The organism is Rhizobium sp. L9 (assembly GCF_002531885.1).
In the GTDB taxonomy this organism is placed as follows: Bacteria; Pseudomonadota; Alphaproteobacteria; order Rhizobiales; family Rhizobiaceae; genus Rhizobium.
The window spans coordinates 171,045-228,468 of the sequence record NZ_NWSZ01000006.1; the positions used below are offsets into that span (position 1 = coordinate 171,045).

Annotated in this window: 53 protein-coding genes and 1 riboswitch (2 of these 54 only partly in view); of the genes, 38 read left to right on the forward strand and 15 right to left on the reverse strand. The window is 61.3% G+C overall.

Annotation, left to right across the window (positions count from 1 at the left end):
• Nucleotides 1-703, forward strand: partial view of a glucoamylase family protein gene (locus CO660_RS07760; protein ID WP_097598241.1) — the 3' end only. 7,817 nt of this gene lie to the left of the window's left edge; only the last 703 of its 8,520 coding nucleotides appear in the window; its start codon lies off the left edge, out of view; the stop codon is at nt 701-703.
• Nucleotides 704-805: 102 nt separating this feature from the next.
• On the forward strand, nt 806-2,044 hold the full coding sequence (gene opgC / locus CO660_RS07765; protein WP_097598242.1) for an OpgC domain-containing protein: 1,239 nt from the start codon (nt 806-808) through the stop codon (nt 2,042-2,044).
• A 99-nt stretch (nt 2,045-2,143) separates the two neighbouring features.
• On the opposite strand, the gene CO660_RS07770 is transcribed toward opgC, so the two are convergent.
• Both CO660_RS07770 and CO660_RS07775 read right to left on the reverse strand, forming a co-directional pair.
• Nucleotides 2,144-2,497: a VOC family protein gene (locus CO660_RS07770; RefSeq protein WP_097598243.1), complete on the reverse strand. Its 354-nt coding sequence runs from the start codon at nt 2,495-2,497 to the stop codon at nt 2,144-2,146.
• A gap of 245 nt (nt 2,498-2,742) precedes the next feature.
• Complete coding sequence (locus tag CO660_RS07775) at nt 2,743-4,506, reverse strand: glucan ABC transporter ATP-binding protein/ permease (RefSeq protein WP_097598244.1); 1,764 nt, start codon at nt 4,504-4,506, stop codon at nt 2,743-2,745.
• Between the two features lie 382 nt (nt 4,507-4,888).
• Here CO660_RS07775 and CO660_RS07780 point away from each other — a divergent pair, with 382 nt between their 5' ends.
• The 3 genes from CO660_RS07780 to CO660_RS07790 all read left to right on the forward strand — a co-directional run bounded on the left by CO660_RS07780 (nt 4,889) and on the right by CO660_RS07790 (nt 10,044).
• Nucleotides 4,889-5,644, forward strand: coding sequence for a LuxR family transcriptional regulator (locus tag CO660_RS07780; RefSeq protein WP_097598245.1), 756 nt, complete (start codon nt 4,889-4,891; stop codon nt 5,642-5,644).
• A 173-nt stretch (nt 5,645-5,817) separates the two neighbouring features.
• Complete coding sequence (gene pyc, locus CO660_RS07785) at nt 5,818-9,282, forward strand: pyruvate carboxylase (protein WP_097598246.1); 3,465 nt, start codon at nt 5,818-5,820, stop codon at nt 9,280-9,282.
• Between the two features lie 189 nt (nt 9,283-9,471).
• A complete protein-coding gene (locus CO660_RS07790) occupies nt 9,472-10,044 on the forward strand; it encodes an NAD(P)H-dependent oxidoreductase (protein WP_085779804.1) in 573 nt (190 codons plus the stop codon).
• A 56-nt stretch (nt 10,045-10,100) separates the two neighbouring features.
• Here CO660_RS07790 and CO660_RS07795 read toward each other — a convergent pair whose 3' ends face one another.
• The 4 genes from CO660_RS07795 to CO660_RS07810 all read right to left on the reverse strand — a co-directional run bounded on the left by CO660_RS07795 (nt 10,101) and on the right by CO660_RS07810 (nt 13,545).
• Entirely contained in the window at nt 10,101-10,862 is a 762-nt protein-coding gene (locus tag CO660_RS07795) for an amino acid ABC transporter ATP-binding protein (RefSeq protein ID WP_085779805.1), read from the reverse strand.
• Nucleotides 10,859-11,539 (reverse strand): amino acid ABC transporter permease, encoded by a 681-nt coding sequence (locus CO660_RS07800; RefSeq protein WP_097598247.1) that lies wholly within the window; start codon nt 11,537-11,539, stop codon nt 10,859-10,861. The genes CO660_RS07795 and CO660_RS07800 overlap by 4 nt, the downstream gene beginning before the upstream one ends.
• Before the next feature lie 209 nt (nt 11,540-11,748).
• Nucleotides 11,749-12,522, reverse strand: coding sequence for an amino acid ABC transporter substrate-binding protein (locus tag CO660_RS07805; protein WP_097598248.1), 774 nt, complete (start codon nt 12,520-12,522; stop codon nt 11,749-11,751).
• Nucleotides 12,523-12,675: 153 nt separating this feature from the next.
• On the reverse strand, nt 12,676-13,545 hold the full coding sequence (locus CO660_RS07810; protein ID WP_097598249.1) for a DMT family transporter: 870 nt from the start codon (nt 13,543-13,545) through the stop codon (nt 12,676-12,678).
• 206 nt (nt 13,546-13,751) lie between these two features.
• Here CO660_RS07810 and CO660_RS07815 point away from each other — a divergent pair, with 206 nt between their 5' ends.
• From CO660_RS07815 to hisC, 4 genes are all read left to right on the forward strand, one after another.
• Nucleotides 13,752-14,528, forward strand: a complete 777-nt coding sequence (locus CO660_RS07815; RefSeq protein ID WP_097598250.1) for a DeoR/GlpR family DNA-binding transcription regulator — start codon at nt 13,752-13,754, stop codon at nt 14,526-14,528.
• Nucleotides 14,529-14,592: 64 nt separating this feature from the next.
• On the forward strand, nt 14,593-15,786 hold the full coding sequence (locus CO660_RS07820; RefSeq protein WP_097598251.1) for an MFS transporter: 1,194 nt from the start codon (nt 14,593-14,595) through the stop codon (nt 15,784-15,786).
• Nucleotides 15,787-15,881: 95 nt separating this feature from the next.
• The gene (gene ispG, locus CO660_RS07825; protein ID WP_097598252.1) at nt 15,882-17,132 is read left to right on the forward strand and encodes a flavodoxin-dependent (E)-4-hydroxy-3-methylbut-2-enyl-diphosphate synthase; all 1,251 of its coding nucleotides are present in this window, start codon (nt 15,882-15,884) and stop codon (nt 17,130-17,132) included.
• 16 nt (nt 17,133-17,148) lie between these two features.
• Nucleotides 17,149-18,210: a histidinol-phosphate transaminase gene (gene hisC, locus CO660_RS07830; RefSeq protein ID WP_097598253.1), complete on the forward strand. Its 1,062-nt coding sequence runs from the start codon at nt 17,149-17,151 to the stop codon at nt 18,208-18,210.
• Nucleotides 18,211-18,218: 8 nt separating this feature from the next.
• On the opposite strand, the gene CO660_RS07835 is transcribed toward hisC, so the two are convergent.
• Nucleotides 18,219-19,133: a polyprenyl synthetase family protein gene (locus CO660_RS07835; protein WP_097598329.1), complete on the reverse strand. Its 915-nt coding sequence runs from the start codon at nt 19,131-19,133 to the stop codon at nt 18,219-18,221.
• Nucleotides 19,134-19,267: 134 nt separating this feature from the next.
• On the opposite strand from CO660_RS07835, the gene mtgA reads away from it, so the two are divergent.
• The 5 genes from mtgA (at nt 19,268) to CO660_RS07860 (ending at nt 22,375) form a co-directional block, all read left to right on the forward strand.
• Nucleotides 19,268-20,005, forward strand: coding sequence for a monofunctional biosynthetic peptidoglycan transglycosylase (gene mtgA, locus CO660_RS07840; protein ID WP_176536247.1), 738 nt, complete (start codon nt 19,268-19,270; stop codon nt 20,003-20,005).
• Between the two features lie 96 nt (nt 20,006-20,101).
• Complete coding sequence (locus CO660_RS07845) at nt 20,102-20,824, forward strand: DUF1868 domain-containing protein (RefSeq protein WP_097598254.1); 723 nt, start codon at nt 20,102-20,104, stop codon at nt 20,822-20,824.
• A 13-nt stretch (nt 20,825-20,837) separates the two neighbouring features.
• Nucleotides 20,838-21,485 carry a glutathione S-transferase family protein gene (locus CO660_RS07850; RefSeq protein WP_097598255.1) on the forward strand — a complete coding sequence of 216 codons (648 nt, stop codon included), beginning with the start codon at nt 20,838-20,840 and terminating at the stop codon, nt 21,483-21,485.
• 156 nt (nt 21,486-21,641) lie between these two features.
• The gene (gene rpmF, locus CO660_RS07855) at nt 21,642-21,827 is read left to right on the forward strand and encodes a 50S ribosomal protein L32 (protein ID WP_085779815.1); all 186 of its coding nucleotides are present in this window, start codon (nt 21,642-21,644) and stop codon (nt 21,825-21,827) included.
• Between the two features lie 140 nt (nt 21,828-21,967).
• Entirely contained in the window at nt 21,968-22,375 is a 408-nt protein-coding gene (locus tag CO660_RS07860) for a hypothetical protein (protein ID WP_085779816.1), read from the forward strand.
• Here CO660_RS07860 and phaR read toward each other — a convergent pair.
• Nucleotides 22,370-22,945 carry a polyhydroxyalkanoate synthesis repressor PhaR gene (gene phaR / locus CO660_RS07865; RefSeq protein ID WP_085779817.1) on the reverse strand — a complete coding sequence of 192 codons (576 nt, stop codon included), beginning with the start codon at nt 22,943-22,945 and terminating at the stop codon, nt 22,370-22,372. The genes CO660_RS07860 and phaR overlap by 6 nt on opposite strands.
• Nucleotides 22,946-23,182: 237 nt before the next feature.
• Here phaR and CO660_RS07870 point away from each other — a divergent pair, with 237 nt between their 5' ends.
• Nucleotides 23,183-24,364 (forward strand): acetyl-CoA C-acetyltransferase, encoded by a 1,182-nt coding sequence (locus CO660_RS07870; RefSeq protein ID WP_097598256.1) that lies wholly within the window; start codon nt 23,183-23,185, stop codon nt 24,362-24,364.
• Nucleotides 24,365-24,428: 64 nt separating this feature from the next.
• Entirely contained in the window at nt 24,429-25,154 is a 726-nt protein-coding gene (locus CO660_RS07875) for a beta-ketoacyl-ACP reductase (RefSeq protein ID WP_097598257.1), read from the forward strand.
• A gap of 68 nt (nt 25,155-25,222) precedes the next feature.
• Here CO660_RS07875 and CO660_RS33225 read toward each other — a convergent pair whose 3' ends face one another.
• The 3 genes from CO660_RS33225 to CO660_RS07885 form a co-directional block, all read right to left on the reverse strand.
• Entirely contained in the window at nt 25,223-25,381 is a 159-nt protein-coding gene (locus CO660_RS33225; protein ID WP_176536248.1) for a hypothetical protein, read from the reverse strand.
• A 187-nt stretch (nt 25,382-25,568) separates the two neighbouring features.
• Nucleotides 25,569-25,829 carry a glycine zipper domain-containing protein gene (locus CO660_RS07880; protein ID WP_009991900.1) on the reverse strand — a complete coding sequence of 87 codons (261 nt, stop codon included), beginning with the start codon at nt 25,827-25,829 and terminating at the stop codon, nt 25,569-25,571.
• Nucleotides 25,830-25,855: 26 nt separating this feature from the next.
• Complete coding sequence (locus CO660_RS07885; RefSeq protein ID WP_003543790.1) at nt 25,856-26,011, reverse strand: DUF3309 family protein; 156 nt, start codon at nt 26,009-26,011, stop codon at nt 25,856-25,858.
• Nucleotides 26,012-26,808: 797 nt separating this feature from the next.
• Here CO660_RS07885 and CO660_RS07890 point away from each other — a divergent pair.
• The 5 genes from CO660_RS07890 (at nt 26,809) to CO660_RS07910 (ending at nt 33,134) form a co-directional block, all read left to right on the forward strand.
• Complete coding sequence (locus tag CO660_RS07890) at nt 26,809-29,991, forward strand: helicase-related protein (protein ID WP_097598258.1); 3,183 nt, start codon at nt 26,809-26,811, stop codon at nt 29,989-29,991.
• Between the two features lie 2 nt (nt 29,992-29,993).
• A complete protein-coding gene (locus tag CO660_RS07895) occupies nt 29,994-30,398 on the forward strand; it encodes an RNA-binding S4 domain-containing protein (RefSeq protein ID WP_097598259.1) in 405 nt (134 codons plus the stop codon).
• A gap of 193 nt (nt 30,399-30,591) precedes the next feature.
• Nucleotides 30,592-30,930, forward strand: a complete 339-nt coding sequence (gene fdxA / locus CO660_RS07900; RefSeq protein WP_011427210.1) for a ferredoxin FdxA — start codon at nt 30,592-30,594, stop codon at nt 30,928-30,930.
• A 393-nt stretch (nt 30,931-31,323) separates the two neighbouring features.
• Entirely contained in the window at nt 31,324-31,896 is a 573-nt protein-coding gene (locus CO660_RS07905) for a CarD family transcriptional regulator (RefSeq protein ID WP_011427211.1), read from the forward strand.
• Between the two features lie 374 nt (nt 31,897-32,270).
• Nucleotides 32,271-33,134 (forward strand): RNA polymerase factor sigma-32, encoded by an 864-nt coding sequence (locus tag CO660_RS07910; RefSeq protein ID WP_011427212.1) that lies wholly within the window; start codon nt 32,271-32,273, stop codon nt 33,132-33,134.
• 50 nt (nt 33,135-33,184) lie between these two features.
• Here CO660_RS07910 and CO660_RS07915 read toward each other — a convergent pair whose 3' ends face one another.
• Both CO660_RS07915 and CO660_RS07920 read right to left on the reverse strand, forming a co-directional pair.
• Complete coding sequence (locus tag CO660_RS07915; protein WP_097598260.1) at nt 33,185-34,729, reverse strand: M48 family metalloprotease; 1,545 nt, start codon at nt 34,727-34,729, stop codon at nt 33,185-33,187.
• Between the two features lie 386 nt (nt 34,730-35,115).
• Nucleotides 35,116-36,654, reverse strand: coding sequence for an MDR family MFS transporter (locus CO660_RS07920; protein WP_097598261.1), 1,539 nt, complete (start codon nt 36,652-36,654; stop codon nt 35,116-35,118).
• 115 nt (nt 36,655-36,769) lie between these two features.
• Here CO660_RS07920 and CO660_RS07925 point away from each other — a divergent pair, with 115 nt between their 5' ends.
• From CO660_RS07925 to CO660_RS07935, 3 genes are all read left to right on the forward strand, one after another.
• Entirely contained in the window at nt 36,770-37,297 is a 528-nt protein-coding gene (locus tag CO660_RS07925; RefSeq protein ID WP_097598262.1) for a MarR family winged helix-turn-helix transcriptional regulator, read from the forward strand.
• A gap of 65 nt (nt 37,298-37,362) precedes the next feature.
• On the forward strand, nt 37,363-38,013 hold the full coding sequence (locus CO660_RS07930; protein ID WP_097598263.1) for a thiamine diphosphokinase: 651 nt from the start codon (nt 37,363-37,365) through the stop codon (nt 38,011-38,013).
• Between the two features lie 2 nt (nt 38,014-38,015).
• The gene (locus CO660_RS07935; RefSeq protein WP_097598264.1) at nt 38,016-39,836 is read left to right on the forward strand and encodes an ABC-F family ATP-binding cassette domain-containing protein; all 1,821 of its coding nucleotides are present in this window, start codon (nt 38,016-38,018) and stop codon (nt 39,834-39,836) included.
• Nucleotides 39,837-39,899: 63 nt separating this feature from the next.
• Here the strand turns inward: CO660_RS07935 and CO660_RS07940 are convergent, their stop codons facing one another.
• Nucleotides 39,900-41,759, reverse strand: coding sequence for an ABC transporter ATP-binding protein/permease (locus CO660_RS07940; RefSeq protein ID WP_097598265.1), 1,860 nt, complete (start codon nt 41,757-41,759; stop codon nt 39,900-39,902).
• A 153-nt stretch (nt 41,760-41,912) separates the two neighbouring features.
• Nucleotides 41,913-41,990: riboswitch (SAM riboswitch) on the forward strand.
• Nucleotides 41,991-42,039: 49 nt separating this feature from the next.
• On the opposite strand from CO660_RS07940, the gene metA reads away from it, so the two are divergent.
• The 6 genes from metA to CO660_RS07970 all read left to right on the forward strand — a co-directional run bounded on the left by metA (nt 42,040) and on the right by CO660_RS07970 (nt 47,933).
• Nucleotides 42,040-42,963, forward strand: coding sequence for a homoserine O-succinyltransferase (gene metA / locus CO660_RS07945; RefSeq protein WP_020922563.1), 924 nt, complete (start codon nt 42,040-42,042; stop codon nt 42,961-42,963).
• A 118-nt stretch (nt 42,964-43,081) separates the two neighbouring features.
• Nucleotides 43,082-44,104, forward strand: a complete 1,023-nt coding sequence (locus CO660_RS07950; RefSeq protein ID WP_097598266.1) for an aldose epimerase family protein — start codon at nt 43,082-43,084, stop codon at nt 44,102-44,104.
• 131 nt (nt 44,105-44,235) lie between these two features.
• Nucleotides 44,236-45,012 (forward strand): GntR family transcriptional regulator, encoded by a 777-nt coding sequence (locus tag CO660_RS07955; RefSeq protein ID WP_097598267.1) that lies wholly within the window; start codon nt 44,236-44,238, stop codon nt 45,010-45,012.
• Complete coding sequence (locus CO660_RS07960; RefSeq protein WP_097598330.1) at nt 45,005-46,036, forward strand: SIS domain-containing protein; 1,032 nt, start codon at nt 45,005-45,007, stop codon at nt 46,034-46,036. The genes CO660_RS07955 and CO660_RS07960 overlap by 8 nt, the downstream gene beginning before the upstream one ends.
• Complete coding sequence (nagA, locus tag CO660_RS07965; protein ID WP_097598268.1) at nt 46,036-47,187, forward strand: N-acetylglucosamine-6-phosphate deacetylase; 1,152 nt, start codon at nt 46,036-46,038, stop codon at nt 47,185-47,187. The genes CO660_RS07960 and nagA overlap by 1 nt, the downstream gene beginning before the upstream one ends.
• A 17-nt stretch (nt 47,188-47,204) precedes the next feature.
• The gene (locus CO660_RS07970; protein ID WP_097598269.1) at nt 47,205-47,933 is read left to right on the forward strand and encodes an SIS domain-containing protein; all 729 of its coding nucleotides are present in this window, start codon (nt 47,205-47,207) and stop codon (nt 47,931-47,933) included.
• A gap of 56 nt (nt 47,934-47,989) precedes the next feature.
• Here CO660_RS07970 and efp read toward each other — a convergent pair whose 3' ends face one another.
• Nucleotides 47,990-48,559, reverse strand: a complete 570-nt coding sequence (gene efp, locus CO660_RS07975; RefSeq protein WP_064696465.1) for an elongation factor P — start codon at nt 48,557-48,559, stop codon at nt 47,990-47,992.
• 147 nt (nt 48,560-48,706) lie between these two features.
• On the opposite strand from efp, the gene epmA reads away from it, so the two are divergent.
• The 8 genes from epmA to CO660_RS08015 all read left to right on the forward strand — a co-directional run.
• Nucleotides 48,707-49,768 carry an EF-P lysine aminoacylase EpmA gene (gene epmA / locus CO660_RS07980; protein ID WP_097598270.1) on the forward strand — a complete coding sequence of 354 codons (1,062 nt, stop codon included), beginning with the start codon at nt 48,707-48,709 and terminating at the stop codon, nt 49,766-49,768.
• Nucleotides 49,765-50,817, forward strand: coding sequence for a lysine-2,3-aminomutase-like protein (locus CO660_RS07985; protein WP_097598271.1), 1,053 nt, complete (start codon nt 49,765-49,767; stop codon nt 50,815-50,817). Before epmA ends, CO660_RS07985 begins: the two co-directional genes overlap by 4 nt.
• A 263-nt stretch (nt 50,818-51,080) precedes the next feature.
• Entirely contained in the window at nt 51,081-51,332 is a 252-nt protein-coding gene (locus tag CO660_RS07990) for an acyl carrier protein (RefSeq protein WP_085779839.1), read from the forward strand.
• Nucleotides 51,332-52,513 (forward strand): acyl-CoA dehydrogenase family protein, encoded by a 1,182-nt coding sequence (locus CO660_RS07995; RefSeq protein ID WP_097598272.1) that lies wholly within the window; start codon nt 51,332-51,334, stop codon nt 52,511-52,513. The genes CO660_RS07990 and CO660_RS07995 overlap by 1 nt, the downstream gene beginning before the upstream one ends.
• Nucleotides 52,514-52,517: 4 nt before the next feature.
• Nucleotides 52,518-53,426: an amino acid--[acyl-carrier-protein] ligase gene (locus CO660_RS08000; protein WP_097598273.1), complete on the forward strand. Its 909-nt coding sequence runs from the start codon at nt 52,518-52,520 to the stop codon at nt 53,424-53,426.
• Nucleotides 53,417-54,394, forward strand: coding sequence for a DUF1839 family protein (locus tag CO660_RS08005; RefSeq protein ID WP_176536249.1), 978 nt, complete (start codon nt 53,417-53,419; stop codon nt 54,392-54,394). Before CO660_RS08000 ends, CO660_RS08005 begins: the two co-directional genes overlap by 10 nt.
• 16 nt (nt 54,395-54,410) lie before the next feature.
• Nucleotides 54,411-56,891, forward strand: a complete 2,481-nt coding sequence (locus CO660_RS08010; RefSeq protein WP_097598274.1) for a glycoside hydrolase family 2 protein — start codon at nt 54,411-54,413, stop codon at nt 56,889-56,891.
• 42 nt (nt 56,892-56,933) lie between these two features.
• Nucleotides 56,934-57,424: the start of a glycosyltransferase family 4 protein gene (locus CO660_RS08015; protein ID WP_097598275.1), read on the forward strand. Its footprint extends 688 nt past the window's final position; the window shows 491 of its 1,179 coding nt (coding positions 1-491); it begins with the start codon at nt 56,934-56,936; its stop codon lies off the right edge, out of view.

Below are 57,424 nucleotides of genomic sequence, written 5' to 3' on the forward strand. Positions count from 1 at the left end.
CGACGGCGCGCTGCTCGGCTCCAAGGAGAGCCCGGAATGCCGGATCGACTCGATCGCACAATCCTGGAGCGTTCTGTCCGGCGAAGGCGACCCGGCTCGTGCCGGAAAGGCGATGGATGCCGTGCTCGACCAACTGGTCGATGAGGAGGCGCGCATCATCCGACTGTTCACGCCGCCTTTCGTCAATTCCGCCAGGGATCCCGGTTACATCAAGGCCTATCCGCCGGGCGTGCGTGAAAACGGCGGGCAATATACCCATGCCGCGACCTGGGTGGTGATGGCGCTTGCGGAACTGAAGCGGGGCGACGACGCGCTGCGCTGCTTCCAGATCCTCAATCCGATCACGCATGCGCTCGACAAGGCTTCGGCCGAACAATACCGGGTCGAACCCTATGTCGTGGCAGCTGACGTCTATGGGCATGAGCCTTATACGTCGCGCGGCGGCTGGACCTGGTATACCGGATCGGCCGGCTGGCTCTACCGAGCCGCCGTCGAGGGCATTCTGGGGATCCGGTTGAAGGACGGCCGGCTCCATGTGCGTCCGTCGCTTCCGTCGGAATGGGACGGTTTTGCGGCGGAGGTGGAGCGGGGCGGCGTCAAATACCGCATTTCGGTCTCAAAAGCGTCCAATGCCAGCGGCTACACTCTGTCGATCAACGGCAGCGAAGTCACCGATCCCGAAGAGGGATATCCGCTCGGATAACAGCGTTCTCCACGCTGAAGAACACGGCGATTCGCGACGGCCAAAAGGGAACCCTTTTGGCCGTCGTCGCGTTTGCAAAACCGGACAACAGGAGAAACCCATATGGCAAGCACGCTGACCGAAGCCATCGGCACCGAGCGCAGTTCCTCATCCGCAGCTGCGACGGGGCGCGATACAAGGCTTGACGTGCTGCGTGGCCTGGCCCTGATCATGATTTTCATCAATCATGTGCCCGGACAGATCTTCGAATATGTGACGACGAAGAATTTTGGTTTTTCCGACGCCGCCGAGGCCTTCGTCCTGATCTCCGGCATCGCCGTCGGTCTCGCCTATGGTTCCCGCTTCAAGCCGGGCGGCCGCATCAAGACGGCGATCAAGGCGGCGCGGCGTGCCTTCACGCTCTACCTTGCGCATATGATCACCACCTTCATGACGCTGGCGCTCTTCATCTGTGGTGCCTGGCTGTTCCACCGGCCGGGGCTGCTGGTCGAGATCAACATCCTGGCGGTTCTGATGAACCTGAAGGAAGGCATTCCGGCGCTGCTGCTGCTCGGCCACCAGATCGGCTACAACAATATCCTGCCGATGTATGGCGCATTGTTGCTGATGGTGCCGATCATCCTGCTCCTCAACGAGCGAAGCCCGCTTCTGGCGCTCGCGGTTTCCGGCACGGTCTGGCTGCTGGCCGGCATTTACGAAGTGGCCCCGCACAATTTGCTGATAGAGGGCTACTGGTTCCTCAATCCGCTCTCCTGGCAGTTCCTGTTTTCGATTGGCATAATTTCGATCCTGCATATCAAGCGCGGCGGCACGATCCCGCGGCATCCGTTGTTGTTTGCGGCTGCCGCCTTCTATGTCCTGCTGTCCTTCGTCTGGGTAACCGGCCATCTCTGGATTTTCGGTAATTCGCTGGCAGCGCTTGGCCTGCCCACCGTCATCACTGGTTTCGACAAGACTTTCCTGTCGCTGCCGCGGCTGCTGCATGTGCTGGCGCTAACCTATCTCATCATCAGCATCCCGGCGTTCTCCCGCATCCTGCGGCGCCCCGCCGACCACCCGCTGACGATCCTCGGCCGCCATTCGCTGAACATCTTCGTCGCCGGCACGATCCTCGCCATGATCGGCCAGGTCGTGCTCTATATCACCAACAAGGATCCGCTGGTCGGCCCGTTCTTCGTCATCGCGGGCATTGCGACGCAATTCGCCTATGCCTATTATCTCGAGCACAAGCGCCAGCTGGGCAAAATCAGGCACAAGCTCGTGACGGAGATTGCCGCCGTCCCTGTGCCTGTGCGGGTCGGCGGAGCGGCAAATACCTATCGCCGCACCAATCGGAAATAGGTCCACCGGTCTGATTGAACGGCCGCGGGCTTAGCGGCGTCCCGAAAGCAGCGCCTTTCGCGCGTCTGAAAAGACGCGCTGCGCTGTAATGCCGCCGGCTCAACTTTTATGAACGAGAATATTCACTAGCCGGTCGAAAGGATCGCGCACGTAGAAGCGCCTGACGCCCCAGGGCTCGTCGGCCGGACCGTATTCGATCGGAATGCCGGCGCCAGACATCGCCTCGAAAGCAGCATCGAGATCATCCACCTCGATGGAGAGATCGGGCACCGGAGTCCCGGAACCGCCTTGGCTGGCGACACTGAGCTGAACCTTCATGGAAGTATTCGCGCCGAACGTGACGATCCAGCCGAGATCCATCATCAGATCGAGCCCGAGAATATCCTGATAGAAGCGTTTGGCGGCCGTGAGGTCGGGCGCCTGGATATTGGCAACGATGCGCAGGACTTTCATGCCGCTCTCCTGAGTATCGGGTAAGGACAAGAATTTAGAGGGGATCGGCAGCGCGATCAATCAGTCCCGCCGCCAGACACGTAGTGCCTCTGACGACATCCCCTGCGCCGCCTTCTGTCTCTACCCTTGCCTGGTAGGGGGTGGCCGGCGGGATAGAGGGAGCTACGCGGCCTTCCGCTCCCCAAGATAAACAAAAGGCCGGAAGAGCGCCTGCCCTTCCGGCCTTTTCCTGTAACCCGAAGCGCTCAGGCGGCTTCGGTGGTGTGGGCCTTGCGGACTTCCTCGTCCGTCAGGATGCCGCTGGCGCGCAGCAGCGCGGCGAAGCGGCCGTTGCTGTGGCTGAGCTCATCGAAGCCGCCCTGCTCGACGACACGTCCATCATCGAGGAAGAGCACCATATCGGCTTCGCGGACCGTCGAGAGGCGGTGGGCGATGATGAAGGTGGTGCGGTTCTGCCGCAGATTGTCGATCGCGGCCTTGACGCGCGCTTCGGTCTCGACGTCGAGCGCCGAGGTCGCTTCATCGAGCACCAGGATCGGCGCATCCTTGAGGATGGCGCGGGCGATCGCAATGCGCTGGCGTTCACCACCGGAGAGCTTGTTGCCGCGTTCGCCGACATGGGTATCGTAACGATCTTCACGGGTCTCGATGAAATCGGCCGCGGCGGCGGCTTCGGCAGCACGGCGCATGTCCTCCTCGCTCGCACCTTCGCGGCCGAGGCGGATATTGTCGCTGATGGAACGATTCAGCAGGCCCGCATCCTGGAAGACGGTAGCGATATGGCGACGGAGCGACTTTCGGGTCACCTTGGTGATATCGGTGCCGTCGACGAGGATCTGGCCGCCCTGCGGGTCGTAGACGCGCTGCAGCAGGTTGACCAGTGTCGTCTTGCCGGCGCCGGTCGGGCCGACGATGGCGACCGTCTGGCCTGCCTTCACCGAGAAGGAGACATTGTGCAGGCCCTGCGAGCTGTTGCCGAAGCCGAAGGAGACGTCGCGGAATTCAACCGCACCCTTGACGTTCTTGATCTCACCATTGCCGGCCGGCTCTTCACGATCGCGCACTGAATCCTCAAGCGTATAGAAATCCTGCAGCTTGGAGCGGGCCTCGAAGATCTGCGTAGCGAACTGACGCATCAGGTCGAGACGGGCAATCAGCAGGTTGGCAAAGCCGATGAAGGCAATGACGTCACCGACGCGCAGCTGGCCGGACTGAACGAGCATCGTGCCGATGATCAGAACCACCATCATCGCAATGGTCGAAGCCATGCGGTTCAGCGCGCTGGCAAGCGCCCACCAGTCGAGCACCGGATACTGCGCTTCGAGCAGCCGGTCAGCAAAAGATTTCAATGCCTTGGTTTCAGCTTCGATGCGGTTGTAGCTATGCAGAACGGAGACATTGCTGATCGAGTCGCTGACATGCGAGAAGACGGTATGGTAGTGGTTTTCGACCGAAGCCTGGCCATCCTTGGTGCGGCTCATGACCACGCGGCCGATCAGCCAATAGGCGATGCCAAGCACGATCAGCACGGCGGAGAGGCGCAAGTCCATCGATATTGCGGTCGGCACCAGCAGAGCCAGCGCAATGACCGTTGACAAGTGGTTGCGCATGAACTCAAGCCAGAGGCCGAACAGCGTCTCGCAGGCCCGCAGCAGCGTATGCAGCGCGTTGGAGGTGCCGCGCTGATGGTGCCAGGCAAGCGGCATGGAAATGATGCGCCCGAAGGCTTCCGTCAGCAGCGTTGCCCGCCGGCCATGGGCAAGCCGGTCGGCCTCGCGGGATACCAGAACGAAGGCGACAGTATTGAACACGGCGAAACCAGCCCACATGAAGAGGATGGGTTTGACTTCGCCCTTGCCCGATATCGCATCGATGATGCGACCGAACAGGATCGGTTCCGCAATGGTGATGGTCGCCAGAACAATGTTGGCGATAACGACTAGGGATACGCGGAGCTTGTAAGCGCCAAGATAGCGCAGAGCTCTTGCATAGACCTTGAATAGCGACACGTCTAACCTCTTGTGCATCTGCGAAAACGGGAATGGTGGGATGCTACAAAAGGCTACCTGAACCGGCGATTAACGGAGTATTCGGGATTCAGTCCGCCGGGTGGTAACTTGATCGCACGATCGCATCTGCGATGAAATTGAAGCTGCCTCAATAGGATAGAACAGAGCGACGTTCTCCGGGCTCATCAGATTTTTCGGCAGCGGGGTCTGGCGCCGGAATTCCACCATGATTATATCTCGCAACAATTTGCGCTTGCATTTTAATCAATGTTTAGCGCAGCATTAAATTAGAGACTGCATTTTCTGCAGAAGACCGTTACGCGACCAATCTGAACAGCCGCCAACGGCCTGCGGGCATCTAGTCCGGACAAAGGCGCTATTTGTGAATATTAATTCTTTAATTCAATTGCTTGTAATTCTGGAAGAGTGCCCAAATCCGGACGCCGTCGTCACCGAACTCGAGCAGGCGCTCCACGGTTCCGGTTTCGAATATTACGGTCTGCTGCGACATTTGCAGCAAGGCCCGGCGCAGCAGAATATCGAATTGCGCGCCGCCCCGCTTGCCGGCCGCTGGCCGGAACAATGGCTACAGATATATGCCGCAAAAAAATATGTCCGGATCGATCCGATGGTGCGTTTTCTCGCGCATGCGCAACGGCCTTTCCGCTGGCGGGAGAGCATGGCAGCCTTCGACGGTGACGTGCATCAGCGCCGCATGGAGCAGATGATGGTCGATGCCTTCGGCCACGGATTGGAGGACGGCTATCTCTTTCCGATTCATGGGCGCAACGGCATTCTCGGCAGCCTCAGCCTCGGCGGCAAGCCGATCGATCTGTCGCCGGTGGAAATCGCGCTGCTGGAGGCCGTGGCGCGCAAGACCTTCTGGCGATTACTCGACCTGAAAGGCGAGGCCGAGGCGCTGGAAACGGTGCTGCCGACCGAGACGCCGCTGACGCGGCGCGAGATGGAAATCCTCCACTATCTCGCCGAAGGCATGACGTCGATGGAGATCAGCAAAATGCTGAAGATCTCAAACCATACCGTTGACTGGTATATGAACGGTCTGCAGGCCAAGCTGAAGGCAAAGAACAGGCAGCAGGCAGTGGCGCTTGCCTTCCGCCACGGTCTGTTAAGCTAGGCTTTTCCTTATCCACTCCGTCGAAATCGCTGCATACTGACGGTCGACATGCGCTGCATGGCGAGAAAGTGCGTTTCGCAGTCGCAAGAGAAATTGAACTTCCCGTGACAAGAAGTTAAGAATTTTCTTCGCGGGTGCAGCATGCCCGTGTCTGAACGACGGAGGAGACCGTTTTGCCCATATCCAAGATACTCGTTGCTAACCGCTCCGAAATAGCCATTCGCGTGTTCCGCGCGGCCAACGAGCTTGGAATAAAAACGGTGGCGATCTGGGCGGAAGAGGACAAGCTGGCGCTGCACCGCTTCAAGGCGGACGAGAGCTATCAGGTCGGCCGCGGCCCGCATCTTGCCCGCGATCTCGGGCCGATCGAAAGCTATCTGTCGATCGACGAGGTGATCCGCGTCGCCAAGCTTTCCGGTGCCGACGCCATCCATCCGGGCTACGGCCTCTTGTCGGAAAGCCCGGAATTCGTCGATGCCTGCAACAAGGCCGGCATCATCTTCATCGGCCCGAAGGCCGATACGATGCGCCAGCTCGGCAACAAGGTGGCGGCGCGTAATCTGGCGATCTCCGTCGGCGTGCCGGTCGTGCCGGCGACCGAACCGCTGCCGGACGATTTGCAGGAAGTCGCCAGAATGGCCGCCGAGATCGGCTATCCCGTCATGCTGAAGGCCTCTTGGGGCGGCGGCGGTCGCGGCATGCGCGTCATCCGTTCCGAGGCCGATCTCGCCAAGGAAGTGACGGAAGCCAAGCGCGAGGCAATGGCCGCCTTCGGCAAGGATGAGGTCTATCTCGAAAAGCTCGTCGAGCGCGCTCGCCACGTCGAAAGCCAGATCCTCGGCGACACCCACGGCAATGTCGTGCATCTCTTCGAGCGCGACTGTTCCGTTCAGCGCCGCAATCAGAAGGTCGTCGAGCGCGCGCCGGCACCCTATCTCACCGAAGCGCAGCGCCAGGAACTCGCCGCCTATTCGCTGAAGATCGCAGAGGCGACGAACTATATCGGAGCCGGCACCGTCGAATATCTGATGGATGCCGATACTGGCAAATTCTACTTCATCGAAGTCAATCCGCGCATCCAGGTCGAGCACACGGTGACCGAAGTCGTCACCGGCATCGATATCGTCAAGGCGCAGATCCACATCCTCGACGGCTATGCGATCGGCACGCCGCAATCCGGCGTGCCGAAGCAGGAAGAGATCCGTCTCAACGGTCACGCCCTGCAGTGCCGCGTGACGACGGAAGATCCGGAGCATAATTTCATTCCGGATTACGGCCGCATCACCGCCTATCGCTCGGCCTCCGGCTTCGGTATTCGCCTCGACGGCGGCACCTCCTATTCCGGCGCCATCATCACCCGCTATTACGATCCGCTGCTCGTCAAGGTCACGGCCTGGGCGCCGAACCCGCTGGAAGCCATTTCCCGCATGGACCGGGCGCTGCGCGAATTCCGCATCCGAGGTGTGGCCACCAATCTGACCTTCCTCGAAGCGATCATCGGCCATCCGAAATTCCGCGACAACAGCTACACCACCCGCTTCATCGACACGACGCCGGAACTCTTCCAGCAGGTCAAGCGCCAGGACCGCGCGACGAAACTCCTGACCTATCTCGCCGACGTCACCGTCAACGGCCATCCCGAGGCCAAGGACAGGCCGAAGCCGCAGGAAAACGCCGCCAAGCCGGTGGTGCCCTATGCCAATGGCAACGGGGTGAAGGACGGCACGAAGCAGCTTCTCGACACGCTTGGGCCGAAGAAGTTCGGCGAGTGGATGCGCAATGAGAAGCGGGTGCTTCTGACCGACACGACGATGCGCGACGGCCACCAGTCGCTGCTCGCCACCCGCATGCGCACCTATGACATTGCCCGCATTGCCGGCACCTATGCGCATGCGCTGCCGAACCTGCTCTCGCTCGAATGCTGGGGCGGCGCCACCTTCGACGTCTCGATGCGATTCCTCACGGAAGATCCGTGGGAGCGGTTGGCGCTGATCCGCGAGGGGGCGCCGAACCTGCTCCTGCAGATGCTGCTGCGCGGCGCCAACGGCGTCGGCTACACCAACTATCCCGACAATGTCGTCAAATACTTCGTCCGCCAGGCCGCCAAGGGCGGCATCGATCTCTTCCGCGTCTTCGACTGCCTGAACTGGGTGGAGAATATGCGGGTATCGATGGATGCCATTGCCGAGGAGAACAAGCTCTGCGAAGCGGCGATCTGCTATACTGGCGACATCCTGAATTCGGCGCGGCCGAAATACGACCTGAAGTACTATACCGGCCTTGCCGTCGAGCTCGAAAAGGCCGGCGCCCATATCATCGCTGTGAAGGACATGGCGGGCCTGTTGAAGCCTGCGGCGGCGAAAGTTTTGTTCAAGGCGCTGCGCGAGGCGACCGGTCTGCCGATCCACTTCCACACGCATGATACCTCAGGCATTGCGGCGGCGACCGTTCTTGCCGCGGTCGAAGCCGGCGTCGATGCCGTCGATGCGGCGATGGATGCGCTGTCCGGCAATACCTCGCAGCCCTGTCTCGGCTCCATCGTCGAGGCACTCTCCGGCTCCGAGCGCGACCCCGGCCTCGATCCGGAATGGATCCGCCGCATCTCCTTCTATTGGGAAGCGGTGCGCAACCAGTATGCCGCCTTCGAAAGCGATCTCAAAGGGCCAGCCTCCGAAGTCTATCTCCACGAGATGCCTGGCGGCCAGTTCACCAACCTGAAGGAGCAGGCCCGCTCGCTGGGGCTCGAAACCCGCTGGCACCAAGTGGCGCAGGCCTATGCCGACGCCAACCAGATGTTCGGCGACATCGTCAAGGTGACGCCCTCCTCGAAGGTGGTCGGCGACATGGCGCTGATGATGGTCTCCCAGGACCTGACCGTTGCCGATGTCGTCAGCCCCGACCGCGAGGTTTCCTTCCCGGAATCAGTGGTGTCGATGCTGAAGGGCGATCTCGGCCAGCCACCGTCTGGATGGCCGGAAGCGCTGCAGAAGAAGGCATTGAAGGGCGAAAAACCCTATACGGTGCGTCCGGGCTCACTGCTGAAGGAAGCCGATCTCGATGCGGAACGCAAGGTCATCGAGAAGAAGCTGGAGCGCGAGGTCAGCGACTTCGAATTCGCTTCCTATCTGATGTATCCGAAGGTCTTCACCGACTTTGCGCTTGCCTCCGATACCTACGGCCCGGTTTCGGTACTGCCGACGCCCGCCTATTTCTACGGGTTGGCGGACGGCGAGGAACTGTTTGCAGATATCGAGAAGGGCAAGACGCTCGTTATCGTCAACCAGGCGATGAGCGCAACCGACAGCCAGGGCATGGTCACCGTCTTCTTCGAGCTCAACGGCCAGCCGCGCCGCATCAAGGTGCCCGATCGGGCCCATGGGGCGACCGGGGCGGCCGTGCGCCGCAAGGCCGAGGTCGGCAACGCCGCCCATGTCGGCGCGCCGATGCCCGGCGTCATCAGCCGCGTCTTCGCCTCGCCGGGCCAGGCCATCAGCGCCGGTGACGTGCTTGTCTCCATCGAGGCGATGAAGATGGAAACCGCGATCCACGCCGAAAAGGACGGCACCATTGCCGAAGTGCTGGTCAAAGCCGGCGACCAGATCGACGCGAAGGATCTGCTGGTGGTTTACGGCGGATGAGCAAACGGCACGCAAGGTTTCGTCCGCCCGTCCTTGCCAAGTCGGGCTGATCACCCGATTGTGTAGAGCCAGGCTGTTAAAAGGCCGGCTTTTTCGAAAAGCAAATGGCCTCCTCGCCTTGCCCGGCGGGGAGGCTTTTTCGTAGACTTGCCTGCCTGCCTCTCCCAAGATCAATCAGGAAACAATTTCATGAGCAAATTGAAGATCGCTGTCATTGTCGGAAGCACTCGTATTGGCCGTTTCGCCGAACATCCAGCAAAATGGATTGCCGGGCTCGTCGGCCAACGCTCCGATCTGGAAGTCGAGGTTCTCGATCTTCTCGACTATCCCATGCATTTCTTCGGCGAAGAGCGCGCCACCACGGCGGAAAGCGACACCGCCGAGCGCTGGAAGAAGAAGCTGCGCGAATTTGACGGCTACATATTCACCGTTGCCGAGTACAATCATGCGCCGACGGCGGTTCTGAAGAACGCTATTGATCTCGGCGAATTCATTCAGAAGCCAGTCGCCTTCGTCGGTTACGGCGGCGTTGGCGGTGCGCGCGCCGTCGAGCAGCTTCGGCTGATCTTCGTGGAAATGGGCGCCGCCTCGGTGAAAACGGGCGTGCACATCGCTTTCAGCGAATATCTGAGCGTGCTCAAGGAAGGCAAGAGCCTTGGCGATTACCCGCACCTCAACGAGGCGGCCAAGAACCAGCTCGATCAGCTCGTGTGGTGGGGCAATGCGTTGAAGGCGGCGCGTTCGGTCGTCACCTCGGCCTGAGGCAGGCCTCTTAAATCAAAAGCGTCTCACGTGAATCACGATTCACGTGAGACAGTTCAGATGTCGTATGTATGGGCGGCGTTGATCGTCGAGATGAAGCGCTTGGTACGCTCGCGCTTAGGCGCGCTGAAAATAGCTTTCGCACTGCCGGTTTCGACCACGCTCCCGGCTTCCAGGAAGACGACGTCGTTGGCGATTTTCGAGGCGAGTCGGAGATCATGGGTGGCCATGACCATCGTCGTGCCTTCGCGGGCAAGCTGGCCCAGCACATCGACCACCTCCGCCGAAAGTTCCGGATCGAGCGCCGAGGTCGGCTCATCGCAGAGAAGCACCCGCGGCGACGGCGCAAGCGCCCGAGCGATTGCCACGCGTTGCTGCTGACCACCCGATAAGGTCGAAGGCCAGGCATCGGTCTTGTGTGCCATTCCGACCTTGGTCAGCAGTTCCATGGCGCGTTCGCGCGATTTCGCCTTCGGCCATTTTAGCACCGTGACCAGACCTTCCATGACGTTTTCGATCGCGGTCTGATGCGGGAAGAGCTGGAAGTTCTGGAAGACCATGCCGGTCTGACGACGGATTTTCTGGATCGCCTGCCATCCCAAGCGTTTGCCGGGCGCGAAGGAAAGCTCTTCCTCACCGAGGCGGATCGCGCCTGATGTCGGGATTTCGAGCAGGTTGATGCAGCGCAGTAGCGTGCTCTTGCCACCACCGGACGGCCCGACGAGCGCGGTGACGCTGCCCTCGGGAATGCGGATGCTGATATCCTTCAGAATGACGGCATCGCCGAAGCGCTTTTCGATGTTGGAAAGCTCGATCATGCGTTTGCCTCCAGCATGCCGCCATAACGCGCGAAACGGCGTTCCAGCCGCACCTGCAGCTGCGAGAGGACGGAGCTGAGGACGAGATAGATCAGCGCCGCCTCGATATAGAGGATCAGCGGCTCGTAGGTGGTGGCGACGATGCGTTGTGCCGCCTGGAAGAGCTCCGGCACGGTGATGGCGGCGGCAAGCGAGGTATCCTTGACCAGCGAGATGAAGGTGTTCGACAGAGGCGGCACGGCGACGCGGCCTGCCTGCGGCAGGATCGTCCGGCTCATCGCCTGGCGCCAGCTCATGCCGATCGAATAGGCCGCTTCCCACTGGCCCTTCGGCACGGAGGAGATGACCGCGCGGATGATTTCGGAGCTGTAGGCGCCGATATTCAGGGTAAAGCCGATCAGGGCGGCAGGAAAGGCGTCGAGCAGGATGCCGATGCTCGGCAGCCCGTAAAAGATCACGAAGAGCTGGACGAGCAGCGGCGTGCCGCGAATGACCCAGACATAGAAACGGGCAATCGCCGCGACGGGCGTCGGGCCGAAAAGGCGGGCGATCGCCGTGATCAGTCCGAGGATCAGACCAAAGACGAAGGAGAGCAGCGTCAGTGGAATGGTGAAGATCAATCCCGCCCAGAGGAGCGAGGGAAGCGATTCCGCCATCAGTTGGAGCCAGTGCGGCAAGGGATATTCCCTCTCGTCGGTTGAGCAGCAATACTTCGAAATACCCCTCCCCAACCGCTTCCCACAAGGGGCAGGGACTTAATCTGCCTCCCGCGCTGCATGAAATGACCACCGAACTGCAAGTCGGGACGTCTATTTTGAGGTGAGGCGGTCTCCCGGCCAAAGCCCCTCCCCCTTGTGGGGAGGGAGGGGAGTTTTTTAGACGAAGCTTACTTCGAGACGTCCTGGCCGAAATATTTGTCGGCGATCTTCTTGTAGGTGCCGTCGGCCTTGATATCGGCGAGCGCCTTGTTGATCACTTCCAGCAGTTCCGGCTCGTTCTTGCGGATGATGATGCCGGAGTAATCGGCATTTTCCTGCTCGGCGGCGATCTTTACCGGCGCGTCCGGCTTGTGCTTCTTGAAGTCGAGGAAGGAGAGGCTGTCGTTGATCGTCGCATCGGCGCGTTTGGTCAGCACAAGCTGGATCGACTGGTCGAAACCATCGGTGCCCACGAGTTCGGCGCCGGATTCGGAAGCGATCTTGCCGAAGTTGCTGGTCAGCGACTGCGCTGATTTCTTGCCCTTCAGGTCGGCGAAGGTCTTGATGCTGTCGTCGCCGTCGCGGACGATCAGCACGGCCTTGGAAGCGATATAGGGCTCGGAGAAATCATATTTCTGCTTGCGGGCTTCGGTGATGCCGACCTGATTGATGACAGTGTCGTAACGCTTGGCGTCGAGGCCGGCGATGAGGCCGTCCCACTTGCCTTCGACGAACTCGGCCTTGACGCCGAGCTTGGCGGCGATGGCTTCGCCGATCTCCACGTCGAAGCCGACGAGCTTGCCGCTTTCGTCATGATAGGTGAAGGGCGCATAGGTGCCCTCGGTGCCGATCCTGAAGACGCCGGCCGATTTGATGGCGGCGAGGTTTTCGCCCGCATGGGCGGGCAGGAGGGCTGCGGCCTGAATAAGGGCAGCGGCGGCGACGGTTTTCAACCAGTTCATTGTTCTATCCATCCTTGGGAGGTTGCGATCGGATGAGCGATACTTTGCAGAAAACTAGGGCGCCGGAAGCGTAGAAAACTGCGAATAAAAGCGGCAACTGCGAATATTTTTCTCAAGCCGTCTTCTGAAGCATCAATTCCATGGAAACGGGCATCACACCGCGGCCCGGCGGCGCAGCCTTTCGCTGACGATGGTGATCAAACCGGCGCCGAGGATCATCGCCGCGCCGCCGACGACATTCGGCGGTGGGATATCGCCCCAGATCAGATAGCCGAGGACGAAGGCCCAGACGAGAGACGTATATTCGAACGGCGCAAGCACGGAGACGGGTGCTTGTCGCATTCCCTCGAAGAGGGCGAACTGCGCACAGCCGGCGACTACGCCGGTTGCGATGAGAAGCCCCAACTGCGTCATGTCGGGTGTCTGCCAAGTGTAAGGAACGGCAATGCCCGTCATGGCGAGGAAAAAGACGTTCGAAACCGCAAGCTGGACGATGGTCTTTTCGTGCAGCGAGGTCTTGCGCAGCAGCACCATGGCCGCCGCCCAGAGGACCGCCGCCTGTAGCGCCAGATACACGGGCCAGGAAACGGTGAGACCGATCGGGTCGCAGGCGATGAGCACGCCGACGAAACCGACGCCAACGGCCAGCCATCGCGCTGGCATGACGTCCTCCTTCAGAACGAAGCATGCAAGCAAGGTGCCGACGATGGGTGCGGCGTAATAAAGCGTGGTGACTTCGGCCAGTTGCAGGCGGCTTGCGGCGGAGTAGTAGGAAAGCCAGGCGCAAAGGAGAAGGATACTGCGGGCAATCATTGGTTTTATGATCGGCGATGTCATTGTCTGACGGATGAGCCTGACGCGACCATAGGCGAGACAACCGAGCAGGATCGTAAGGCTGCGAAAAAACAGGATCTGCCAGACGGGAATGCTTGAAGTCAGGATCTTGATGATCGCATCATGGAACGTGAACGCCATGTAGGCGAGGCTCGTGAGCAGAATGCCCAGGCTGACGGGATTTTTCACGGGGACGCACCAGGGGGCGGGTTTGCCGGCGGGAATCGGGAATAGTGAATCGATAATCCTGCCTACTGGGCCGGTCAATAGTAAGTTCGCCCGGTGGTGGCGCTTTGTATCACCGCGTCAGAAAACGTGTGATCGCGCATATTGCCTGCACGGTCGTAAACGGTTATGCACGTTGTCCATACTTCACACGCAGATTCGGCAGGAACATGCAGGATTTTCTGTTACGAGAGCGCCAAGGCGTCATTTCCGAACGGCTGCGGCTGAATGGCCGCGTGCTGGCGGCGGAACTTGCGCTCGAATTCGGCGTCTCCGAGGATACGGTGCGGCGCGACCTGCGTGAGATGGCGGCGGCGGGCCTCTGCGAGCGGGTCTATGGGGGCGCGCTGCCGGTTTCGCCGGCGCATGGAAGCCTGACGCAGCGCACGGGATTTGCCGCCGACCGCAAGCAGGCCTTGGCGCGGGCTGCCGCGAAGCAGATCACTGCCGGTTCGTGCGTGTTCTTCGATGCCGGCAGCACCAATCTGGCGATTGCCAACGCCCTGCCTGCCGAACTTGAACTGACGGCTGCGACCAATGCGCCGGTGATTGCCGCAGCGCTGATCGACAAGCCCGCCGTCAACGTCATCCTGATCGGCGGCATGATGGACCGGCAGACAGGTGGAGCGCTCGGCGCAAAGGCCTTGCGGGATATGGAGCAGATTTCGCCCGATCTCTGCATTCTCGGCGCCTGCGGCATCGATCTCGAGGCCGGCATCACCACCTTCGGATTCGAGGATGCGGAATTCAAGCGGTTTGCAACATCGAGAAGCAAAAGGGTTATGGCGGCGGTAACTTCGGAGAAATTCGGCACGGCTGCGCCCCACAGCATCCTTCCGGTTGCGCATTGCGAATGCCTGGTCGTCGAGCACGATGCCGATCCCGCCATTCTTGCGGGTTATCGCGAGCGCGGCTGCCGGACCGTCATCGCCGAAAAAACGAACTGAGCCGTCGTCACGGAGTTTAGAAAAAGCGGGCGCTCCCAAGCCCGTTAGCGAGGAAAGACCGAAAATGGACAGTCATGTGAATGCGCCGTCGGGGGTCCGCAGCGGCTTCATTACCAGAAGCAGGGCAGCGGTTTCCCTGCTCTTTCTCATGAACGGCTTTGTCGTCGGCTGCTGGGCACCGAAGATTCCGGATTTTGCCGAGCGTCTCGGGCTGAGCAAGTTCGAGCTTGGGCTGATGATCATCGTCTTCGGTGTCGGCTCGCTGGTCATGATGCCGATCGCCGGCGCGCAGATCGCCAGGCACGGCTCTCGCGTCGTTGTACGGGCAACCGCCGTCTGCGTGCTGCCGCTGCTCCTGGCTCTGACGCTCGCGCCGAATGTGTTTACCGCGGCAATCTCGCTCTTCCTGTTCGGCGGCTTCATCGGCGCCATGGATGTGGCGATGAACGCCAATGCGGTGTCCGTCGAAAAATCCATGCGGCGGGCCATCATGTCATCCTGCCATGCTTTCTGGAGCCTCGGCGGCTTGATCGGCTCGGGCCTCGGCGGCATCGTGATTGCCAAACTCGGCGTTCTCGGCCATGCCCAGCTCGCGACTGCGCTGGCGGCGATCTTCCTCGCTGTCGCCTGGCCGATGATCCTTGCGGATCCACCCCATCCCGATGCGAAAAAGGAGAAGACGAGGCTGCCGATGGTGCCGCTGCCGTGGCTGCTCGGCTTGATGGCGCTGTTCTCCATGGTGCCGGAAGGCGCGGTTCTGGATTGGGGTGCGCTCTATCTCCGGCAGGACATGGATGCGTCGGTGGCGCTTTCCGGTCTCGGTTTCGCAGCCTTTTCGGCGACCATGGCGACCATGCGCTTTGCCGGCGACCTGGTGCGCGACCGCCTCGGAGGGGTCAAGACACTGCGCATCTGCACGCTCTTTGCCATCGTCGGCATGTTGCTTGCGAGCCTTGCGCCGGACGCTGAGATCGCCATTCTGGGCTTTGCGCTTTGCGGCATCGGCATTTCAAACATGGTGCCGATCGCTTTCTCGGCTGCGGGCAATATACCCGGTCTCAAACCCGGCATCGGCATCTCGGTGGTTACGACGATGGGCTATTCCGGCATGCTGGTCGCGCCGTCGGTGATCGGCTTCGTTGCCGAACATATCGGCTTTGCCGTCGTCTTCATGGCGCTGCCGGTGCTGCTGCTGTTCGTTCTCATGTTCTCCAAGCTGGCCCATTATGCCGATGGGGTCTCCGGAGGCGGCCACTGAGCGCCTCCAAACAAAAGTGATATAGTCGGCGGTTGACAAGGAGCCGGGCTTGATCCACCTGAAAGGCACTGTTTCTAGGGGTGCAAGAACTCTGCATGTTGTCAGCCGCCGATTTTGATCCGAAACCGCGCCGCGCTTCCGTCGCCGTCAATGTCGGCGGCGTCATTGTCGGTGGTGGTGCGCCGATTGTCGTGCAATCGATGACGAATACGGATACCGCCGATATCGATTCGACCGTTGCGCAAGTCGCAGCCCTGCACCGGGCGGGTTCGGAACTGGTGCGTATCACCGTCGACCGCGACGAGAGTGCCGCCGCCGTGCCGAAAATCCGCGAGCGGCTGCTGCGGCTCGGCATGGACGTGCCGCTGATCGGCGACTTCCACTATATCGGCCACAAGCTGCTTGCCGATCATCCTGCCTGCGCCGAGGCGTTGGCGAAATACCGCATCAATCCCGGCAATGTCGGCTTCAAGGACAAGAAGGACAAACAGTTCGCCGAGATCATCGAGATGGCGATCCGCTTTGACAAGCCGGTACGCATCGGCGTCAACTGGGGCTCGCTCGATCAGGACCTGTTGACGGCGCTGATGGATCAGAATGCCGAGGCCGGCTCGCCGCTTTCGGCACGGCAGGTGACGCGCGAGGCGATCGTGCAGTCGGCGCTGCTGTCGGCCGCCCTTGCCGAGGAGATCGGCTTGCCGCGCAACCGCATCGTCTTGTCGGCCAAGGTCAGCCAGGTGCAGGACCTGATCGCCGTCAATTCCATGCTCGCCGAACGTTCCGATCACGCGCTGCATCTCGGCCTCACCGAAGCCGGCATGGGCAGCAAGGGCATCGTCGCTTCGTCGGCTGCCATGGGCTTCGTGCTGCAGCACGGCATCGGTGATACGATCCGCGTTTCGCTGACGCCCGAGCCGAACGGCGACCGTACCCGCGAGGTCCAGGTGGCGCAGGAAATCCTGCAGGTCATGGGCTTCCGGCAGTTCGTGCCGGTCGTCGCCGCCTGTCCCGGCTGCGGGCGCACGACCTCGACGGTCTTCCAGGAACTGGCCCAGAACATCCAGAACGACATCCGCAAGAACATGCCGGTTTGGCGCGAGAAATATCCCGGCGTCGAGGCGCTGAACGTCGCCGTCATGGGCTGCATTGTCAACGGACCGGGCGAAAGCAAACATGCCGACATCGGCATCTCGCTTCCCGGCACCGGCGAGACGCCGGCCGCTCCCGTTTTTATCGACGGCAAGAAGGCGCTGACACTGCGCGGCCCCAATATCGCCGCCGACTTCGAGGCGCTTGTCGTCGACTATATCGAGAAGCGCTTCGGCCGGCGGACGGCTGCGGAATGAAGGCCCGCGCGTTCGAATGAGCCGGTATTGGTCTGATAATGTCAGCAAGCTTCGGCCCTACGTCGCGGGGGAGCAGCCGCGTATTCCCGGCCTGGTCAAGCTCAATACCAATGAGAATCCATACGGGCCGTCCCCAAAGGCGATCGAGGCGATCAGGCAAGCGACAGACGACCGCCTGCGGCTCTACCCCGATCCCGCCGCCACCGAGTTGCGCGAGGCGATCGCCGCCCGTTTGGGGCTGACGAGCGAACAAGTGTTCGTCGGCAACGGCTCCGACGAGGTTCTCGCCCATACGTTCCAGGCGCTGCTGAACCACGATCTGCCGCTTCTCTATCCCGATGTGACTTACAGCTTCTATTCGACCTATAGCCTGCTATATGGCGTCGAGACTATCGAGATACCGCTCGACGATCGGTTCCGGATCCGGCTGTCCGATTACGACAGACCGTGCGGCGCGATCATCATCCCCAATCCGAACGCGCCGACGGGTATCGGCCTGCCGCGGACCGGGATCGAGACGCTTCTTGCTGCTCATCCGGATGCGGTAGTCGTGATCGACGAGGCCTATGTCGATTTCGGCGGCGAAAGCGCAGTGCCGCTCATTTCTCGCTATCCCAACCTTTTGGTCATCCAGACCTTGTCGAAATCTCGTTCGTTCGCAGGTCTGCGCGTTGGCTTCGCACTGGGGCACCGGGACCTGATCGAGGCGCTGGTGCGCGTCAAGGACAGCTTCAATTCCTATCCGCTCGATCGCCTGGCACAGGTCGGGGCGACGGCGGCGATCAGAGACGAGGCTTGGTTCGAGACATGCCGGCGGAAAATCATCGCCAGCCGGCAACGCCTCGTCCGGGAGCTTGAGGCACTGGATTTCGAGGTGCTGCCGTCGCAGGCGAATTTCATTTTTGCGAGGCACGCGAGCCGGCCGGGCGTTGCACTTCTGACCGAGCTGCGGGAGCGTGGCGTCCTCGTCCGGCGTTTCGCCGAGCCGCGCATTTCGGAATTCCTGCGCATCAGCATCGGCACCGACGAGGAATGCGCCCGCCTGGTTTCCGCCCTCAAGGAGATATTGGCGGCCTGACCTTCGCCTCAGCTCTTGCGGTCGGCGATGAAATGCGCAGCGGCGGTGAGGGTGGAGGCGCGCGCCCCGTAGGGGGCGAGCAGGTCCTCGGCATCGCGCACATGCCGGCGGAGCTCGGTCTCGGCCCATTCCATGCCGTGAAGCGCCACCAGCGTTCCCTTGCCGCGGGCCGCATCCTTGCCGGTCGCCTTGCCCATGGTCTCAGCATCCGAGGTCAGGTCGAGGATGTCGTCGGCGAGTTGGAAGGCGAGGCCGATCTTTTCGCCGAAGGCACGCAGGCGGCGGCGATCTTCGGGCGGGCTTGCCGCGATAATGGCGCCCGCCTCGCAGGCGAAGCGGATCAGCGCGCCTGTTTTCATCGCCTGCAGACGGATGATACCGGCTTCGTCGGGAGCCTGCTTTTCCGCCGCCAGATCGAGCGCCTGGCCGCCGGCCATGCCGCCGAGACCGGCTGCGCGGGCGAGCGCCAGCACCAACGCCGCTTTGCTCGTATCGGGAAGGGCGGTTTCCGGCGCGGCAACAATGTCGAAAGCATAGGTCAGCAGGCTGTCGCCGGCGAGGATCGCGGTGGCTTCATCGAACTTGACGTGCACTGTCGGTTTGCCGCGGCGCAGGTCGTCATCGTCCATGGCCGGCAGGTCGTCATGCACGAGAGAATAGCAGTGAACGCATTCGAGTGCGGCGCCGACCCGAAGGGCCGCCTGCACATCGCCGCCGAGAAGGGCCGCACTTTCGGCCACAAGGAATGGGCGCAATCGCTTGCCGCCATTCAGCACGGCATAATGCATGGCGCTGCGCAGGGTGTCAGGCCTGACGATTTCATCGGAAAGAGGGCTCGGCGAAAGCAATGTATCGAGCAGCGCCTCGATTTCGCGGGCGTTGTTGCTAAGCCTCGTCTCGAAAGTGTTCCGGTTCGCGTCCATGGGCGCTGTTTGGCATGGGGCATCGGGGCTTGCAACGGAATTGTCGATGACTGCCGCAAGATTTCCCTTGTCCTCTGGCATAAGCGGCTCACAGGCGTTATGAGAACGAAAGGGAGAGAAATGGGCTGGGGACATTGGACATAGCGACGGAGAGAGAGGATATCGCCGACATGCCGGCCCGTCGGCGATGGTTCGAAGATCGGCCTGTGCTGAGGTGCGTCGGTCTTGCCGTTCTGGCCGTGCTGATCCTTCCTTACGCGCTGATCTTCCTCTACCTGCTGCCCTTCATCCATCCCGTCTCGACGCTGATGCTGCGCGATCTGGTGCTGCTGCGCGGCTATGACCGCAGATGGGTGTCGTTGGATGAGATCTCTCCGGTCCTGGTGCAATCGGTGATGATGTCGGAAGACGGTCAATATTGCTTCCACGGCGGCGTCGACTGGGCAGAGATGCGGATGCTGGTCGAGGACACGCTGAAAGGTCAGGCGACACGCGGCGGCAGCACAATCCCGATGCAGACGGCCAAGAACCTCTTCCTCTGGAACAGCCGCTCCTTCGTGCGCAAGGCGATGGAGCTTCCCCTCGCCGTCACCACGGATTTCGTCCTGTCGAAACGGCGGCTGATGGAAATCTATCTCAATATCGCCGAATGGGGCCCCGGCATTTACGGCATCGAGGCCGCCGCCCAGCATCATTTCAAGGTGCCGGCCTCGAAGCTGACGCGACGCCAAGCATCGCTGCTTGCCGTTTCGCTCCCGAACCCGATCGACCGCAAGGCGGGCAAGCCCGGACGAGGCCTTCGCCGGCTTGCCGGCGTCATCGAGAGGCGTGCGCAGGGTTCGGGCGACTACATCAAGTGCATCTATGAATAAGATCACAACTTGTCATTAGAAGCGGTGGCCGTCATCTGACATTCTTGGTTCTGCCATATGGGCGAATGCAATCCAACCAGAGCCCCCGAGTCGCCCATGACCGCCCCGACCTTTTCTCCCGAACTTCTCCTTTACTCGAAGACGCACAATCAAAACCCACCTCCCCATCTCGGCAGCCGCTATCGCAGGATCGGCGGTTTCCTGCCCGAAGCCGGCAACACCATCGTCTGTCATCCCGAGAAAGGTTCAACGACGCTCACGGCACTGATCGAGGCGCGTGAAAAATATCTGGCGATGCCCGAGGCGTCGCAATTTCTCTTCACGCCGATCTCGAGCCTTCACATGACGCTTTTCGAATGCGTCATTGAGACCAGGCGCCGGCAGGACTGCTGGCCTGCAGACCTCCCTCTCGACACGCCGATCGACGACATGACCGCGCTGCTGGCCGCGCGTCTCGACAGTTTTTCGATGGCCGAGCCCTTCAATGTCGGGGTCATCGGTGCTCGTCCCTCGGGTCTGCTTGTCGATGGGGCGACGGAGAAGGACCGTAGGATCATGCGCGCCTGGCGCGACGCCTTTGCCGATCTTCCCGGCTATCGGCAGCCGAACCATGCGGACTACAAGTTCCACGTCACTTTCGCCTATCCTATCGACTGGCTGGAGGACGAAGCCCTGCCGCGCTGGCAGGCGATGCTCGACGACGTGGTCGAGGACGTCAGCCGCAAGGTCCCCGTTTTCGAGCTGACGCCACCGGCATTCTGCGTGTACGAGGACATGAACCATTTCCACGAACTGCTGATCTTCGATTTCGATGCCTGAACGGGAGAGGCCTATGGACAGACCGACGCTCTACATCGCCAACAAGAATTATTCTTCCTGGTCGTTCCGGCCGTGGATGGCGCTGACGAGCGCCGGCGTCGATTTCGAAGAAATCCTGATCCCTTTCGATGATGCGGGCGGCAATCCCAAGATCAAGGCGATATCGCCGAGTGGCCGGGTGCCGGTCCTGCAGCATGGCGCGTTGAAGATCTGGGAGTCGCTGGCGATCATCGAATATGCCGCCGAGCTTTATCCGGACGCCGGCCTTTGGCCGCGCGCCCGTGCCGAACGGGCACTCGCCCGTTCTGTTTCGATGGAAATGCTGTCCGGCTTCCGAGCCCTGCGCAATGCCTGCCCGATGAATATTCGCCGGCCGAAGGGGACGATCGCATTGCCTGACGACGTCGACGCCGATGTCAGCCGTATCGAGACGATCTGGCGAGACTTTCTGCAGAAATCCGGGGGACCGTTTCTCTTTGGGCGCTTCAGTGGCGCGGATGCGATGTTTGCGCCTGTGGTCAACCGGTTCGACGTCTATGATCTCGTCAACCGAAAGGATACACTCACCTACATGGAGACGATGAAGGCGCATCCGGCCTGGCGGAAATGGGAAGAGGCCGCCCGGGCCGAGCCTTGGATCGTGGCGGAAGACGAGGTCTGAGGCTCGAATCATCGGCCTCGCAAAAAATACGCATGGGGACTGGTCAAGGCCGCCCCTTGCATGTATAAGCGCGCAAAATTTCCGAAATCGCGACATGTCCGTTTCGGCCGCCAGTCTGGCCGTGGGAATGTTTTGCCCGCAAGTGGAGTAAGAAAAATGGCTGTACCGAAGAGAAAAACGAGCCCGTCCAAGCGCGGCATGCGCCGTTCGGCTGATGCGCTGAAAGCTCCGACCTACGTCGAAGACAAGAATTCCGGCGAACTGCGCCGCCCGCATCATATCGACCTGAAGACCGGCATGTATCGCGGCCGTCAGGTTCTGACGCCGAAGGAAGGCGCGTAATTTCCGACCGGCTCGTCCGATCGCAAGTTTCAAGGCCGGCTTCATGCCGGCCTTTTGCATTTCGGCAAGATAATATTTGCAACGACTTGCAGCAGGACGGCGGTTTGCGGCAGTATTCTTGCTGCGCAAGGAGATTGCCGATGGTAGCCGCAATGCCGCTGATGATTATTCCGTTTATTCTTTACAATCTGGCGATGCTCGGCCTGATGGGCGGCGGCGGCATCGCCGCCTTGCAGCATGACATCATCGTGCTGTCGATGCTCTCGGGCGCGATCTGGAGCATGGCGCTCGGCGATCTCTTCATTGTCGTTGCCCTCGTCGTGTTGTTCTTCGAAATCCTGAAAGCAACGCGAACCGGGCCTGGCAACCTCCTCAATCACATATTGTCGATGCTGGTCTTCATCGCCTTCCTGGTCGAGTTTCTGCTCGTCCAGGACGCTGCGACGCAGGTGTTCTTCATTTTGATGACGATCGCTCTGATCGATGTGATCGGCGGTTTTGCCGTTTCGATCCGGAGCGCCGGGCGGGATGTTTCGATCGGACTATAGGTTGTCGAGTTTGTTCTGGAGAGCGCGGAGCTGCTCCTTCAACTCGTCGATGTCCTTGGCCTCGGCCTTGCGGCTTTCCTTGGCCGCTGGCGGCGCCATGAATGGCGAAAACATCTGCATTGCCTGCTGAAACAGCTCGGTATTGCGGCGAACCTGGTCCTCGACCATCTGCATCGGCAATTGCAGGTTCTTGCCGAGCGGCGTCTCGCCAAAGGCGCGGTTTACCTGTTCGCGCATCTGGGCCTGCTGTTCGCTGAAGGCGCGCATCGAATGTTCGAGGAAGCTCGGCACGACCATCTGCATCTGGTCACCGTAATAGGTGATGAGCTGGCGCAGGAAGGAGATCGGAAGCAGCGTGTTGCCGGTTTTCGATTCCTGCTCGAAGATGATCTGCGTCAGCACTGAATGGGTGATGTCGTCCCCGCTTTTTGCGTCCTGGACGGTAAAGTCTTCGCCCTTCTTCACCATCTCCGCCAGATCTTCCAGCGTCACATAGGTGCTGGTGCCTGTATTGTACAGGCGGCGATTGGCGTATTTCTTGATGACAATCTGACCCTCATTCTTCGCCATATCAGTCTCCTGAACCCCCGTCTGATTTTGGATGTTCCTCCACTTCAGACTGTAAACGCAAAAGAAGGCCGGTGACAATCTCTTTGTGCGTTGCGGCAAACCTTTAGCAGATCAAACGAATCGGCCTTGACGGCTGCCGCCGAAAAATGGCGGCGACCGGTCTTCCCGTTTGACTTGTGCTCAAAGCTTTGCCAGTTTCCCCTTATGTAAGTAAGACGAAAAACGAGGAGCCACCCCATGAGCAATTCATCCATCGTCATCGCCAGCGCAGGTCGGACAGCAGTCGGCTCGTTCAACGGCGCTTTTGCAACGGTCCCCGCGCATGAACTCGGCGCGGCCGTCATCAAGGGCGCGCTCGCGCGTGCCGGTGTCGATGCCGGCGAGGTGGATGAGGTGATCCTCGGCCAGGTGCTGGCCGCGGGTGAAGGCCAGAACCCGGCCCGCCAGGCGGCGATCAAGGCCGGTATTCCCAAGGAGGCAACGGCCTGGGGCGTCAACCAGCTTTGCGGCTCGGGCCTGCGCGCCGTCGCGCTCGGAATGCAGCAGATTGCCACCGGCGATGCCAGCATCATCGTTGCCGGCGGCCAGGAATCCATGTCGATGGCGCCGCATGCTGCGCATTTGCGCAGCGGCACGAAGATGGGCGACATGAAGATGGTCGACACGATGATCAAGGACGGCCTGACCGACGCTTTTCACGGTTACCATATGGGCATCACCGCCGAGAATATCGCACGGCAGTGGCAGCTGTCGCGCGATGACCAGGATCAGTTCGCCGTCGCCTCGCAGAACAAGGCTGAGGCCGCGCAGAAGGCTGGCCGCTTCACCGACGAGATCATTCCCTACGTTATCCAGACGCGTAAGGGCGACGTGACCGTCGATTCCGACGAATATATCCGCCACGGCGCGACGCTTGAGGCGATGGGCAAGCTTCGTCCGGCCTTCGACAAGGAAGGCACGGTTACCGCCGCCAATGCCTCCGGCCTCAACGACGGCGCTGCCGCCGCCGTGCTGATGAGCGAGGCGGAAGCGGCGCGGCGCGGCATTCAGCCGCTTGCCCGAATCGTTTCCTGGGCAACGGCGGGCGTCGATCCGTCCATCATGGGTACCGGCCCGATCCCGGCATCGCGCAAGGCGCTCGAAAAGGCCGGCTGGTCTGTGAACGATCTCGATCTCGTCGAGGCCAACGAAGCCTTCGCGGCACAGGCTTGCGCTGTCAGTAAGGATCTCGGCTGGGATCCGTCGATCGTCAACGTCAATGGCGGGGCGATTGCGATCGGCCATCCGATCGGCGCCTCCGGCGCGCGCATTCTCAACACCCTGCTGTTCGAGATGAAGCGCCGCGGCGCGAAGAAGGGCCTCGCCACGCTTTGCATCGGCGGCGGCATGGGCGTCGCCATGTGCTTTGAAGCACCTTAAACAGCATATCCGTCATTGATTAAATGCCGCCACGAGCAGGCGAAAACACAGAGGGGAGCGGAACATGAGCAGAGTGGCTCTGGTCACCGGAGGTACACGCGGCATCGGCGCAGCGATATCCATGGCGCTGAAAAATGCCGGCTACAGGGTTGCGGCCACTTATGCCGGTAATGACGAGAAGGCTCATGCCTTTCATGACGTCACCGGCGTTGCGGTATTCAAATGGGATGTTTCGGACTACGCTGCCTGCGGTGAAGGGATCACCAAGGTCGAACGCGAGATCGGGCCGGTCGAAATCCTCGTCAACAATGCCGGCATCACCCGCGACGCGATGTTCCACAAGATGACGCCGCAGCAGTGGCACGAGGTGATCAGCACCAATCTGACCGGCCTGTTCAACATGACGCATCAGGTCTGGAGCGGCATGCGCGACCGCAGCTTCGGCCGCATCGTCAATATCTCGTCGATCAACGGCCAGAAGGGCCAGATGGGCCAGGCGAACTATTCGGCGGCCAAGGCGGGCGATCTCGGCTTTACCAAGGCGCTTGCTCAGGAAGGGGCGGCGAAAAACATTACCGTCAATGCCATCTGCCCCGGTTATATCGGAACGGAAATGGTGCTTGCCGTGCCGGAGAAGGTACTGAATGAACGCATCATTCCGCAGATCCCGGTCGGCCGGCTCGGCGAGCCCGAAGAAATTGCCCGCTGCGTCACCTTCCTCGTCTCCGACGATGCTGGTTTCATCACCGGTTCGACGCTGACGGCCAATGGTGGGCAATTCTTCGTTTAAGACAGGACGAACGTTTGTTGATTTGCAAAGGCGCGTTGCAGGACGCGCCTTTGCTTTTGTTCGGGAGGTCAGAAGCGCTTGCCGGTGTTCCGGTCTCGCTGAACCCGAATCTTGACAGGCACTCGCTGCCGCGAGCGATCTCCGCTGCGAAGAGCTGAGACCGCGGATGTCAGGAAAGCCGCGGCAACGAGAATGGCGACGGTGGAATTCAGGACAATCTGGTCCATGCAAATATTCCTTTCAGTGCCTTGGGCGATGGTACCTGCCCTGCGCTCACGAAGGAAATATGCGCCAAGCTAGTGGGCGCCGGTAGATTTGACTTTCACGACCGTTCGTCAACGTCACATTGACGAACGCGCCGGCAAAGAAAACGGGCGCCGAAGCGCCCGTTGGGAGTCCGATATGACTTGTCGGTCAGTAGCGGCAACGAGCCTCGTAGCGGCGGCCGTAGCGGTCGCGATAGATGCAGTAGCCGCGGCGTTCGACCGACTGGCCGATGAGGGCGCCGGTCAGACCGCCGGCAACCGCGCCGACAGCGGCACCACCCCAGCTGTTGGTGACCGCGCCGCCGATGACCGCACCGGTGCCGGCGCCGATCGCCGTGCCCTGTTCGGTCGCCGTGCAGGATGCGAGAGCGCCCACGAGCGCGCCGATAAGAACAATCTTCTTCATCATGTCGTAACTCCCCAAGTTGTCGGGCTTTAAATGCGGCCCATTAGTACAAGGATAATGATAATGACGAGAACTAGCCCCAAACCGCCGGAAGGTCCATAGCCCCAGCCACGGCTATAACCCCAGTTTGGCAGAGCTCCGATCAAGAGCAGAATGAGGATAACGAGAAGTATCGTGCCAAGCATGGTGTTTTTCCTTCATTTCATCCGCAATCTGGATGGACAAGAAACACGCATTGGCGATTTTTGTTCCCGGTTGGGCGCGTAAATTAGCACGCAAGGCGATTCATGGTTTGTGATCCGTCACCCCTCACAAACCGTCCGTATGGTTAAAAAAGCGTTTAAATACAATATGTTGCGGTGAACAAAGCAGGAAGGTCTCGATGTCTCCGATTCGTCGGTGATTCGTTCCGTTTTTGATCGATCCCACTGGGCAAGCGGGTCCGGCTTAACGCTGTGTGAATTTGCTCGCCGGAAGATTAACACCGACGTGACGAGACCTCGCCGCCTGCCCCGCATCTAGCGGCAGAACATGGCGACGCCACCAGATCTGGCCGTGAACGAAAGGGGAAAGCCGAGCAGTCGGCGATTCGTCGCTGATTTGTTCCGTATTTGATCGAGACGTTAATTTCGACGCATTTTTCACTTGGCAGAAAGCGTATGCCAGACCTCCGGCACGGTCACAAAATACCAACAGGAGAGAGTTCCGCGATTCAGCATTTAGTAGGAAAAAGTGATTCAAAATCAATACTTAGCCGTGAACAAAAGCTGAATCAATAGGAGTCAGCGATTCGTCTCTGATTCGTTCTCACGCTGTTCCGAATTGGAAATACGCACCGTCGAGACGACTCGCACAGGTCGCAATCCCCGACGCATTTTGAAATCTGCCCTTGCGTTTGCGGCGGTAGCTGTCCATGTGTTCTGTGCCTCCATCGAGATGGCAAAATTTTTCCCGGGGCGCGCCTGCCTCACTTGCATGGACCATGACTCTGACTTCGCAGCCGATGATTCTGAGCGGGCGCGGTGTGACCGCGGTGCTTGGACCAACCAATACCGGCAAGACCCATTATGCCATCGAGCGCATGGTCGCACACGGGACCGGCGTGATCGGCCTGCCCCTCAGGCTCCTGGCCCGCGAGGTCTATACGCGGGTGGTGGAGAAGGTCGGCTTGCAGAACGTGGCGCTGGTCACCGGCGAAGAAAAGATTTCGCCGCCCAATGCGCGTTTTTCCGTCTGCACTGTCGAGGCGATGCCGCGGGAGACCAAAGCCGCCTTTGTCGCGATCGACGAGGTACAGCTCGCAGGCGATCTCGAGCGTGGCCATATCTTTACCGACCGCATCCTGCATCTTCGCGGCCGCGATGAAACGCTGTTGCTGGGTGCAGGGACGATGCGGCCAATCCTACAGCATATCCTGCCAGGTATCACCATCGTCGAGCGGCCGCGGCTTTCGCATCTCCTTTACGCCGGGCAGAAGAAGATCACCCGGCTGCCGCAGCGCTCCGCCATCGTCGCCTTTTCCGCCGACGAGGTCTATGCCATCGCCGAACTGATCCGCCGGCAGCGCGGCGGCGCGGCAGTCGTGCTGGGGGCGTTGAGCCCCCGCACCCGCAATGCGCAGGTCGCGCTCTATCAGGCGGGCGACGTCGAATATCTGGTGGCGACCGATGCGATCGGCATGGGCCTCAACCTCGACGTCGATCACGTCGCCTTCGCCCAGGACCGGAAATTCGACGGCTATCAGTTCCGCAACCTCAATCCGGCCGAACTCGGCCAGATCGCCGGCCGCGCCGGGCGGCACGTGCGGGACGGCACCTTCGGCGTCACGGGACAGGTCTCGCCTTTCGACGAGGAACTGGTGCAGCGCATCGAGGGACATGAATTCGACAACGTCAAGGTTCTGCAGTGGCGCACGACGGAGATGGACTTCTCCTCGATTCAGTCGCTGCGCGCCAGCCTGGAGGCCGGGCCGCGCGTGCCCGGGCTGACGCGGGCGCTGCCGGCGGTCGACCAGCAGGCGCTCGAGCAGCTTTCGCGCTACCCCGAGGTAATGGACCTCGCCGACAGGCCGGCCCGCGTCGAAAAACTCTGGGAGGCTTGCGCGCTGCCCGATTACCGGCGTATCACTCCGGCCCAACATGCCGATCTTATTTCGACCCTCTTTTCCGATCTCGTGCGCTATGGCACGGTGAACGAGCAGTTTCTTGCGGAGCAGGTTCATCGCTCGGATCGAACTGATGGGGAAATTGACACGCTTTCGGCGCGAATCGCGCAGATAAGGACCTGGACCTACGTTTCGAATCGGCCCGGCTGGCTTGCCGATCCGACACATTGGCAGGAAAAGACGCGGGAAATCGAAGATCGATTGTCCGATGCGTTACATGAAAGGTTGACGAAACGCTTTGTTGATCGCAGGACATCTGTGCTCATGAAGCGCCTGAGAGAGAATGCGATGCTGGAAGCTGAAATCAGTGTGAATGGCGATGTCTTCGTTGAAGGACATCATGTAGGGCAGTTGAGCGGATTCCGTTTCACCCCGGTGGCGGGAACGGATGGACCGGATGCCAAGGCGGTTCAGGCTGCGTCGCAGAAGGCGCTGGCGCTCGAGTTCGAGGCCCGTGCAGCCCGGCTGCATGCCGCGGGTAACAGCGATCTGGCGATCGGTTCGGATGGATTGATCCGTTGGCTCGGCGACCCGGTGGCGCGGCTTTCCGGCAGCGATCACGTCATGCGGCCGCGCGTGATCCTGCTCGCCGACGAGCAGTTGACGGGCAATGCCCGCGATCACGTCGCCGCCCGCATCGAACGTTTCGTCAATCATCACATCAGCACGGTATTGAAGCCTCTGGACGATCTGTCGCGCGCCGAAGACCTGCAGGGCCTTGCCAAGGGTCTTGCCTTCCAGCTGGTCGAAAATCTCGGCGTGCTCTTCCGCCGCGACGTCACCGAAGAAGTGAAGTCGCTGGATCAGGAGGCTCGCGCCTCCATGCGCCGCTACGGCGTCCGTTTCGGGGCCTATCATATCTTCGTTCCGGCCCTTCTGAAGCCGGCACCGGCCGAACTGATCACGCTGCTCTGGGCGTTGAAGAACGACGGTCTCGACAAGCCGGGCTACGGCGATCTCATTCCCGTGCTTGCCGCTGGCCGCACCTCCGTTGTCACCGATCCGAGCTTCGAGCGGATGTTCTACAAGCTCGCCGGCTTCCGTTTCCTCGGCAAGCGCGCCGTGCGCATCGACATTCTGGAGCGGCTTGCCGATATCATCCGTCCGCTGCTGCAATGGAAGCCCGGTCAGAACAATCGTCCGGAAGGCGCCTATGACGGTCGCCGTTTCACGACGACGACGGCGATGCTGTCGATTCTCGGGGCAACGCTCGAGGACATGGAAGAGATCCTCAAGGGCCTCGGCTATCGCGCCGATGCCGTGAAGGCGGAAGAGGCGTCGGCCCATCTTGCGGCGCAGGACGCAGCTTCAGCCCCTGCCGCCTCCGCGGAAATGTCCGGGGAAGAAGCGGTAGAAAAAGCCGATCACGACGATGCCGACGCGGCGACGGAAGAGGCTGCTTCCGAGCCATCAGCAGCCGAGGCGGCGTCGACGGCAGCCGAGACCCCCGCGCCAGAAGCGACCGACAACGACGCTGCGGCCGAAGTGACCGAGACAGCCGCGTCGGCAGAGACTGCCGCTTCCGGGGAAGCTGGCGAGCCGGCGGAACCAAAGCCGGTTCTTTTGTGGCGTCTCGGCGGTCGCAATGACAATCACCGCCAGGCACGCGGCGGCCATGGCGAACGCCGGGGCGGCCAGAACCAGGAGCGCGGCGAGCGCAATCGTCGTCCGAACGGCGGTGAAGGCGGCGAGAGCAATCGCAGCGGCGACGGGCGCGACAACCGTCACGGCCGCGGCAAGGACGGTGGCGGCCGCGACGGCGGCAGGCCGCAGCAGGCAAGGAGCGAGCGCAAGGACCAGCCGCGCGGTGATCGTCAGGACCGTGGCGATCGGAAGGACCGCGGCGAGCGTAACGATCGCAATGACCGTAACGACCGGAACAACAATCGCGGCGCCCAGCCGCTGCGCTTCGAGGCCAAGCCGCCGCGCAAGGAGAAGCCGATCGATCCGGATTCGCCCTTCGCCAAGCTGGCAGCCCTCAAGGAACAGATGAAGAAGTAATCATGGGCGGGGAGACACAGCCGGCAAGCGGTTCGCGCCAGCGCATCGACAAGTGGCTGTTCTTCACGCGCGTGGTGAAGTCGCGCTCGCTGGCCCAGAGCCACGTCCAGTCAGGGCATGTGCGCATCAATGGCGAGCGCTGCAGTCACCCGAGCCAGACGGTCAAGCCGGGCGACCGCGTCGAACTGACGCTGGAGCGGCGCGACGTCATTCTCATCGTGCGTCTCGCCGGGGAACGGCGGGGTCCCTATGAAGAGGCTCGCCTGCTCTATGATGACCAGTCCCTGCCGCCGGATGAGACAAAACGTCTCACGCCGTTTGAGCAAGCGACCCGTGCGACCGGTACCGGCCGTCCGACCAAAAAGGAAAGACGTGCAATCGACAGGTTGATGTCGGACGAGGATTAGAAAACTCTGTCTGTGGTGGCGGCTTTTGCAGATCGTTTATCCTTGAAATCCGCCGCTAAAGCCGATAGGTCACTGAAAACCTGCCGGAAGCGTGCTTGCCTGCCAAGCCTGTCCACGCTTTTCGCCCGGCACGGGGATAGGCGCGACGTTCCAGGTTGCCCGGTCCCATCCGCATGAAATCCTGGAGTTCTTCATGACCTATGTCGTGACCGACAATTGCATCAAGTGCAAATACACCGATTGCGTGGAAGTCTGCCCTGTCGACTGCTTTTATGAAGGCGAGAATTTTCTCGTCATCCACCCCGACGAATGCATCGATTGCGGCGTCTGCGAACCGGAATGTCCCGCCGAGGCGATCAAGCCGGATACCGAGCCGGGCCTCGACAAGTGGCTGAAGATCAATACTGAGTATGCCAGCATCTGGCCGAATATCACGGTCAAGAAGGACCCGTTGCCGGAGGCCAAGGAAATGGACGGCCAGACGGGAAAATTCGAGAAATACTTCTCCGAAAAACCCGGTTCCGGCGACTAAGACCCTGCGCGATTCGGCCGCTGCATTTGAGCGGCCATGCGGTGAAACGTTTTAAATCCTGCGTCTGGCATATGGGTGATCTGTGTTGCTCGCATGACTCAGGCGAAGCAAATTATTGATTTCCTCATATTTTTGTGATAGGTTCCGTGCACTGTTCCATTTGTGGCATGACGCATGCCCAAAACCATCACGAAAGCAAAACCAATCCGTCCCACGGTTTCCGTGACATATCAACGCCTTGAGCGTCGCATCCCAAGATGGCGCGCAAGACACATTTGCTTTTGCCTGATGGGACCAGAGTGAAGTCACCCGACGGATCTACCCGTCTCATCCGGGCCTGACTGACCCGGCTCCGGCCGCCGCCGGAAGCGTAACAGGGAGTTTTTGAATAGAATGACGACTCAGCAGAAAAAGCCTTCTACAGCACGTCACGGCTTCAAGACCGGTGAATCGATCGTCTACCCCGCTCATGGCGTCGGTACCATCACCGCTATCGAAGAGCAAGAAGTTGCCGGCATGAAGCTCGAACTTTTCGTTATCGATTTCGAGAAGGACAAGATGCGCCTGAAGGTTCCGGTCGCCAAGGCGATGAGCATCGGAATGCGCAAGCTTTCGGAAACGGACTTCGTCGATCGTGCGTTGAAGGTTGTGCAGGGCAAGGCGCGCGTTAAGCGCACCATGTGGTCCCGCCGCGCCCAGGAATATGATGCCAAGATCAATTCCGGCGATCTGATTTCCATTGCTGAAGTCGTGCGTGATCTCTATCGTGCAGAGAACCAGCCCGAACAGTCCTATTCCGAGCGCCAGCTCTACGAAGCAGCGCTCGATCGCATGGCGCGCGAAATTGCCGCCGTCAACAAGATGTCGGAAACCGAAGCCGTCCGCCTCGTCGAGACCAACCTTAATAAGGGTCCGAAGCGCGGCAAGGCGATCGAAGAAGACGATTCGCAGGACGAAGCCGCTTAAGGCAGCCTGTCTCTCCCAATAAAAAACCCGGCCTTTGCGCCGGGTTTTTTATTGGAACTTTTTCCCGACTGACGCGTTTATCACACGTAATTGCGGACTGCTCGTCGGGCGCTGGCTCGTCGGGCGAACTGCTATTCCGTCAATATTCGGTGAGGAGCGGCTCATGCCTTTTCAATATTGCCCGTTCGGCAACGTGAAGAAACAGGTCCGACCCAGCCGTCTTAGCGGCACATGATAGGAAATAGGGCCTTTCCCTGAGAAGTCCAGGGTGAGGCCCTTTTGCATTCGGAACCCATTCAGTCCGGACAGCGATGTTCCGGAAGGTGAGTTTTATTGTTCATTTTGAGGGCGAAGGCCTGTTTCGGGAGATCGAAATGAAGAACATGTCTGCAGATCGGCGCATGATCAAAATCGCGATGGCCGCCCCATATCTCGCCCGCCAGGAAGAGCATGATCTCGCCACTCGCTGGAAAGATCACGACGATCGCGGTGCGCGCAACCAAATCGCCATGGCGCATATGCGCTTGGTAATCTCCATGGCCGGCAAGTTCCGCAATTTCGGTCTGCCGATGAGCGACCTCGTGCAAGAGGGCTATGTCGGCCTGCTGGAAGCCGCCGCACGTTTCGAACCCGAACGTGACGTGCGTTTTTCGACCTATGCCAGCTGGTGGATCAGGGCGTCGATCCAGGATTATATCCTGCGCAACTGGTCGATCGTGCGCGGCGGCACCAGTTCGGCCCAGAAGGCGCTATTCTTCAATCTGCGCCGCCTGCGCGCTAAGCTTGCCAGGGGCGATACGCAACTGACACTGCAATCCATTCATCAGGAAATCGCGGCGGCTCTCGGCGTCAGCCTCGCCGATGTGCAGACCATGGATGCCAGGCTTTCCGGCAACGACGCCTCACTGCAGGCGCCTTCCGTCTCCGGCGATGCCGAGAGCGCGGAGAAGATGGATTTCCTCGTCAGCGACGATCCGCTGCCGGACGAGCAGGTTTCCAATATGATCGACGGCGAGCGGCGCCGCGTCTGGCTCGCCTCGGCGCTGAAACATCTCAACGAACGTGAGATGAAGATCATCAGCGCCCGGCGCCTGGCGGAAGACGGCGCCACGCTCGAAGAACTCGGCGCCGATCTCGGCATTTCCAAGGAGCGCGTGCGCCAGATCGAAAGCCGGGCGATGGAAAAGCTTCGCAGCGCGCTGGTCAGCGCCGATCCGCATATGGCGGCCTACGCTTGAACGTCTTTCCGCTCCAGCAGCACCGACTGCCCGGCGCCAGCCGGGCTTTTTTATTCGGCAATGATTTTGACGCGGTCGCCGGGGGAAACGGCCGCACCCGTCGGCAGGGCATTGATGAGCTTGAAGAGATCGAGCTTGCGGTCGGTGCCCATCATGCGGGCGGCAAGCGTCGAGATGTTCTCGCCGGGCCGCACGGTAACGACGCGAATGCGCAGCGGCTTCAGCGAGGCAGCTTCCGCCGGTGTCATGCGCCGGAAGCTGGCGCGCAGAACATTGGCCGTCGGTTCGAGGGCATCGCTGCCCTTCGGCACGGCGGTCAGGAAACGGAAGATCTGCGCATTGTTGCGGATGACGGTGACATCGAAATCCCAGCGGTCGGCACTTGCGCGCGCAGTGGCTGCTTCCATGCCATTGACGGTAATCTGCTGAATGGTCGACGGGTCGAGACCGGTCACCCAGCCGCTGGAGATATAGTTTGTTAGGCTCTGGTTCTGGTTGTCGGCGACGCCATCGAAGCGGACGGCAATGTCGTTGGGGCCGGTGGCCATCACGGCTTCGACCTTGTTGTCGATCTTGAAGTCCGCCGGCACGTCGAAGCGGATCCCGAGGCCGCCATGCAGGAAAGTCTGACCGCGCACGTAGCCCTCTTCCGGGCTGTCGCCGTAGAGCAGGCCGTCAATGCCGTCAAGATAATAATCGCGGCCCTTGTCGCCGACCGTCCCCTCCTGGCCAAAGGCGCGCGCATGGGTGCGGGCAAGCTCGATGCGTTGGGCGGAGTTCGGATGGCTCGAAAGGAAGTCGAGGCTTTGGTCGGCTTCCGGGTCGACCGACATGAAGCGGCTGTAGGCTGCCATGGAATCGAGGAAGCGGGCGGCGGCATAGGGGTCGTAACCGGCTTCGCCAAGCATGCGCACGCCGATGACATCGGCCTGCAGTTCCTGCTGGCGGGAGAAGGCGGCAAGCCTGAGCTTGCCCCGGGCCAGCGCCTGCTTGCCGGCAATGTCGCTCGAGAGGACCTCGGCGACGACGCGGCTGGCGATGACTTCGGCTTCTTCGCGCTTCTGCCGCTCGATACCGTGGTTCGCTGTCACGTGGCCCATTTCGTGCGACAGCACAGCGGCGACTTCCGAGGCGTCGTTGGCAAGCGCGAGCAGGCCGCGGGTGACGTAGAGATACCCGCCCGGCAGCGCAAAGGCGTTGATCGCAGGCGAGTTCAGGATGGTAATCCGGTAGGACTGGCTCGGATTTTCCGACACTGCCGTCAGTGCGCCGGCAATGCGCGCGACGAGGCGCTCGGTCCTGGCATCCTTATATTCGCCGCCGTAGCTTGCCACGATACGCGGATGCTCGCGGGCGCCCATCATCGCCCGCGGATCGTTCTTCTGCACCTCGTCGACGATCTGGGGATTGGAAGAAGGCGAGATGCTCGGCTGGTAGGATTGTTCGATCAGCGGCTGACACCCGTTCAGCGCCATTGCGACGGCTGAAAGCAGCATCAGGCGATGGACGAAGCGCCGCGTCGCAGAGATGGCATCACTGGAAAGCGCGGGCGATTTCCACGTCGTCAAGCTGTCCAGTCTGGTTCTCCGCATCATGTCGCTGTTTTGCCGGTTTGCCGCAGATGGGGACCGGCCTTGGCAAGGGGAACTCAACGGGTGCGCACCCCTGATCTCGCGCCGCATGCTAAGCCGATACACGTCGTTGCTGTAACTGATTTACGCATCGGTTGCATAGCGAGACTCTGTTTAATTGTGGCGCCGTTGCATTTTAGCAAGCCTCAGGCATCGAGGTTCCCTTCGCTCGGATGAAATTATGGCGAAAGTTCCGTCACCAGGCATAGATTTGTCGCCGGCACGGAAAAAGAACGGCACGATTGAAGTAACAGGCTGGGAAACGGCAGTCCCGCAAGAAAATCGCAACTTTTAATTTATTTGCGCGATAATGGAACGTCTGCTGGTGAATATTCCTGTTATGCGGCCCGCTATTCCACCGCTTCCGCCGCCGCCGATTGCGGTCGCTTCATTTCCCCGGTGCGGGGCAGCTGCACGGGCTTCAGCATCATTGCGGCAGCAAGGCCGATCAGGGCAATGGCGCAGGAAGTCATGAAAAGGGGCGAGAAGGCGGCGGCATAGACATCTGCGACGGCCTGGCGGCTTGCTTCGGGAAGGGCGGCCATCATCTTCGGCGTCAGCTGTTCGATATCGGCGACACCGGGAATGGGAGCGCCGACCTTGCCGAGCCCGGAGGCGATGATCGTGCCATAGATCGAAATGGCAATTGAGGCGCCGCCCATGCGCGAGAGCGTCACCGAGCCGGTCGCGGCGCCGACGTCGCGAGCGGGGGCGGCATTCTGCACGCCGATGACGGGGACCTGCTGCGCAAGGCCGATGCCGATGCCATGCAGCATCATGATCGCGCCGATGAAGGCGATTGGCGTTCCCGCACGGACCTGTGACATCAGCGCAAAGGCAATGGCGCTGCAGGTGAGGCTCGCGATGGCGAAGGGTTTGTAGCGGCCGGTCATCGAGATAATACGCCCGGCGGACAGTGATCCGCAGACGAGACCACCGGTCAGCAGAATGAACAGAAGGCCGGCGGCCGATGGGGAAAGGCCGGTTATCGTCTGTAGGAAGAGAGCGAGATAATTGACCATGCCGATGGCGATCCCGCCGCCCATCACCGATATTAGCAGCAGGAGGCTGAAGGTCGAATTGCGGAAGAGCTGCAGGGGAACGATCGGCTCCGGCGCGCGGCGCTCGACGAACACCCAGGTGACGGCGCAGACTGCGCCGAAGGCGACGATGCCGATACTCTGTGGTGAGACCAACGCGCCGAACAATTCGCTGCTGTCTGTGGCAAGCACGATGCTCGTCGTCGTCAGCGCGATCAGGAGTGCGCCGGCATAATCGATCTTCGGGCGCCGATGCGGCTTGCGGTAGGGCAGCATGAAGGCAAGGCCGGTGAGCACGATGAAACCGATCGGCACGTTGACGAGGAAGATCGAGCGCCAGCCGAAGAGATCGCTCATCGTTCCCCCGAGCACCGGGCCGATCGCGCCTGAAGCCATCAGCACGAGGCTGGAATAGCTTTGATAGCGCGCCCGCTCGCGCGGCTCGAACAGATCGGCGTTGACGGCAAAGATCGATACCATGATGCCGCCACCGCCGAGGCCCTGCAGCACACGGGCGGCGATCAGCGTGTTCATCGAGACGGCGAGACCGCAGACCGCGGAGCCGGTGGTGAAGATTGCGATCGCCGTCATCATCACATATTTGCGGCCGAAGAGATCACCAAGCTTGCCGTAGAGTGGCATGACAGCGCTGAGCGCCAGCAGGTAGGCCGAGCCGATCCAACCGAAACGCTCGAGATGGCCGAACTCACCGACGATCGTCGGCAGGGCCGTGGAGACGATCTGATTATCGAGCGTGGCCATGAACATGGCGGTCATCAGAAAGAAGAAGAGGATAAGCCGGCGACGACTATCCGTCACGAGCGGCGCAGGCGCGGGCTGCATGTCCATGGGGGCATATTTCCGAGTTTGATCCATTTTATGTGCCATTAGCATGGAGTTGTCAACGGCACATGAGTGACTCCGGCATATTCAATTTTAACCTCCGCTCTGCTATGGTGCCGTCATGAATGAGACGCTGACGAAGATCCTGTCCAACGGTCGGGCCGAGCCGGACGATGAGAACCTGCCTCGCATCGGTAAGAGCATGGCACGCATGCGCCTGATGACCGGCCGACGGCTGATCGGCAGGCTGGCGATCCAGAGTGCCGCACCGGGCCTTGAGCTTTCCCATCTCGACGTGCTGGACGCCGTGCGGCGGGCTGAGTCGCCCGGCGAGGTTACCGTCGGCTTGATCGCGGAGATGCTGCGCATCGACCCGTCGCGTGCCAGCCGGGTCGTGGCCGAGATGGTCGGGCGCAACGTGCTGCGCCGCGAAGCCTCCCAGGCCGATGCGCGGCGGATCGTCGTCGTCATCACCGAGGCCGGCCAGGCGCTGCTTGCCGAGATCCACGCGCAGAAAATGGCCATCATTTCCGAGATCGTCTCCGATTGGCCGCACGAAGATATAGAGCGCTTCGCGACGCTGTTCGAACGTTTCATTGGCGGCTACGAGGCGATCTTTCTCTCGCGCGACAAGGACACGCCCGGTTGAGGCGAAAGCGCCGTCCGTCGGTGCCCCTTCCCCTCGCCCCCCCGTTTGCGCTAAGGGCAGTGCCCATGAGCCAATCCACCTTCACCATTCTGCTCGGCGGCGAACTCAGCCTGACGGAACGCCTGCGCCACGCGATCGGCGGCAGCCGTTTCATCGCGGCCGATGGCGGCATGCGGCATGCGGCGGCGCTTGGTGTCATGCCTGAGCTCTGGGTCGGCGATTTCGATTCGACGCCCCCCGAGCTCGAAGCGGGCTTTCTCGATGTGCCAAAGCAACCCTATCCCGCAGCAAAGGCGGCAACGGACGGAGAGATCGCGGTATCGGAAGCGGTCGCCCGAGGCGCCCGGCGGCTGATCCTCGCCGGCGCGCTCGGCGGCGAACGCTCCGACCATGCGCTTCAGCACCTGCTGTCGGCCGTCGGTCTTGCTGAGCAGGGTTTCGACGTCCTGCTGACCTCGGGCAAGGAAGAGGCCGTTCCGCTGCCCGCCGGCACGATCGAACTGGACCTTCCCAAGGGCTGCCTGTTTTCCGTCCCCGGGTTCAGCGAGCTGAAGGGGCTCTCCATCGAGAATGCGCGCTATCCGCTCACGGATTTCCATCTGCCTTTCGGCTCATCGCGCACCATTTCAAATGTCGCGGAAGGCAAGGTTCGCTTTTCGCTCGAGAGCGGCCGGGCGATCGTGCTTGCCCGACCCTATGATCTTTCCGGAGTCTGATTTTGGCCCCTCCCATTCTGAAACTCGACGACATCTTCCTGAGCTTCGGCGGCGCACCGCTGCTGGCGGGCGCTTCGCTGCAGGTCGAGCCCGGCGACAAGATCTGTCTCGTTGGGCGTAACGGCTCAGGCAAATCGACACTCCTGAAGATTGCCGCCGGCCTGGTCGAGGCGCAGTCCGGCGAGGTCTTCCGCCATCCGTCTTCGACGGTGCGCTATCTCGAACAAGCCCCGGACTTTGCCGGCTTCCGGACCGTTCAGGCCTATGCCGAGGCCGGGCTGGGACCGGGCGACGACCACTATCGCGTCACCTATCTTCTGTCGCATCTCGGCCTGACCGGCGAAGAAGATCCGAACACCCTTTCCGGCGGTGAAGCGCGCCGGGCCGCCCTTGCCCGCGTGCTGGCCCCGGAACCGGATATTCTCCTGCTCGACGAGCCGACCAACCATCTCGACCTTCCCACAATCGAATGGCTGGAAGGCGAGCTGCAGAAGACCCGCAGCGCCCTGGTGCTGATTTCGCACGACCGTCGTTTCCTCGAAAAAGTCTCGACGGCAACCGTCTGGCTCGACCGCGGCGCCTCGCGCCGGCTCGACAGGGGATTCGCGCATTTCGAGGCATGGCGCGACCAGGTGCTGGAGGCCGAAGAACTGGAGCAGCACAAGCTCGGCAAGGCGATCGAGCGCGAAGAACACTGGCTGCGCTACGGCGTCACGGCCCGGCGCAAACGCAACATGCGCCGCCTCGGCGAGCTGCAGACGATGCGTTCGCAATATCGCGGCCATAAGGGACCGCAAGGAACGGTGCAGGCGACGGTTTCGGACGCGCAGGAATCCGGCAAGCTGGTGATCGAGGCCGAGAAGATCACCAAGAGCTTCGGCGACCGGGCCATCGTCACGCCGTTCTCGATCCGCGTACATCGCGGCGATTGCATCGGTCTCGTCGGACCGAACGGTGCCGGCAAGACGACGCTCCTGAAAATGCTGACCGGCCAGCTTTCGCCGGATAGCGGCACAGTGAAACTCGGCACCAACCTGGAGATCGCCACCCTCGACCAGAAACGCGAGGACCTGAACCCCGAGGATACGCTTGCAAACTACCTGACGGACGGGCGTGGCGAAAACCTGCTCGTAAACGGCGAACAGCGCCATGTCACCGGCTACATGAAGGAATTCCTGTTCCAGCCGGAACAGGCGCGCACGCCGATCAAAAGCCTCTCCGGCGGCGAACGCGCCCGCCTTATGCTGGCGCGCATCCTGGCGCGCCCGGCAAACCTCCTGATCCTCGACGAACCAACCAACGATCTCGACATCGAGACGCTCGACCTCCTGCAGGAAATTGTCGCCGGCTTTCCCGGCACCGTCATTCTCGTCAGCCACGATCGCGATTTCCTCGACCGCACCGTGACCTCGACGATCGCGCCCGCCGTACCGGATGCGCCCGACGGCCGATGGATCGAATATGCCGGCGGTTACACGGACATGCTGGCGCAGCGCAAAGGCGCGATCGAAGAGCGCCGGAAGGCCGAGAAGGCGGCGGAGAAGCCGAAGACGCAGGAGATAACAGCTTCCGGCGGAGGCTCGAAGGGCAAGCTTTCCTTCAAGCAGAAATTCGCGCTGGAAAATCTGCCGAAGGAGATGGCCAAAGCCGAGGCCGAGCTCGCCAAGCGCGAACTTGTCATGGCCGATCCCGGTCTCTTCACGCGTGACCCCGCCGCCTTCAATCAGCTTGCGAGCGAGATGGAAAAGCTGCGCGCCGGCCTGTCCAAGATGGAAGAGGAATGGTTGGAGCTCGAAATGCTGCGCGAAGAGCTCGAAGGCTGAGACTCTCTCGCGCTCAGCCGCTCGCGTCACGCTGCAGGTAAAACTCCTGCTGATGGGGAGGTCTTAAAGCGCCGGCGCGGGGACGACGGCTGCGCCCGCACTAGCGCTGGCGCCGGTGGTCTGGGCGACCTGCTGCTGCGGCTCTTCAGATCTCGAAGGCAGAGCCTGCAGATGCAGCACCCGCGGCTGCAGCGCCTCCAGATAGGTTTCAGAGCGGCCGATATAGATCATGCCCGTTTCGGGTATCGAAGTCAGCACGCTGCACATCGTCTCCTGCCATTCCGGCTCCATGCCCTCGAGCACTTCGTCGAAGATGATCCAACGCGGGCGCACCAGCAGCAGGCGCGCGAAGCCGATCGCCTTCTGCTCATCGCTGTCGAGCAGCTTGTCCCAGCGGGCGCGGGTATCGAGCCTTGCGATCAGAGAGTGCAGGCCGGCCTTTTCAAGGGCCGCCTCGACGGCAGCCTGCTCGTAGGCATCCGGGCTTTCGGGGAAGGCAAGCGCCTCGCGCAAAGTGCCGCCCGGAATATAGGCAATCTGCGGAACGAACAGCATGTCGTCGATCGGCGGCAGACCCATCGTGCCGCTGCCGCACGGCCAGAGCCCGGCCAAGGCCTGGAACAGCAGTTTGCGGTTGACGCTATGATCGCCGTTGATCATGATCTTTTCGCCGGCCTTGATCACGATATCGGTTTCACGCAGGCGAAAACCGCCGCATTCCTCGATGTCTTCGCCGATTTTGGCATTGATCACCACATCCTTCAGCGTCAGCCTGTCGGGGGTGGTGTTTTCATAGGCGATGCTGCCCTTCACACCAAAGTCCTCGTCCATGTCGAGCAGCGCCTGGCGGAAGTCGGTGACGCGCATCAGCGTGGCACGCCATTCGGCGATCGGGCCGAAATTGGCGACATACCAGCGCAACGCCGTATTGACTTGGTTGAAGGCGCCGACCGACATCATCAGCTGCCCGAGGGTGAGGCCGCCGGAAAAATAAGCGGGTGCGGCAACGATAATCGGGATAACGATCACGAGCCAGCCGTAGCCGGCCGAAACCCAGGTGAGATTGGTATTGGCCATGGCGAGCCGCTTGACCACCCTCAGCACCGAACTGATGTCGGTGTTGATGCGCCGGCGTTCATTCTCTTCGCCGCGAGCGACGGTGATTGCCGGCATGTTCTCATTGGCATGCATCAGCGTGAAACGAAGCTCGGCCTCCTTCGAGAACCGGTCGGCATTGAGCTTGACCAGCTTGCGGCCGACGACCTGACTCAGCACCGAGGCGGAGGCGGCATAAAAAATCGCTGCCCAGACCATGTAGCCTGGAATGGAGAAGCTGTGGCCGCTGATGTGGAAGACGAAGCCGCTCGACAGCTCCCAGAGCACGCCGATGAAGCTCACCAGAAGAATGGTTGACTGTAAGAGGCCGAGAACGAGCCCTGTTGTGCTTTCGGCGAGGTTACGGGAATCCTCGTGCAGGCGCTGGTCGGGATTGACGCCGATCAGGCCGCTCGAGGCGAGCCGCAGCGCCCGCTTGCGCTTCAGCCATTGATTGACGAGATCGCGCGACAGGCCCTCGCGCATATAGAGCGCGGTCATTTGGTTCAGCCAGGCCTGCAGCACGTTGAGCAGCAGCAGCGTGCCGGCGATCATCGCAAAGATTTCGAGCTGATGGAAGAATTCGCCGAGATCGCGGCGCTCGAGCGAATCATAGAAGGGGGCGTTCCACTCGTTCAGAATGACCTGGCCATAAGCTGTCAGAAGGATGACAAGGATCAGCACGGTTGCCAGAAACAGCACCTTGCCACGCACTTCAGAATTCCAGAATGCCGAGAACATTACTCCGAGGCGATATGTCAGGCTGAAGTCGTAACCAACCTTATCCTGCCTCCTGGTGCCCGGCCTCCCCTCGATCTTATCTGCCATCATGCTTTTCCAACACCGCCCATACTGTCATTATTAACATGGTGGCGTTACCGGTCTATCAACAGATTTTATCAGTCATTAAACTGTGATGATTCTTGGCGCTCCGCTCCGGCATGCATTCGGAGTTGATTCGCGCCTCAACTGGGACTAATTAAGGCACTCCGTGGTGATTTGGCCGGCCGGCTTGCAGCCACGTTAAAAAAGTCGCTAAAGGGCCGCGTGCGGACCGGTAGCGATTTTTTCGCCGCCGGTTTTTTATTTTCGATCGAGTTGACCGCAAATGCCCATCAAGATCCCCGATACGCTGCCCGCTTTCGAAACCCTGGTTCAGGAAGGTGTGCGGGTGATGACCGAGACGATGGCGATCCGTCAGGATATAAGACCGTTGCAGATCGGCCTGCTCAACCTGATGCCCAACAAGATCAAGACCGAACTGCAGATGGCCCGTCTCGTCGGCGCTTCGCCGCTGCAGGTGGAGCTGTCGCTCATCCGCATCGGCGGCCACAAGGCGAAGAACACATCCGAAGATCACCTGCTCGCCTTCTACCAGACCTGGGAAGAGGTGAAGCAGCGCAAGTTCGATGGCTTCATCATCACCGGAGCGCCGATCGAGCTTCTGCCCTACGAGGACGTTACCTATTGGGCAGAGATGCAGGAGATCTTTAATTGGACCGAGACCAACGTCCATTCGACGATGAACGTCTGCTGGGGCGCGATGGCGGCGATCTATCACTTCCACGGCGTTCCGAAATATGAGCTTAAGGAAAAGGCCTTTGGCGTCTACCGGCACCGAAACCTGAAGCCTTCCTCCATCTATCTGAACGGCTTTTCCGACAATTTCGAGGTTCCGGTGTCGCGGTGGACCGAGGTGCGCCGCGAAGATATCGAGAAATCCGCAAGCCTGGAAATCCTGATGGAATCCAGCGAGATGGGCGTATGCCTCGTGCACGAGAAGAGGGGCCGGCGGCTCTACATGTTCAACCACGTCGAATATGATTCCACGTCGCTTTCGGATGAGTATTTCCGCGATGTGGATGCCGGCGTGCCGATCAAGATGCCGCATAATTACTTCCCGCATAATGATCCGACGCTTGCGCCGCAGAACCGCTGGCGCAGCCATGCGCACCTCTTGTTCGGTAACTGGATCAATGAGATTTACCAGACGACGCCCTATGACGTCGAAGAGATCGGCATGGATCTTTGACCGGCATTTCTTTCTGACCTGCCCGGTTGCGGTTTGGAGCAAATGCGGGCAGGTTCCGGTCCGGAACTCTACAGCGCCGCGCGTCTTATCGGACGCGCAAAGGAACGGACGGTCGATTATGTCGGATAAGTTGGAGCGGGATGTTTTCGGGCAGACGAAGGCGGGCGAAACCGTCTATCGCGTCGTCATCAATGGCGGCGGCCTGACGGCCAAGATCATCACCTGGGGCGCGGTCATCCAGGATCTGCGCCTTGCGGGACATGACGCGCCGCTGCAGCTTGGCTTCGAGGAGTTCGACAACTACCCGCTCTACTCGGCCTATTTCGGCGCGACGCCCGGCCGCTGCGCCAATCGCATCGGCGGCGGCAGGTTCACGCTCGACGGCAAGGATTATCAGCTCGAGCGGAACGAAAACGGCGTGACGCATCTGCATGGCGGCAGCGACAACATCGGCAAGCGCAACTGGACGATCGTCGAGCATGACGTTGACCGGCTGGTGATGAAGATCGTCGATCCCGACGGCCGCGCCGGCTACCCCGGCAATTGCACCATCCAGGCGACGTTCCGGGTGCATGGCAACGGCGAGCTGTCGATCACCTACGAATCAACAAGCGACCAGCCGACGCTCGCCAATGTCTGCCAGCACGCCTATTTCAATCTCGACGGCCGCGACGATGCGCTGGGCCACGACATCATGATCGCCGCCGATCACTATTTGCCGACCGACGAAAAGCAGGTGCCGACCGGCGAAATCCGGCCCGTTGCCGGCACTGAATTCGATTTCCGCGAGATGGCTCCGATGAAGCGTTTCGTCGGCAATGAACAGGCATTGTACGACCATAATTTCTGCCTGTCTCGCGAACGCACCGCCAAGCGGACTGTGGCACTCGCCCGCAGCCTCTATTCCGGCGTGTCGCTGGAAGTGCGCAGCACCGAGCCGGGCGTGCAGTTCTATGCCGGCTTCAAGCTCAATACAGGTGCTCCCGGCCTCGGCGGGCGCAAATACGGCCCGTTCGCCGGCTTCTGCCTGGAAACGCAGGTCTGGCCGGATGCCATCAACCACGACGGCTTTCCGAATGCGGTCCTGCGCCCCGGCGAAGTGCTGCGCCAGGAGACGGACTACATCTTCACCAAGAGCTGAGCATTCTAGAGACGCACGGCTGTCAAATTTGACCGTTATGAACCCTCTTCGGTTTGCCGGAGAGGGTTTTTCTTATGCCTTGTCCGATTCAGACTTGCCGATTGGTTCTATATAGGTTCTATTGTCTGCCCATGGATAGAACCAGTCTAGTAGCTGAACTCAATAGACGCGGCCTGCGCGACGAAGCGTTGGCCGGGCCGCTCTACAAGCGGCTGGCGCAGGCGCTGACCAGCCTCATTCAGGAGGGCTTGCTGAAGGCCGGCACGGCGCTGCCGGGCGAGCGCGACCTTGCCGAGGCTCTCAAGCTTGGCCGTGTCACCGTGCGCACTGCCTATCGCGACCTCATGGCGGCGGGCGCACTGGAATCGCGCCACGGAAGCGGTACTTTCGTATCGGGTAAGGTGGAGCGCATGGAACAGTCGCTCTGGCGGCTTTCCTCCTTCTCCGCCGACATGCGCTCGCGCGGGCGTCTGCCGGCCGCGCGCATCTTGTCACGCGAGGTCAACACGCCGTCTCCGGAGGAATCCTTTCTGCTCGGCCTCGGCGCCGGCGAACCGGTTCTGAGACTCGACCGTCTGCGCCTCGCCGACGGCCTGCCGCTGGCGATCGAGCGCGCCGTCGTGCCGGTCAAGTTTCTGGGGGAGAACGCCGGCGGCGAGGGATCGCTCTATGATGCGCTGGCGGCGAATGGCCACCGACCGGTGCGTGCGCTGCAGCGGCTGACCGCCGTCACGCTCGATGCGTCCTATGCCGCGATGCTGAACGTCAAGGCAGGCGCGCCGGCGCTTCTGATCGAACGTGTCTCGCGCCTGGAAGACCAGCGCGTCGTCGAATATACCCGCTCGCACTACCGCGGCGATGCCTATGATTTCGTTGCCGAATTGAGAATTGGAGATGACCATGAGTGAGAACCAGTCGTTGATGCTGCAGGAAGCCGGCCAGTCGCCGGAGGTGGTGGCCACGCTTCTCGAAAAGGAAAAACCGGTCTTTGCGGAAATCGCCCGGCTGTTTTCGTCCGCCCGCCCGAGCGTAGTGACCACGGCGGCGCGCGGCTCCTCGGACCACGCCGCCACCTTCTTCAAATATCTCTTCGAGATCACCTGCGGCGTACCGGTCGCATCGGTGGGACCGTCAATCGCTTCCGTCTACGGCGCTGCCCTCCATCTGAAGGGCGGCGTGCATTTCACCGTTTCGCAGTCGGGCGCCAGCCCTGACATCGTGGCTTTGCAGGAGGCGGCGAAGAAGGGTGGGGCGACGACCATCGCCGTCGTCAACGTCACCGACAGCCCGCTTGCCAAACAGGCCGATATCGTTCTCGGTCTCAACGCCGGTGCCGAAAAGAGTGTGGCGGCGACCAAATCCTTCATTGCCTCCGTCGCCGCCCTTTCCGGCGTGACGGCCGCGATCGGCGGCACGTTCGGCCTGCAGGCAGCGCTTGAAAAACTGCCGGAGGCGCTTTCGGCGACCGCCGGCATCGACACGGCGGCGGCCGAAGATGTGCTGTTCCATGCGACCTCGCTCTATACGGCCGGTCGCGGCCCGGCCTTTGCGATCGCGCTCGAAGCGGCGCTCAAGGCCAAGGAAACCTCCGGGCTGCATGCCGAGGCCTTTTCGCTAGCGGAACTGATGCACGGTCCGATGCGCCTGGTGCAGCCCGGCTTTCCGATCGTCGCCTTCGCGCCTGACGATGCGGCCTTCGCCAATAACGGCCAGGCGCTGGAGCGGCTGCAGAAGCTCGGCGCCACCACCGTCGGTTTTTCGGCACAGCCGCTTCCCGGCATCAATCTGCGCGTGCCGACGACGGGCAATGGCCTGATCGATCCGCTGGTGTCGCTGCTTGTCTACTACCGGCTGATCGAATCGGTGACGCGCCGCAAGGGCTTCGATCCCGACCGGCCGGCGAACCTGCTCAAGGTGACGGAGACGATCTGATGGTCCGCAAGATCTTCGTCGGCGCCCGCATCTTTGACGGCGAGCGCTTCCATGACGACAAGGCGCTCATCGTTGCCGACGGCCGCGTCGAAGCGATCATCGCGGTAAACGACCTGCCCGATGGCGAGACGGTCGCTCTTGCGGGCGGCATCCTGTCGGCCGGCTTCATCGATGCGCAGGTCAATGGCGGCGGCGGCCGAATGTTGAACGATGAGCCTTCCCCAGCGTCGATGGATATCATCGCCAGCGGGCATCGGCCTTACGGCACGACGTCGCTGCTGCCGACCTTGATCACCGACATATCCGAGGCGACCAGTGCCGCTATCGAAGCGGCGAAGGAGGCTGTGAAAGAAAACCGCGGCGTCGCCGGCCTGCATCTCGAAGGCCCGCATCTGGCGCCAGCCCGCAAGGGCGCTCATTTGGCCGAGCTGATGCGGCCGGTGGAGGATAGTGACATCAAGGCCTTCATCCGGGCACGTGAGTCGATCGGCACGCTGCTCGTCACCATCGCCGCCGAGCAGGTGACGGTCGCCCAGGTGCGCGAGCTTGACGAAGCCGGCGTCACCGTCAGTATCGGCCATTCCGATTGTTCCAGCGAGGCGGCGGAGGAACGGTTCGATGCCGGAGCGCGCGGGGTCACGCATCTCTTCAACGCGATGAGCCAGATGGGCCACCGTGCTCCGGGCCTGGTCGGCGCGGCCATTGATCATCCCGCATCCTGGTGCGGCATCATTGCCGACGGCCATCACGTCGATCCAAAGGCCCTGCGCACGGCGCTGCGCGCCAAGCGCGGCGAAGGCAAGCTGTTCTTCGTCACCGACGCGATGTCGCTTGTCGGCTCGCAACAGGACTCGTTCACGCTGAACGGACGCACCGTTCGGCGCGAAAGGGGCGGCTTCTGCTCGAAGCTCGTGCTTTCCGACGGGACGCTCGCCGGCTCCGACGTCGATATGATCTCGGCGATCCGCTACGGCGTCACCTATCTCGACCTGACGCTCGCCGAGGCCTTGCGCATGGCGACCCTCTATCCCGCGCGTTTCCTGAGGCTTGCCGATCGTGGCCATCTCTCGCCGGGCGCGCGCGCCGATCTCGTACATCTGACAGATGCGCTTACTGTCACCGCCACCTGGCTTGCCGGCGAGGCAGCCTGAACGCAAGGAGAAGCGGGATGACCGACATTACCGATGCCTATTTCTCCAACCTGATCGGCCGGCTGGAGACGTTGAGGCAGGCGCTCGCCGAACCGATGGCGCAGGCCGCGGCGGTCATCCTCGATGCCGCCCGCGACGACAAGCGAGTCTATGTGTTCGGCACCGGCCATTCGCACATGCTGGCGGAAGAGGTGCACTACCGCGCCGGCGGGCTCGCCTTCACCGTGCCGGTGCTTGTCGGCTCCGCCATGCTGCATGAGGGCGCCGTCATCAGTTCGGTCTACGAGCGCACACAGGGCCTTGTGCGGCCGATGCTGGAGCGTTACGGCATGCAGCCGGGCGACGTTATCATCATCGCCTCGAATTCGGGTGTGAACGCCGCGCCGATCGAGGCGGCCGACTATGCGCGCGACATCGGCGCAAAGGTCATCGCCATCACGTCGATCGCCTATTCCTCGGCGATCGCCAATGGTCGCCGCCGGCTCGCCGACGTCGCCGACGTGGTGCTCGACAACGGATTGCCGCCGGGTGACGCCGTTGTCGATCTCGAAGGAACAGGACTTCGGGTCGGACCGGTCTCGACGGCGGTCGGGGTGACCATCATCAATGCGATCTTTGCCGAAGTTGCCTCGGAGCTTTCGAAATGCGGCAATGCGCCAGTTTATCTCAGCGCCAACATGCCGGGTGCAGCCGAGATCAACCAGAAGCTCGTCAAGAAATACCGGCCGCGCAACCCGCATCTCTGACAAGTGGACGAAAAAAGGCCGGTCGAAGCCGGCCTTTTCACGCGATCAAACCAGGATCAGTCCTTGGCGCGTTCGACGTAGGAATTGTCTTCCGTCGCGATGACGACGCGGGTGCCGGCGTCGATATGCGGCGGGACCGAGGTGCGGATGCCGTTGGAAAGCATGGCCGGCTTGTAGGACGAGGATGCCGTCTGGCCCTTGACGACCGGTTCGGTCTCGACGATCTCGAGCGTGACGTGGCGGGGCAGTTCGAGCGCCAGCGGAATGCCTTCGTGGATCGACAGGATGCAGGTCATGCCTTCCTGCAGATAGGCCTTCTGATCACCCATGGTTTCCGCGCTGACGACCACCTGGTCGTAGGTCGCCGGGTTCATGAAGTGGAAACCTTCGCCATCTTCATAGAGGTACTGGAAGTTGACGTCTTCGACGAAGGCGCGCTCGACCTGTTCGGTGGTGCGCCAGCGTTCGGAGACCTTCACGCCGTCGACGATGCGGCGCATGTCGACCTGGGTGACCGGCGTGCCCTTGCCCGGATGAAAGTTCTGGGCGGTGAGAACGACGTAGAGCTTGCCGTCCACGTCGAGAACGTTGCCCTTGCGGACCGAAGAGGCGATGACCTTGACCATAAGACTTCCTTGTAACTCGGCTTTCGGCGTCGTAGAGGACTGTCGAGAGGCCCCAAGACGCAAATGTTTTTCTTTGGGGGCGCAACTAACCTAAAATCCGGGAAATAGCCACCCCCATACCGGCTTCTCCGGCGAAGAAAGCTTGGAATGAACTTTTCGGCCAAAGCGTCCCCCTGGTGGACCCCGTCCGTGCATGCCGACCGCCGCCCATTCCTGATCGGGCGCAATGCGATTCAGGCTGCGCTTCGCGGCTTTTTCGCGCGCGAGGATTTCATCGAGGTCGACACGGCGGTGCTGCAGGTCTCCCCCGGCAACGAAGCGCATCTGCATGCCTTCGCGACGCAAGCGATAACGACGGACGGTCAGGCGGCACCGTTCTATCTGCACACCTCGCCGGAATTCGCCTGCAAGAAGCTGCTTGCTGCGGGCGAACAGCGCATCTCGTGTTTTGCCCATGTCTATCGCAATCGCGAGCGCGGGCCGTTGCACCATCCAGAATTCACCATGCTCGAATGGTATCGGGCCGGTGAAAGCTATGAGAGCCTGATGATGGATAGCGTGCGGATCCTGGCGCTGGCGGCCGCAACAGTGAAGACGGACAAACTTTCCTATCGTGGCAGCGAAAGCGATCCCTTCGCCGGTCCGGAGCGGATCAGCGTCGCAGAAGCCTTTGAGCGGCATGCCGGCATCGATCTTCTTGCCTCCGTTGCCGCCGACGGTTCGACCGATCGCGAGCATCTGGCGGCCGAACTCAGGCGTGTCGGCATGCGCGTCGCCGGCGACGACGGCTGGGCCGATCTCTTCAGCCGGGTGCTGGTCGAAAAGATCGAGCCGCATCTCGGCTTCGGCCGTATCACCATTCTCGACGAATATCCGGTCTCGGAGGCAGCACTTGCACGTCCCTCGCCGCGCGACCCCCGGGTTGCCGAACGCTTCGAGCTCTATGCCTGCGGCGTCGAGCTTGCCAATGGTTTCGGCGAACTCACCAACGCCGGCGAACAACGGCGGCGCTTCGAGATCGAAATGGCCGAGAAGGCGCGGATCTATGGCGAGACTTACCCGATCGATGAGGATTTTCTTGCCGCGCTGTCGCTGATGCCCGAGGCAAGCGGCATCGCGCTCGGCTTCGACCGGCTGGTGATGCTGGCCACGGGGGCGTCGCGGATCGACCAGGTGCTGTGGGCGCCGGTCGCGGAGTACGGAAGATGAATGCCGTCAAACCAATCAAGAGCGTCGACGATCTCGTGAAGGCGGGGCTTGCCGCGCCTGCCGACCGCGCAGCGCTCGAGGCCGTCGCCGCGCGTTACGCCATCGCGCTGACGCCTGCCGTCACCAGGCTGATCGATCACGCCGATCCCAACGACCCGATCGGCCGGCAATTCGTGCCCGATGCGGCCGAACTCATCGTCGCGCCCGAAGAACGTGCCGATCCCATCGGCGATCACGCCCACAGCCCGGTCGAGGGCATTGTGCACCGTTACCCGGACCGGGTGCTGCTGAAGGCCGTGCATGTCTGCCCGGTCTATTGCCGTTTCTGCTTCCGCCGCGAAATGGTCGGGCCGCAGGGTCTCGGCACGCTCGATGCGGCGGCGATGGAGGCAGCCTTCGATTACATCGGGAGTCATCAGGAGATCTGGGAGGTCATCCTGACCGGCGGCGACCCGTTGGTGCTTTCACCGCGCCGACTCCGCGAGATCATGGAGGCGCTCGCTGATATTGCCCATGTGAAGATCGTGCGTTTCCATACGCGCGTCCCCGTCGTCGATCCGGAGAAAATCGATGCGGCGCTCATTGCCGCGCTGAAGGCAAGTGGCCAGACGATCTATGTGGCGCTGCACGCCAACCATGTCAGAGAGTTGACGATGGAAGCGCGGGCGGCCTGCGCGCGCTTGGTCGACGCCGGAATCGTCATGGTCAGCCAATCGGTGCTGCTGAAGGGTATCAACGACGACCCTGCGATTCTTGCCGAACTGATGAAGGCTTTCGTCGAAATCCGCGTCAAACCTTACTACCTCCATCATCCCGATCTCGCGCCCGGCACCAGCCATTTCAGATTGACGATCGAGGAGGGGCAGAGGATCGTCGCGGCGCTGCGCGGACGGATTTCCGGCCTCTGCCAGCCGACTTACATTCTCGACATCCCGGGCGGTCATGGTAAAGCCGTTGTCAGCGGAAGCACTGTTCGGACGACGGGCGACGGGTGTTATTCCATCTCGGATTACCGCGGCGGCGAGCATTCCTATCCGCCGGCTGACTGACCCGAGGTCGCGCTTTTGCGTATCATTTCTGTACTCGCCGCGTCGGAAGCCGCGTCGAGCATTTCCATTGAAATGATCTTAGCTCATTGGTGTAAAATGAATATTCCTGCCGTCACCGGAAGGATCGTTAAAATCCTAACTATGAGGACCCATCATCTTTAACCCAACCTATTAGCGGAATGTTCTGTTTTCCGCACTAAAAGGACGCTCATGACAAGGCGATGAACGCCGGTTCGGGATCATGAGAACCTTGGAGTGATGGGATGAATAAGACAATCCGCGACCTCGTAGCCAAATTCGGCAAACTTCCTACGCCGGTTGACCAGATCGCCGACGACGCCGATCTTTATGCGGCAGGTCTGACGTCCTTTGCCTCGGTGCAGCTGATGCTCGGCATTGAAGAGGCGTTCGACATCGAATTTCCCGACAATCTGCTGAACCGCAAATCCTTCGCGAGCATCTCGGCCATCGCCAAGACGGTCGATATCATCCAGGATGGTCGGAAGGTCGCCTGATGAACTTCCCCGTCAAGATCATAGAGGACGGTCTTGTCGCAAGGGTCGCCCGTGTCGCCGAAGTTGCGGCGAGACATGCGGATGCCGTCGACATCGAAGGCCGCTTTCCCCGGGAAGCCGTGGATGCGATGAAGGCAGAGAGGCTGCTCGGCATTCAGGTGCCGCGCCAGCTCGGCGGTGAATCGGCCTCGACCACCGAAATCGCCGAATTATGCTCGATGCTCGGCCAGGCCTGTGCCGCAAGCGCCATGGTCTTCGCCATGCATCATATCAAGCTGTCCAGCCTCGTCGAACACGGCGCCGAGAGCGAATGGCACCGCAGTTTAATGCGCGGCATCGCCGCCGACCAGCTGCTGATCGCGTCGGCCACCACCGAAGGCGGCATCGGCGGAAACCTGCGCAACAGCATTTGCGCGATCGAGATCGACGGTGATACCTGCCGCCTCGAAAAGGATGCGACCGTCATTTCCTACGGCTCGCATGCCGACGCCATCCTTATCACTTCGCGTGCCCATCCGCAGGCGGCCTCCTCCGATCAGGTGCTGACGGCCTTCCTCAAGGACCAGTACACGCTCGAGAAAACGCATGTCTGGAATACGCTCGGCATGCGTGGCACCTGCTCCGACGGCTTCCTCTTCAAAGGCCAAGCGCCAGCGCGGCAGATCCTGCCGAAGCCATTCGCCGAGATTGCGGCGCAATCCATGCTCGCTTCCTCGCACCTGCTCTGGAGCGGCGTCTGGTATGGCATCGCGGTCGATGCTGTTGCCCGCGCCCAGGCCTTTGTGCGCGCCGCTGCCCGCAAGGCGCCGGACGCGCAGCCGCCGGGCGCGCTGCGCCTCGCCGAAGTCTCGAACCTGCTGCAAATGGTGAAATCCAATGTCGTTGCCGGGTTGAAGGCTTATGACGATGCCAAATCAGACCCGGACAGGCTGTCGTCGATGGGTTTTGCGGTGGCGATGAACAATGTCAAGATTGCCTCTTCCGAGACGATCCTGGAGATCGTCAATCACGCCATGCTGATCTGCGGCATCATGGGCTACAAGAACGGCACGCCCTTCAGCCTCGGACGCCATCTGCGCGACGCCCATTCCGCACAGCTCATGATTTCGAACGACCGCATCCTCGCCAACACATCGAGCATGCTTCTCGTCCACAAGCAGGACACTAGCCTACTGGGGTAAAGCCATGGATATGCAGACCTCGTTTCTGGACCGGCTCTTCGAGTCCGGCCTGCTGATCGATACCGGCGTTGACGGTCTCTATGGCCGCAGCGGCCAGTTCGAAGATGTCATAACCGCCTTCGAACGGCTGATCGATACGTTCGGCGGCGCCGACGGCGCCGAGGCGATGCGTTTCCCGCCCGGCATGAACCGCGCGCTCTTCGAAAAGAGCGGTTATATGAAAAGCTTCCCGCAGCTTGCCGGCACGGTGCACAGTTTCTGCGGCAGCGAGCTCGACCATATGAGCCTGCTTGAATGCATGGAGGCCGGCGAGGACTGGACCAAGGACCAGCAAGCGACCGATATCGTGCTGACACCGGCTGCCTGCTACCCGCTGTATCCGACGGTCGCCAAGCGCGGCAACCTGCCGAAGACGGGCGGCCTGTTCGATTTGCAGTCCTACTGCTTCCGCCATGAACCATCGAAAGATCCGGCCCGCCAGCAGCTCTTCCGCATGCGCGAATATGTCTGCATGGGAACGGAGCAGCACGTCACCGATTTCCGTCAGAAATGGATAGACCGCGGCGTCGAAATGATGAAGCAGCTTGGCCTCGATGTGACCATCGATGTTGCCAACGACCCCTTCTTCGGCCGCGCCGGCAAGATGATGGTCAACAACCAGCGCGACCAGAACCTGAAGTTCGAGCTGCTGATCCCGATTACCTCTAGGGCGAAGCCGACGGCCTGCATGAGCTTCAATTACCATCAGGACTCCTTCGGCCTGAAGTGGGGCCTCAATCTGGAAGACGGCAGCGTTGCGCACACCGCTTGCGTCGGCTTCGGCCTGGAGCGTATCGCGCTCGCCCTTTTCCACCACCACGGGCTCGACGTGAAGCAGTGGCCGGCCAGCGTACGGAAAACGCTGTGGGGCTGATGACGGCGATGACATCGGTCTTCCCGGCGATCAGTCCGGAAACCTACCAGCAGCATGCGCTGCATTCCGGCGAGCGCGCATGGCCGGAAACCAACTGCTATGTCGATCTCTGGATCGAGGTGCTGGCGACGGCGGGCGTCGCGCCCGAGGCGATGCTGGGTTTCACCCTGTCGCAGGATTTCGAAGGCGATCAGTTCACCTTCTTCAAGGTGCCGCTCGAAGATCTCGAAGCGCTTTACGGCATCCGCGCGACCGAGCTTGCCATCTACGACCGTGTCGAACGGCATGTCGAAGTGCAGATCGCGCGCGGTCGTCTCTGCCTGATCGAGATGGATTCCTTCTACATGCCGGATACGCGCGGCACCGCCTATCGGCAGGAGCATGGCAAGACGACGGTTGCGGTCAACCGGCTTGATGTTGCGGCAAAGCGCGTCGAGTATTTTCACAATGCCGGCTATTTCCGCCTCGAAGGCGAGGATTTCGATGGGCTGTTCCAGCAGCAGCTGACGGAGAACGACCCGCCCTTCTTGCCCTATACGGAATTTGCCCGGTTTCCGGAAAAGCCCGCCGACGAAGCGCATCTGCGCGCGACCGCACGGCGGCTTGCGGGTTTTCACTTCGCCAGGCGTCCCCGCGAAAACCCTATCCGCGCCTTCGCGCGCGTCTTCCCCCAGCAGGTGGAAGCGGTGGCGGAGCGGCCGTTTGGCTTCTTCCACAAATACGCCTTCAACACGCTTCGACAGGTCGGCGCCAATTTCGAGCTGGCGGCCGATCATCTGCTCTGGCTCTCTCCCGAATTTACGGCCCCCGCCGAGGATGCGCGACGCATTTCAGACGCGGCGAAGTCCGTGCAGTTCCAGCTTGCCCGCGCCGTTGCCCGCAGGAGGTTCGAGCCGCTGCAGGCGGCACTTGATCCGGCCGCCGATGCATGGGATTCCATGATGGCATCGCTTGCGGAGCGAATCTGAGGCTGGAGATCAGACAATGCGGGGGCGTTTGGCAAGCATCGGAGCCCGGGAAAGCGTGCTTTCCGAAGGCTGGAATCTGATCCTGACGGAGCCGGGTGCCTGCGCCGTACCACACGATATTCCTCTTTCCGCGCAGTTCATCCCTGCGCCCGTTCCCGGCACGGTTGCGGCGGCGCTTGAAAAAGCCGGGCTCTTCGATCGCGAAAATCCCGAACCGTTGAATACGAAAGACGCCTGGTATCTCTGCCGGCTTTTTGATGCGGAGCCCGGCGAAGCCATCCTGCGTTTCGGCGGGCTGGCCACGATCTGCAATGTCTTCCTCAACGGTCAGGAAATCCTCTTTTCCGAAAGCATGTTCACGGCGCATGAGCTCCCGGTGACGCTTTCGGGTGGCGACGAGCTGGCGCTCTGCTTCCGGGCGCTCGCCCCCCGCTTGTCCGAACCCGGTCCGCGGGCGCGCTGGCGGCCGCAGATGATCACGCCGGCGGGCCTGAAGAATTTCCGCACGACGCTGCTCGGCCATATGCCAGGCTGGTGCCCCGATATCCACGCCGTCGGGCCATGGCGGCCGATTTCACTGGTGCAACGCGATCCCAAATCGATCGACAATGTCTGCATCCGCGCGGTACTGGAGGAAAGCGGCGCCGGCCGGCTGAGCGTTTCCTTGCATAACAATGCAGAAGACCCGGCAATGCTGCTGCGCTGCGGCGGCATGGAACAGCCTTTCGAGAAGATCGGCGAAAATCATTATTCGGCTATCCTCAAGCTGTCCGACATCGAGCCCTGGTGGCCGCATACGCACGGCACGCCACGTCTCTACGATCTGACGCTGGTTTCCGCCGGCGAGGAATATTCGCTCGGCAGCACCGGCTTCCGGCGCATCGACGTCGGCCGCGGTGCGGATGGCGAAGACTTCGCGCTCCTTGTCAACGGCGAGCGTGTCTTCTGCCGCGGCGCGGTCTGGACGACCGCCGATATTGCGCAGCTGCCGGGCGGGCGCGCGGATTATGAGCCGTTCTTGCGGCTTGCCTGCCAAGCCGGCATGAACATGATCCGCATCGGCGGGACCATGGCCTATGAGACGCCCGATTTCTTTGCGCTCTGCGACGAGCTCGGCCTGCTCGTGTGGCAGGATTTCATGTTCGCCAATTTCGACTATCCGCGCAACGACAAGGCTTTCCTCGGCCATGTGCATGCCGAGGTTGAGGAATTCCTGCACGGCGTCCAGGCGTCGCCTTCGCTCGCGGTTCTCTGCGGCGGCAGCGAGATTCATCAGCAGGCGGCGATGCTCGGCCTGCCCATGGAATTTTGGAGCGGACCGGTGACCGACGAAATCATCCCGGCCATCGCCGCGCGCATGCGTCCCGACGTGCCCTATGTGCCGAATTCGCCCTATGGCGGAGCGATGCCGTTTTCGCCCAATTCCGGCATTGCGCATTATTACGGGGTCGGCGCCTATATGCGGCCGATTGCCGATGCCCGCCGCGCCAATGTGCGCTTTGCCTCAGAAAGCCTCGCCTTTGCGCATGTGCCGCAGCAAAGGACGCTGCAGCGCCATCTCGATGTGCCCGCCTTCCACAGCCCGCTGTGGAAGGCGCGCGTGCCCCGCGATCGCAGCGCATCCTGGGATTTCGAGGATGTTCGCGACTATTATTTGAAGCTTCTTTACGATTTCGACCCGGCCCGGCTGCGCCGCGAAGATCAGGAGCGCTACCTCGATCTTTCCCGCGCCGTGACCGGCGAGGTGATCGAAGAGACCTTCGCCGAGTGGCGGCGCAAGGGCTCCGGCTGCAACGGAGCACTCGTCTGGACGCTTCAGGATCTGCTGCCCGGCCCCGGCTGGGGCGTGATCGATTCCACCGGCGAACCGAAACCTGTCTGGTATGCGATGCGCCGAGCCTTCCGGCCGATTCAGGCGATCTTCACCGATGAGGGAACCAACGGTCTCGACGTGCATGTCGTCAACGAGACGGACACCGACCTCGACCTGGAACTCGAGGTCATCTGCCTCAGTGATGGAAAACAGCAGGTCGTCAGCGGCAACATGGCTTTCAAGCTGGCTGCAAGAAGCGCCGAACGCTTTGCCACCACCGCGCTGTTCGGCGCCTTCTTCGATACGACCTATGCCTTCCGTTTCGGCCCGCCGGCCCATGATGCCAGTGTGGCGCGCCTGCGCTCCCTCGCCGATGGCGTCGTTCTCGCGGAAAGCTTCCATTTCCCCTGCGGACGCGGAAAGGCCCTGCACGACGCCAGCATCGAGGCGTCACTCGGCAGAGACGGCGACAGCTGGGTCATCGATCTCTGGACCGACCGGCTGGCGCAATCCGTGCATATCGACGCCGAAGGCTACAGGGCCGACGACGACTGGTTCCACCTTGCTCCCGGCCGAGTACGGCGCGTGAAGCTCTCCGCGCTCTCCGGCACTGACGGCGATGTCCCGCCAACGGGTGAAATCAGAAGTCTAGGCAGTTCGCGTCGCGTCGGGTTCGCGGGCTGAGGCTCACAGGGAACAATGCAAGCTCACCGGAAAGATCGTGATTTGAGAACGATATACCGCTATCTACGCGCCCATCTCCTGCAGCGGCTGATCCCGCGGTCGCGTCTCGCCTTCAATCCGCGCAAGCCGGTCGAAATCATCGGCTATTTCTCGATGCCCGTTGGTGTCGGTGAATCGGCAAGGCTTTGTGCCGGGGCGCTTTCCCAAGCGGGACGGGCGATTTCGCTCTCAGACGTCAGCACGCATCCGGATGAAAAATCCTTTGACGGCTGGGTGTCGTCGGACCTTCCGGCCGAACCGCCGGGAAGCCGTATCTGGCATCTCAACCCGCCGATGCTGCCGCGCGCCATCCTGAAGATGGGTGTCGCCAATTTCACCCGCGCCTTCAACATCGGCTATTTCGCCTGGGAGCTTGAAGTCGCGCCGGCGGAGTGGCGCAACGGGTTGCGCTACATGAATGCCGTCTTCGTACCCTCAGAATTCACCAGACGGACGATTGCACCGCTGACGGCGGCGCCCGTCATCGTGGTTCC

Bases quoted from the DNA above. Each gene is read 5' to 3' on its own strand.
- epmA (WP_097598270.1), top strand. From the start codon at position 48,707: ATGAACTTTTCGGCCAAAGCGTCCCCCTGGTGGACCCCGTCCGTGCAT.
- CO660_RS08010 (WP_097598274.1), top strand. From the start codon at position 54,411: ATGCGGGGGCGTTTGGCAAGCATCGGAGCCCGGGAAAGCGTGCTTTCC.
- CO660_RS07850 (WP_097598255.1), top strand. From the start codon at position 20,838: ATGGACAGACCGACGCTCTACATCGCCAACAAGAATTATTCTTCCTGG.
- CO660_RS07770 (WP_097598243.1), bottom strand. From the start codon at position 2,497: ATGAAAGTCCTGCGCATCGTTGCCAATATCCAGGCGCCCGACCTCACG.
- CO660_RS07845 (WP_097598254.1), top strand. From the start codon at position 20,102: ATGACCGCCCCGACCTTTTCTCCCGAACTTCTCCTTTACTCGAAGACG.
- opgC (WP_097598242.1), top strand. From the start codon at position 806: ATGGCAAGCACGCTGACCGAAGCCATCGGCACCGAGCGCAGTTCCTCA.
- CO660_RS07835 (WP_097598329.1), bottom strand. From the start codon at position 19,133: ATGGACGCGAACCGGAACACTTTCGAGACGAGGCTTAGCAACAACGCC.
- CO660_RS07805 (WP_097598248.1), bottom strand. From the start codon at position 12,522: ATGAACTGGTTGAAAACCGTCGCCGCCGCTGCCCTTATTCAGGCCGCA.
- CO660_RS07955 (WP_097598267.1), top strand. From the start codon at position 44,236: ATGGATAGAACCAGTCTAGTAGCTGAACTCAATAGACGCGGCCTGCGC.
- CO660_RS07885 (WP_003543790.1), bottom strand. From the start codon at position 26,011: ATGCTTGGCACGATACTTCTCGTTATCCTCATTCTGCTCTTGATCGGA.
- CO660_RS07895 (WP_097598259.1), top strand. From the start codon at position 29,994: ATGGGCGGGGAGACACAGCCGGCAAGCGGTTCGCGCCAGCGCATCGAC.
- CO660_RS07940 (WP_097598265.1), bottom strand. From the start codon at position 41,759: ATGGCAGATAAGATCGAGGGGAGGCCGGGCACCAGGAGGCAGGATAAG.
- CO660_RS07880 (WP_009991900.1), bottom strand. From the start codon at position 25,829: ATGATGAAGAAGATTGTTCTTATCGGCGCGCTCGTGGGCGCTCTCGCA.
- rpmF (WP_085779815.1), top strand. From the start codon at position 21,642: ATGGCTGTACCGAAGAGAAAAACGAGCCCGTCCAAGCGCGGCATGCGC.
- CO660_RS07950 (WP_097598266.1), top strand. From the start codon at position 43,082: ATGTCGGATAAGTTGGAGCGGGATGTTTTCGGGCAGACGAAGGCGGGC.
- CO660_RS07905 (WP_011427211.1), top strand. From the start codon at position 31,324: ATGACGACTCAGCAGAAAAAGCCTTCTACAGCACGTCACGGCTTCAAG.
- hisC (WP_097598253.1), top strand. From the start codon at position 17,149: ATGAGCCGGTATTGGTCTGATAATGTCAGCAAGCTTCGGCCCTACGTC.
- CO660_RS07960 (WP_097598330.1), top strand. From the start codon at position 45,005: ATGAGTGAGAACCAGTCGTTGATGCTGCAGGAAGCCGGCCAGTCGCCG.
- CO660_RS33225 (WP_176536248.1), bottom strand. From the start codon at position 25,381: ATGGACCAGATTGTCCTGAATTCCACCGTCGCCATTCTCGTTGCCGCG.
- CO660_RS07970 (WP_097598269.1), top strand. From the start codon at position 47,205: ATGACCGACATTACCGATGCCTATTTCTCCAACCTGATCGGCCGGCTG.
- CO660_RS07990 (WP_085779839.1), top strand. From the start codon at position 51,081: ATGAATAAGACAATCCGCGACCTCGTAGCCAAATTCGGCAAACTTCCT.
- CO660_RS07860 (WP_085779816.1), top strand. From the start codon at position 21,968: ATGGTAGCCGCAATGCCGCTGATGATTATTCCGTTTATTCTTTACAAT.
- CO660_RS07875 (WP_097598257.1), top strand. From the start codon at position 24,429: ATGAGCAGAGTGGCTCTGGTCACCGGAGGTACACGCGGCATCGGCGCA.
- nagA (WP_097598268.1), top strand. From the start codon at position 46,036: ATGGTCCGCAAGATCTTCGTCGGCGCCCGCATCTTTGACGGCGAGCGC.
- CO660_RS07870 (WP_097598256.1), top strand. From the start codon at position 23,183: ATGAGCAATTCATCCATCGTCATCGCCAGCGCAGGTCGGACAGCAGTC.
- CO660_RS07890 (WP_097598258.1), top strand. From the start codon at position 26,809: ATGACTCTGACTTCGCAGCCGATGATTCTGAGCGGGCGCGGTGTGACC.
- CO660_RS07820 (WP_097598251.1), top strand. From the start codon at position 14,593: ATGGACAGTCATGTGAATGCGCCGTCGGGGGTCCGCAGCGGCTTCATT.
- CO660_RS07910 (WP_011427212.1), top strand. From the start codon at position 32,271: ATGAAGAACATGTCTGCAGATCGGCGCATGATCAAAATCGCGATGGCC.
- efp (WP_064696465.1), bottom strand. From the start codon at position 48,559: ATGGTCAAGGTCATCGCCTCTTCGGTCCGCAAGGGCAACGTTCTCGAC.
- CO660_RS07930 (WP_097598263.1), top strand. From the start codon at position 37,363: ATGAGCCAATCCACCTTCACCATTCTGCTCGGCGGCGAACTCAGCCTG.
- CO660_RS07920 (WP_097598261.1), bottom strand. From the start codon at position 36,654: ATGGACATGCAGCCCGCGCCTGCGCCGCTCGTGACGGATAGTCGTCGC.
- CO660_RS07925 (WP_097598262.1), top strand. From the start codon at position 36,770: ATGAATGAGACGCTGACGAAGATCCTGTCCAACGGTCGGGCCGAGCCG.
- ispG (WP_097598252.1), top strand. From the start codon at position 15,882: ATGTTGTCAGCCGCCGATTTTGATCCGAAACCGCGCCGCGCTTCCGTC.
- CO660_RS07815 (WP_097598250.1), top strand. From the start codon at position 13,752: ATGCAGGATTTTCTGTTACGAGAGCGCCAAGGCGTCATTTCCGAACGG.
- metA (WP_020922563.1), top strand. From the start codon at position 42,040: ATGCCCATCAAGATCCCCGATACGCTGCCCGCTTTCGAAACCCTGGTT.
- CO660_RS07915 (WP_097598260.1), bottom strand. From the start codon at position 34,729: ATGATGCGGAGAACCAGACTGGACAGCTTGACGACGTGGAAATCGCCC.
- CO660_RS08000 (WP_097598273.1), top strand. From the start codon at position 52,518: ATGGATATGCAGACCTCGTTTCTGGACCGGCTCTTCGAGTCCGGCCTG.
- CO660_RS07795 (WP_085779805.1), bottom strand. From the start codon at position 10,862: ATGATCGAGCTTTCCAACATCGAAAAGCGCTTCGGCGATGCCGTCATT.
- phaR (WP_085779817.1), bottom strand. From the start codon at position 22,945: ATGGCGAAGAATGAGGGTCAGATTGTCATCAAGAAATACGCCAATCGC.
- fdxA (WP_011427210.1), top strand. From the start codon at position 30,592: ATGACCTATGTCGTGACCGACAATTGCATCAAGTGCAAATACACCGAT.
- CO660_RS07995 (WP_097598272.1), top strand. From the start codon at position 51,332: ATGAACTTCCCCGTCAAGATCATAGAGGACGGTCTTGTCGCAAGGGTC.
- CO660_RS07790 (WP_085779804.1), top strand. From the start codon at position 9,472: ATGAGCAAATTGAAGATCGCTGTCATTGTCGGAAGCACTCGTATTGGC.
- CO660_RS07985 (WP_097598271.1), top strand. From the start codon at position 49,765: ATGAATGCCGTCAAACCAATCAAGAGCGTCGACGATCTCGTGAAGGCG.